32 protein-coding genes and 2 pseudogenes (2 of these 34 running past the window's edge) are annotated in these 57,671 nt (G+C 68.3%); 17 read left to right on the top strand and 17 right to left on the bottom strand.

Features of this window, described 5'->3' with window-relative positions:
- On the top strand, positions 1-62 hold the end of the coding sequence (locus ACFYZL_RS25800; protein ID WP_388682113.1) for a glycosyltransferase family 2 protein. Its footprint begins 823 nt before the window's first position; the window shows 62 of its 885 coding nt (coding positions 824-885); its start codon lies beyond the left edge, outside the window; it ends in the stop codon at positions 60-62.
- Here ACFYZL_RS25800 and ACFYZL_RS25795 read toward each other — a convergent pair.
- From ACFYZL_RS25795 to ACFYZL_RS25785, 3 genes are all read right to left on the bottom strand, one after another.
- Complete coding sequence (locus tag ACFYZL_RS25795) at positions 55-1,164, bottom strand: NAD-dependent epimerase/dehydratase family protein (protein ID WP_388682111.1); 1,110 nt, start codon at positions 1,162-1,164, stop codon at positions 55-57. The genes ACFYZL_RS25800 and ACFYZL_RS25795 overlap by 8 nt on opposite strands.
- 111 nt (positions 1,165-1,275) lie before the next feature.
- A complete protein-coding gene (locus ACFYZL_RS25790; RefSeq protein ID WP_388682108.1) occupies positions 1,276-1,506 on the bottom strand; it encodes a hypothetical protein in 231 nt (76 codons plus the stop codon).
- Positions 1,503-1,748, bottom strand: coding sequence for a hypothetical protein (locus tag ACFYZL_RS25785; protein WP_388682105.1), 246 nt, complete (start codon positions 1,746-1,748; stop codon positions 1,503-1,505). The genes ACFYZL_RS25790 and ACFYZL_RS25785 overlap by 4 nt, the downstream gene beginning before the upstream one ends.
- A gap of 169 nt (positions 1,749-1,917) precedes the next feature.
- Here ACFYZL_RS25785 and ACFYZL_RS25780 point away from each other — a divergent pair, with 169 nt between their 5' ends.
- From ACFYZL_RS25780 to ACFYZL_RS25765, 4 genes are all read left to right on the top strand, one after another.
- Positions 1,918-3,285 carry a tetratricopeptide repeat protein gene (locus ACFYZL_RS25780; protein ID WP_388682102.1) on the top strand — a complete coding sequence of 456 codons (1,368 nt, stop codon included), beginning with the start codon at positions 1,918-1,920 and terminating at the stop codon, positions 3,283-3,285.
- A 32-nt stretch (positions 3,286-3,317) separates the two neighbouring features.
- Positions 3,318-4,160 carry a glycosyltransferase family 2 protein gene (locus ACFYZL_RS25775; protein WP_388682194.1) on the top strand — a complete coding sequence of 281 codons (843 nt, stop codon included), beginning with the start codon at positions 3,318-3,320 and terminating at the stop codon, positions 4,158-4,160.
- A gap of 513 nt (positions 4,161-4,673) precedes the next feature.
- Entirely contained in the window at positions 4,674-5,243 is a 570-nt protein-coding gene (locus tag ACFYZL_RS25770; protein WP_388682099.1) for a hypothetical protein, read from the top strand.
- A gap of 304 nt (positions 5,244-5,547) precedes the next feature.
- A complete protein-coding gene (locus ACFYZL_RS25765) occupies positions 5,548-6,003 on the top strand; it encodes a recombinase family protein (protein WP_388682096.1) in 456 nt (151 codons plus the stop codon).
- A 184-nt stretch (positions 6,004-6,187) separates the two neighbouring features.
- Here ACFYZL_RS25765 and ACFYZL_RS25760 read toward each other — a convergent pair whose 3' ends face one another.
- From ACFYZL_RS25760 to ACFYZL_RS25750, 3 genes are all read right to left on the bottom strand, one after another.
- Positions 6,188-6,601 (bottom strand): hypothetical protein, encoded by a 414-nt coding sequence (locus tag ACFYZL_RS25760; protein WP_388682093.1) that lies wholly within the window; start codon positions 6,599-6,601, stop codon positions 6,188-6,190.
- Positions 6,602-8,851: 2,250 nt separating this feature from the next.
- The gene (locus ACFYZL_RS25755) at positions 8,852-10,384 is read right to left on the bottom strand and encodes a hypothetical protein (protein WP_388682091.1); all 1,533 of its coding nucleotides are present in this window, start codon (positions 10,382-10,384) and stop codon (positions 8,852-8,854) included.
- A gap of 28 nt (positions 10,385-10,412) precedes the next feature.
- Positions 10,413-11,294, bottom strand: coding sequence for a hypothetical protein (locus tag ACFYZL_RS25750; RefSeq protein ID WP_388682088.1), 882 nt, complete (start codon positions 11,292-11,294; stop codon positions 10,413-10,415).
- A 1,397-nt stretch (positions 11,295-12,691) separates the two neighbouring features.
- On the opposite strand from ACFYZL_RS25750, the gene ACFYZL_RS25745 reads away from it, so the two are divergent.
- The 3 genes from ACFYZL_RS25745 (at position 12,692) to ACFYZL_RS25735 (ending at position 16,720) form a co-directional block, all read left to right on the top strand.
- On the top strand, positions 12,692-14,908 hold the full coding sequence (locus ACFYZL_RS25745; protein WP_388682085.1) for a RiPP maturation radical SAM C-methyltransferase: 2,217 nt from the start codon (positions 12,692-12,694) through the stop codon (positions 14,906-14,908).
- A 93-nt stretch (positions 14,909-15,001) separates the two neighbouring features.
- Positions 15,002-15,283: a hypothetical protein gene (locus ACFYZL_RS25740; protein ID WP_388682082.1), complete on the top strand. Its 282-nt coding sequence runs from the start codon at positions 15,002-15,004 to the stop codon at positions 15,281-15,283.
- 141 nt (positions 15,284-15,424) lie between these two features.
- Positions 15,425-16,720: a hypothetical protein gene (locus ACFYZL_RS25735; RefSeq protein WP_388682079.1), complete on the top strand. Its 1,296-nt coding sequence runs from the start codon at positions 15,425-15,427 to the stop codon at positions 16,718-16,720.
- A gap of 77 nt (positions 16,721-16,797) precedes the next feature.
- On the opposite strand, the gene ACFYZL_RS25730 is transcribed toward ACFYZL_RS25735, so the two are convergent.
- The 3 genes from ACFYZL_RS25730 to ACFYZL_RS25720 all read right to left on the bottom strand — a co-directional run bounded on the left by ACFYZL_RS25730 (position 16,798) and on the right by ACFYZL_RS25720 (position 19,527).
- Complete coding sequence (locus ACFYZL_RS25730) at positions 16,798-17,628, bottom strand: BTAD domain-containing putative transcriptional regulator (protein ID WP_388682076.1); 831 nt, start codon at positions 17,626-17,628, stop codon at positions 16,798-16,800.
- Between the two features lie 29 nt (positions 17,629-17,657).
- Positions 17,658-18,722 carry a ferritin-like protein gene (locus ACFYZL_RS25725; protein ID WP_388682073.1) on the bottom strand — a complete coding sequence of 355 codons (1,065 nt, stop codon included), beginning with the start codon at positions 18,720-18,722 and terminating at the stop codon, positions 17,658-17,660.
- Between the two features lie 67 nt (positions 18,723-18,789).
- Entirely contained in the window at positions 18,790-19,527 is a 738-nt protein-coding gene (locus ACFYZL_RS25720; RefSeq protein ID WP_388682070.1) for a BTAD domain-containing putative transcriptional regulator, read from the bottom strand.
- Between the two features lie 522 nt (positions 19,528-20,049).
- On the opposite strand from ACFYZL_RS25720, the gene ACFYZL_RS25715 reads away from it, so the two are divergent.
- Positions 20,050-20,928 (top strand): hypothetical protein, encoded by an 879-nt coding sequence (locus tag ACFYZL_RS25715; RefSeq protein ID WP_388682067.1) that lies wholly within the window; start codon positions 20,050-20,052, stop codon positions 20,926-20,928.
- An 801-nt stretch (positions 20,929-21,729) separates the two neighbouring features.
- On the opposite strand, the gene ACFYZL_RS25710 is transcribed toward ACFYZL_RS25715, so the two are convergent.
- Positions 21,730-25,695 (bottom strand): hypothetical protein, encoded by a 3,966-nt coding sequence (locus ACFYZL_RS25710; RefSeq protein ID WP_388682064.1) that lies wholly within the window; start codon positions 25,693-25,695, stop codon positions 21,730-21,732.
- Between the two features lie 2 nt (positions 25,696-25,697).
- Positions 25,698-28,646, bottom strand: coding sequence for a hypothetical protein (locus tag ACFYZL_RS25705; RefSeq protein WP_388682061.1), 2,949 nt, complete (start codon positions 28,644-28,646; stop codon positions 25,698-25,700).
- 519 nt (positions 28,647-29,165) lie between these two features.
- Here ACFYZL_RS25705 and ACFYZL_RS25700 point away from each other — a divergent pair.
- The 3 genes and pseudogenes from ACFYZL_RS25700 to ACFYZL_RS25690 form a co-directional block, all read left to right on the top strand.
- Positions 29,166-29,669 carry a papain-like cysteine protease family protein gene (locus ACFYZL_RS25700; RefSeq protein ID WP_388682058.1) on the top strand — a complete coding sequence of 168 codons (504 nt, stop codon included), beginning with the start codon at positions 29,166-29,168 and terminating at the stop codon, positions 29,667-29,669.
- A 249-nt stretch (positions 29,670-29,918) separates the two neighbouring features.
- The gene (locus tag ACFYZL_RS25695; RefSeq protein WP_388682055.1) at positions 29,919-30,527 is read left to right on the top strand and encodes a hypothetical protein; all 609 of its coding nucleotides are present in this window, start codon (positions 29,919-29,921) and stop codon (positions 30,525-30,527) included.
- Positions 30,528-31,097: 570 nt separating this feature from the next.
- Positions 31,098-31,193, top strand: a pseudogene (locus ACFYZL_RS25690) (matrixin family metalloprotease); the annotation flags it as partial.
- Between the two features lie 79 nt (positions 31,194-31,272).
- Here ACFYZL_RS25690 and ACFYZL_RS25685 read toward each other — a convergent pair.
- Both ACFYZL_RS25685 and ACFYZL_RS25680 read right to left on the bottom strand, forming a co-directional pair.
- Positions 31,273-35,922 carry a hypothetical protein gene (locus ACFYZL_RS25685; RefSeq protein ID WP_388682052.1) on the bottom strand — a complete coding sequence of 1,550 codons (4,650 nt, stop codon included), beginning with the start codon at positions 35,920-35,922 and terminating at the stop codon, positions 31,273-31,275.
- A gap of 3 nt (positions 35,923-35,925) precedes the next feature.
- Positions 35,926-39,867 carry a hypothetical protein gene (locus ACFYZL_RS25680; protein WP_388682048.1) on the bottom strand — a complete coding sequence of 1,314 codons (3,942 nt, stop codon included), beginning with the start codon at positions 39,865-39,867 and terminating at the stop codon, positions 35,926-35,928.
- Positions 39,868-40,310: 443 nt separating this feature from the next.
- On the opposite strand from ACFYZL_RS25680, the gene ACFYZL_RS25675 reads away from it, so the two are divergent.
- On the top strand, positions 40,311-41,030 hold the full coding sequence (locus ACFYZL_RS25675) for a hypothetical protein (protein WP_388682045.1): 720 nt from the start codon (positions 40,311-40,313) through the stop codon (positions 41,028-41,030).
- 13 nt (positions 41,031-41,043) lie between these two features.
- Positions 41,044-41,742: a hypothetical protein gene (locus ACFYZL_RS25670; RefSeq protein WP_388682042.1), complete on the top strand. Its 699-nt coding sequence runs from the start codon at positions 41,044-41,046 to the stop codon at positions 41,740-41,742.
- Between the two features lie 81 nt (positions 41,743-41,823).
- Here ACFYZL_RS25670 and ACFYZL_RS25665 read toward each other — a convergent pair whose 3' ends face one another.
- Positions 41,824-43,029 (bottom strand): hypothetical protein, encoded by a 1,206-nt coding sequence (locus tag ACFYZL_RS25665; RefSeq protein WP_388682039.1) that lies wholly within the window; start codon positions 43,027-43,029, stop codon positions 41,824-41,826.
- A 368-nt stretch (positions 43,030-43,397) separates the two neighbouring features.
- Positions 43,398-46,595, bottom strand: coding sequence for a DNRLRE domain-containing protein (locus tag ACFYZL_RS25660; RefSeq protein WP_388682036.1), 3,198 nt, complete (start codon positions 46,593-46,595; stop codon positions 43,398-43,400).
- Between the two features lie 481 nt (positions 46,596-47,076).
- On the opposite strand from ACFYZL_RS25660, the gene ACFYZL_RS25655 reads away from it, so the two are divergent.
- The 3 genes and pseudogenes from ACFYZL_RS25655 to ACFYZL_RS25645 all read left to right on the top strand — a co-directional run.
- The gene (locus tag ACFYZL_RS25655; RefSeq protein ID WP_388682032.1) at positions 47,077-54,408 is read left to right on the top strand and encodes a polymorphic toxin-type HINT domain-containing protein; all 7,332 of its coding nucleotides are present in this window, start codon (positions 47,077-47,079) and stop codon (positions 54,406-54,408) included.
- Positions 54,408-54,869 carry an Imm26 family immunity protein gene (locus ACFYZL_RS25650; protein ID WP_388682028.1) on the top strand — a complete coding sequence of 154 codons (462 nt, stop codon included), beginning with the start codon at positions 54,408-54,410 and terminating at the stop codon, positions 54,867-54,869. Before ACFYZL_RS25655 ends, ACFYZL_RS25650 begins: the two co-directional genes overlap by 1 nt.
- 276 nt (positions 54,870-55,145) lie before the next feature.
- Positions 55,146-55,517 (top strand): annotated as a pseudogene (locus tag ACFYZL_RS25645) (transposase family protein); the annotation flags it as partial.
- Positions 55,518-55,851: 334 nt separating this feature from the next.
- On the opposite strand, the gene ACFYZL_RS25640 reads toward ACFYZL_RS25645, so the two are convergent.
- The gene (locus ACFYZL_RS25640; protein ID WP_388682025.1) at positions 55,852-57,174 is read right to left on the bottom strand and encodes a UDP-glucose dehydrogenase family protein; all 1,323 of its coding nucleotides are present in this window, start codon (positions 57,172-57,174) and stop codon (positions 55,852-55,854) included.
- A 140-nt stretch (positions 57,175-57,314) separates the two neighbouring features.
- Positions 57,315-57,671, bottom strand: partial view of an NAD(P)H-dependent glycerol-3-phosphate dehydrogenase gene (locus tag ACFYZL_RS25635; RefSeq protein WP_388682022.1) — the 3' end only. The gene runs 651 nt beyond the window's last position; 357 of the gene's 1,008 nt are visible here — the last part of the coding sequence; its start codon lies off the right edge, out of view; the stop codon is at positions 57,315-57,317.

The following is a 57,671-nucleotide window of genomic DNA, read 5'->3' as shown; positions in this document are numbered from 1 at the left end:
GGCCGATGCGGTGGCGGACCGTCGTTCGGATGGCCGCGCTGGGCAGGCCGCCCGTCATTTAGGACTGCGGGGCGCGGGCTGCGCCGCCCCGGCCAGCCAGGCCGGTGCGGCGTGCGGGGTGTTCCGGAGCCACTCCACGTAGCGGGCCACGCCGTCGGCGACGGCCACCCGCGGCTTCCAGCCCAGTACGTTCTCCATCCGGCGCGTCGAGGCGTACCCGCCGAGCGGGTCCCCGGCCGGCAGCGGCGTATCCAGCAGCGGCGTGCCCGGGTAGTGGGCGCGGACCAGCTCGGCGACGTCGCGGATGCTGGTGCCCACCCCGGTACCGATGTTGAGGGTCTCGGTGTGCGCCCGGGGGCTGGTCAGGGCGCGCAGTGTGCCCTCCGCGATGTCGTCGACGTGCGTGAGGTCGCGGACCTGGCGGCCGCCCCCGTTCAGGTGCAGCGGCAGCCCGAGGGCGGCGCGGGCGGCGAACCAGGCCACCACCCAGGAGTGGCTGTTCGGTTTGACGGTCTGCGGCTCCCCGTAGACGGAGAAGTACCGGACGATGCCGTACGAGACGCCCGCCCGGCCCAGGACGAGCGCGGTCTGCTCCTCGCCCCAGGCCTTGGAGTTCCCGTACACCGACACCGGCCGCATCCGGTCGTCCTCGCGGAACTGGGGCGGGATCCGTCCGTGGACGGCCTCCAGCAGCTGGCGCATGGTCAGCAGCTCCTGGCTGTGGGCCTCCTCGGGGCTGCCGTCGCCGTAGACGCTCGCCGATGACACGAACACCAGGCGGCGGATCCGGGTACTGGCGGCGACGGCGTCCAGGACCGCCTGCGTGCCGGCGATGTTGGTGTCGATGGCGGCGAGCGGCTCGCGGGTACAGGCCGCGACGTCTGCGAGCGCGGCCGCGTGGACGACGTAGTCGCACTCCGCGACGAGCTTGCGGACGAGCGGGGCGTCGCGGATGTCGCCGGTGACCACGTCGGGGTCGGTGGGGTCGACGCCGAAGAAGTCGGCGTACACGTGCGCGGGGTACGCGTCCATGCTGCACAGCGAGATGGGACGGGCGCCGAGCGCGCGCAGCCGGGCGGTGATGCGGGAGCCGATGAGCCCCGCGCCGCCGGTGACCAGGACGGTGGAGCCGGTCAGGGCGGCGAGGGGGGAACGGTCGTACACGATGCCTCCGTGTGGGGTGGGGTGGGTGGGTGGGTGGGGTGAGTCGGGACGGCTGGGGCCCGGGCCATTTGAGGTGGTGGTCGCGCTACCCGGCGGCGGTGGCGGGCAGGCTCAGGCAGCCGCGACGGGCTGGACGTTGGCCACGGCGGTCGCGAGCTCGATGCCGCCGGCCTCGGGGCGGATGTAGGCGCGGCGGGTCCACCGCGGGCCGGTGTGGGTGGCGACTTCCTCCAGGACGACGGCCATCAGCAACCCCTCGGTGCCGGAGGCGACGTCGCGGACCAGGTGGCCCAGCAGTGGATGCGCTTCGTGGCCGAAGCCGATGTCTGGGGATGTGTTCATGGCCGGTGGTCCCCGGCGCCTGTGCCGGTGCGTGCTCGGGTCCCGTTCCCGTCTGGGGGCTGCTGGGCGGTGGGGGTGGGGCGGAAGTCGTGCAGGAAGCGGGCGAGGCCGCGATCGGCGCGGGCCAGGAGCCGGGGCGAGGGCGACCCGTACGGCACACGGACGAGACCATCGGGGCCGGTTGCCGTCTCCCTCTCCGTCGTGACGTCGGTGTCGTCCTGCGCCGGTCCGTTCACTGCCATGGCTGTCCTCCTCCTCGCATCGGGTGACGGTCGGCCGACACGGCCTCGTCCCGGCCCATGGACTGCGGCGGGTGCTCGCATTCAGTGAACAAGCGGTCACGCAGTGCCGGTACGGTGGAGGACCCGGGAACCCGTTCAATCCGTTCAAGATCGCTCCAGGGGGCCGAAGATGACGGAGAGCCGGACACCGAACGACGAGCTGGCGGCCGTCATCGCCGAGGCCGGAATCACGTACTACGCGCTCGCGCGGGAGATCCGGGCGGTCGCGGCCGAAGCGGGGGAGCGGCTGGGCACCGCGCCGTCGGCCATCGCGTACTGGGTCGCCGGCGGGACACCGAGCGGCCGGACCCGTGCGTACGTCGCCGAAGCGCTGTCAAGAAGGCTCAAGCGGAAGGTGACCGTCACCGAAGTCGGTCTAGGCTGCGCAGGCATCGGGGAGGCCCTGAGCGCCGATCCGCTGGCCACTGCCGCCGACCTCGGGAGATCAGCGATGCTCCGCCGCAGGGAATTCCTCAACGCCGCCTTCGCCACGGCCGCCGTCGGCCTGCCCCTCACCTACGACCACGAGGCCGTGGCCGCCGTACTGAAGGCCGCCGGAAGGGGCGCGAGCCCCGTCGTCGGCACGGAGGAGGTCGGCGTCGTCCGCCGGATGACCGAGATGTTCCGGAGTGCGGACGAGAAGCTCGGCGGCGGCCACGGCCTGACCACGGTCACCGCGTACCTCACCGACACCGTCACCCCCATGCTGCGCGCCCGCTTCCCCTCGGACGCGGTACGGAACGACGCGTTCGGGGCGGCCGCGCAGCTGGCCTGCCTCGTCGGCTGGAAGCACCACGACCTGGGCCGCGACGGCGCGGCCCAGCAGTACTACCTGCTCGGGTACCAACTGGCCTGCGAGAGCGACCCGGCCGGCCATGCGGCGTGGCTCATGCGCGCGATGACGCACCAGGCCCTCGACCTCGGTCACTCCGGCTCCTGCGCGGAGCTCGCGCAGGAGGCGCTTCGCCGGGCCGCGGGCAAGGTCGACCGGCAGACCGAGGCGCTGCTGCTGGTCACCTGCGCGAGGGCGTACGGAACCGCCGGCGAGCACGCGAAGGCGGCGGGGGCGCTGCTCGCCGCCGAGGACGCGCTGTCGGACACGGGGGACCTGGTGCCGTCGTACGCCGCCGCGTCCGGGCCGGTCGCCGCCACGGTCGCCTCGCACACGGGCCGGACGCTGACCGCGATGAAGGACTACTCCGCGGCCGAACGGCACTACCGCGCGGCGATGGTGGCCCGTACGCCGGGCACGTACCAGCGCGGACACGCCCTGACCATGGTCAACCTGGGGAAGTCGGTCGCCGCGCAGCGCCGCCACGAGGAGGCCGTCGGGCTGTGGAGCCGCTCGCTCGACTTCATGGACGGCGTGGCATCGGACCGCAGCCGCAAGGAGGTCAGGTCCATCCGTACGGTGGCGGCCGGCTACCGAGTGCGGGGCGTACCCGGAGCGGCGGCCCTGGAACAGCGCGCCACCGAGCTCCTGCGGGACGCCGCGTGACGGCCGCCAGGGTGGGGGTGGTGGTCCTGACCATGGGGGACCGGGATCCGGAACTGCACGCCCTCCTCGACTCGGTGGCGACGCAGGAGGGCGGTGCGCCGGCGAAGGTGGTGGTGCTGGGCCAAGGCGTACGACCGGGCCCGCTCCCCGCCCGGATGGCGGCCGTCGAACTGCCGGAGAACCTGGGCATCCCGGGCGGCCGGAACGCCGGTGTGCGGTGGCTGCGCGAGCACGGCGGCGCGGACATCGTGCTGGTCCTGGACGACGACGGGCTGCTGCCGCGGACCGACTCGCTGCGGCTGGTACGGGAGGCCTTCGACGCGAACCCCCGGCTCGGGATCGTGAGCTTCCGGATCGTCGACGAGGAGGGCCACACCCAGCGCCGCCACGTACCCCGCCTCGGCGGCGCCGACCCCACCGTCTCCGGACCGGTCACGACGTTCCTCGGGGGCGCGCACGCCATCCGGATGAGCGTGATCGACGAGGTCGGGGAGTTCCCGGCGGAGTTCTTCTACGCGCACGAGGAGACGGACTTCGCGTGGCGGGCGCTGGACGCGGGGTGGGAGATCGACTACCGCGCGGACCTGGTGCTGCGCCACCCACGCACCGAGGCGTCCCGGCATGCCGTCTACTACCGCAACACCGGCCGCAACCGGGTTTGGCTGGCCAAGCGCCACTTGCCGGCCGTGCTCGTACCGATCTACCTCGCCACGTGGGCGGCGTACACCCTGACGCAACGACCCCCGCTGCACGGGCTCAAGGCGTGGTGGGCGGGCTTCTTCGAGGGCCTCCGCGTCCCGTGCCCGCCGAGGCGGCCGATGCGGTGGCGGACGGTGTGGCGGATGACGCGGTTGGGGAGGCCGCCGGTGATCTGAGGCGGGGGTGGTGTGGTGGGTGTGCCGGCTGCGAGCTGCGGGCTTGGCACGCGTCCCGTCATTCGTCGGCTGCGGTCAGCTGTGGGATAGGGGGCAGGCCCTATCTTGACCAGCCAAGGCTCTTGCTAAGAATGCCGGGGTCAATGAAAGTGCTCGAAATCAGCCTGCTGCCTCGATGGAGTCCCAGGTCACTGAGCCCGCTCCCCGCGCACCCGGGGATGACCCCCAGAGCGGGACTGCGGCCAGCTGGCCGACGATCTGCTCCCCGCGCGCGGGGGATGAACCAGCGCCCGACGTCGATGTGGCCAACGTCAAGCTTTGCTCCGGCAGATCCGGCAATCGCGGTGGGTCCGGCCTTGTTGAGGAGACCGGGTCGGATGTGCCGAAGGTTTTACCGAGGTACGGGGCGGGAAGGGCCGCGAGAGGAATCGGGGGTGGGCCGTGCGTGTCAAGGTGGACTGCGACGACGTCGCCGAAGCGGAGTCGCTGACCGCGGATCTCGGCGATTGACTGGTGCAGGACCGGGGCGTGGGGATGCGCCTGACCGTGCGGCGGGTGCGTCCCGCACCTGTCCCCGGCTCCATGTCAGGAGAACTGGTCGACTGGCTGACCCTGGGCGTCTCCTCCGGCTTCTCGATCGCCGCGCTGGTCCAGAGCTACCGCTACTTCCGGGCGTCGTTGCCGCCGCGATTGCGAGCCGGAACGCGGTTGGTGGTCGAGCACGGCGGGGTACGTCTGGTCATCGAGGAAGGGACCGCGGAGGACGCCGCGCGCATCGCGCAGGCTCTCGCCGCGTTGGATGGCGCACAGCCTCCGGATGCGACACGGATCGCCGAACGATTGCGAGCCGCCCGCCCGGTGCTCGTGGACCTCACAGGAGACTTCACGGCGGCTGAGGCTGCCAACGGCTGGACGGACCGGGTGGACATCATCACTGCCCGCTCCGCCGACCGATCCCTCTCGGCCTCTGCCCTTCTCATCCGGCCCGATGGATACCTGGCGTGGGCCACGGACGACACGCCGGACTCGGCACGCCGCCACCTGCACCAGGCACTGACCACCTGGTTCGGCACGGCGAACTGAACCGGATCAACCAGGAGCAGCCGACCTTGGCGGTCAACGCCTGCTGTTGCGATAGGCCGATGGTTGGTGTCGAGAAACGAACGTCTGCCGACACTTGGCCGGCTGGTCATGAACCCGCAGGTGGCCAGTGTCGGCAATTCGCGCCGGAAATCAATGTCGGCAAACAGTGCGTCAGGTGGATTCCGAGACATACTCATCGGCTACGCCCGGGTCTCGACTTCCGACCAGAGTCCCGATCATCAGATCGACGCCCTGCTGCGGGCCGGCGAGCGGCGCGAAGGCGTCCCGGCCGAAGCTCGACCTCGTGTTCCAGTTGCTGCGCGAAGGCGACACGTTGAAGGTCACCCGGCTTGACCGGCTCTCCCGCTCGGTGCTGCACCTGGTGACCCTCGGCGCCGAGCTGCGTGAGCGCGGGATCGGCCTGCACGTGATCGAGCAGGGCATCGACACCGCCACCATGGAGGGTCGGGCGATGTTCGGGATGCTGTCGGTACTTGCCGAGCTCCAACGCGAGCTGATCGTGGCAAACATGATGGACGGCCTGGCCTCGGCCCGCGCCAGGGGCCGGGTCGGCGGACGCCGGCCGAAGCTCACTGCGGACCAGGCCGCGCTCGCCCAGCAGCTCTACGACGCACGCGAGAAGACTGTCCAGCAGATCGCCGACCTGTTCGGCGTGCCCCGCTCGACGGTGTACGGGCACCTGGACCGCGAGAAGACTGTGCCCCGCCAACCCAAGAAGACCGCGGCCACGAAGCACTGACCGCTAGTTTGCGGCTGGGGTCAAAGATAGGAGTCCGGGGCCCAGTAAATGCGTACACCTCGCCCCGGCGGCCAGAACGCCTCGCCGCAGGTCGCGAAGATCACCGTAGAGGCTCCGCCGCAGTAAATCCGGTATGCACTGCGGCAGCAAAAACGGACTGCCGTGTTTGCCTCTTCGGCAGCGGTCAGTTGTCCTTCCAGTGGTTGTAAGCCAAGGCGAGCGTGCTAGCGCCTTGCACCCCACTCCAGGTCACCTGTTGCCGCCCACCATGGACCTTCAAGAGGATCTCTCGGGCTTCCGTGGCCAGGTCTGTCGCGGTCACCATCGGGTAGGGGCATGAGGCGACTCCGCCGCGAAGCAGTTGAGCAAGGACTGAAGTGAGGGATGGCTTGTCGAACGCCATGCCCCGAGCATCTGACGCCGCGAGCACGAACCAGCGTTCCAGCTTCTGAGGAACTTGCGGAATGGCAGATCCCGCGAAGGCGGTGTCCACGATGAGGATCACCGTTCTGCTAGCGGACGCCTGGGCTGCCTGTGACAGGAGTTCCCCAACATCGAGCAAGCTTGTCGGGTCTTCATTGGTGTCGGCTAGCGGCACGAGCAGAGATCCTGTGTTCTGGGCTACGCCCCCATGCCCCGTGACATGCACTACGAGTAGTTCTGACTCGCTTGCGAACGCTTGGGCTAGAGCTTCCCGAGCCATCTCAAGTGTCGGGTTCAACAATCTGGTCAAGGACATCCATGGGGCCGCCACTGCCAAGGCCTCAGTCATTTCGGCGAAGTCTGAATCGACGCCCAGGAGAGGCGGGATGAGGTCGGGTCGACTGCCGCCTCCGCTACTTGCCAGGAGGAGGTAGGCACACTCTCGCCGCCTTGGCATTCGTAACCGATGAGGTGCTGCTGAGGAGGCAACACTTCGTGGCGCCGGTAACTCGCCTCCGCCATGTTGGGTGGGCGGAGCAGACATCTCACCGCCTCTGCGTACCGCAGCAGAGAGCTCAGATTCGACGGTGGCCCAAGCCCGCTGCCACATGAGCGAGTACTCTCTGCGGGCTTTGTCGGGTACCGGGATTCTGGTTTCCTCGGCATAGCACCGGCAAGCCTCGACGAACGCGATGACTACCTCCAGCCGAGGAAGCCGTCGGCCCCGTACTGCGTCTGATGCAGTAGATCGAGGCAAGTGCACCCCGGCCTTTCGCGCGTAGGTCTCCAGGGCTTTGAACGAGGGCTGCCCAACGTCGCGCTGGAGCTGACGAAGGTCGGACACGAAGGTTTCAACCGGATCCCCACCTGGCCCCACGAACTGCTCCCTTCCCTCTGTCCTTCAACGACGCCGACTAGCCGAAACCGTCCGAGCGTGGCCGACGGTAACCGCGAACGGCCGAGCCTGTCCGAGACTACAGACACGCTGACCTGGGCTGTTGTCGAATCCGAGTATCGGAGTCCTCAACGAGGGGAGAAGCCCAATGGGGCGGGAAAAGGGCCAGAGCAGCACCGTTCGGCGGCTTGGCCGTGCCGCAATGTTCAGCGCAGTACGAGGACTGGCGTCGGCGGCCGGAGCTGCGGTTCTGGGTTGGGTCACCTGGTGGATCCAGATCCGCTGAAACGGGTGGCGCGGGGTGATCATGGTGGCGAGTGTCGGCAGATGATGTCGTCTGCCGACACTCGCGCGCGGACGCCCACCTGCTCGGACCTGATCAGGCGGCCCTGCCAAGGCTGGCCGCAGTCAAATCCTGGTCGCAGAGCGGTGAAGTCGACGTCGAGCTTCGGTTCGGATGCCTCGGGTTCGATGCCAAGCTCGTGGGTGGAGTACTCGCCGAACCGCTTGATGTGCTCGGTCAGGTACGGCGAAATGTGAGCCAGGTCCTCGGGTCGATCTCCCAGCCCTCCTCCAGCAGCTGGCGGACGATCTCGGCGATGTACGGACGGGCCTGGAGCTCATGCCCCCGTTGTTCAGCCCTTTGGGGAGGAACGGTCCGGGTTTTGGCGGTAGACAGGTGACCGCGGTACCGGTTCGGTGGCTCGCGCTGTTTGGCTTGTTCAGCAGCCCTACGTTCCGACTCATGCCACTTGATGTCCTGCCCGATGGCCAGGTCTCCCGTTCGGCTGGTTCGCTGCCGGGCCCACCCCGGGCGAGCACTCATCCGTGCAGTAGCCGGCGACGGGGTAGGTGTTGCGGGCCAGCCGCTTGGAAGGGCAGCCGGACAGAGATCGTGCCGTCTGGGGCTTTGGGTGGAATGCCGGATTCTGTGAAAGTGGTCGAGAGGAGCCTGCAGCCCGGCTAGAGTCCCAGGTCACAAAGCCTGCTCCCCGCGCACGGGGGGATGACCCCGCGGACAGCGAGAAGATGACCGCCCCAGGCGCCTGCTCCCCGCGCACGCGGGGATGGTCCCGATGCTCTCGACATCCTCGCGGAGTTCCTGTCCTGCTACCTGTACGCAGGGATGACCCCGTCGCCGCAATCCGGCGTCGCGGCGCGCAGCGTGATTACGACGGCCCCTGCGGGTTCGCACACAGCTACCACGAAGGTCTCCTGTACCCCGGCGTCTGTACCGCCGCGAGTAACCGCCCGAGGCACACCCGTGGGTTTTCGACTTCCTCGCCGGCGAGCGCCGTGAAGAGCCTGACATCCCGTGGTCTCGGTCTGACAGCTGGCCCGTCATCGATCGCCCGGCGACGAACAGGATGAGGGCAACCCTGGCCTGGCACGCCGGCCCGGGCCGGCCCACCGGCCCCGCCCCCTGGGCCGGCCCAGCCGGCGGCGGACTCCGTCGGGGCCCTCTCACAGGAGCTCACGGCTGTTCCCATAAGCGGGTTCGCCGGTATCGGGCGCACCGACTGGCCCCGGTCAGGGGCGGCCGATCGTCGAGAGGACCGGGTCCGTCGGTTCCACCGCCATGTACGTCTCGGCCGTGGCGGCCTCGAGGAGGCCGGACTCGCGGGGGTCGGCCAGTGCCACCGGCAGCGGCTCGCCCGTGAGGCGGCCGGCCCCGGGAGACTCGTCGGCTTCCCGGAAGCCCCGGATCACCTGCTCGCGTACGAAGGCCCGGTGCTCGTCCTCCCGCTCGTAGTAGTTCTGGCGGGTGCGTCGCGCGTACTGCTCGCGTGCCTCGTCCTGGTCCGGCGGCCAGGGCCCGCGCGCGGCGTCGACGGCGTCGGGGGCATCGGGAATGTCGGACTGCGCGCGGTGCAGGGCCGCACAGGCGGAGAACACGCGGCGGGACAGGCCGAGGTGGATGCCGGTACCCGGTATGCGGCCCGCGACGAAGGCGGCGGCGTCCGCGCGCGGCGCCAGTCCCTCCTCGGTGCTCACGCCCTCCGCCCGCAGCCGGCGGCGCAGCTCGACACTGGGCTCGTCGCGTTCCAGGAGCGTCAGGGAGCCGTTGCCGTGGCGCGCCCTGCCTCCCCGGTCGCGGCTCATCGGGACGAGGCGCAGGTTCTCCACGGCGCCGAAGGCGAGGGCCTGGTACGTCATCAGCTGCTGCCGGGTGACGGCCATCAGCGCGTCGAGGTCGTCCGCGACGTACTCCTCGGCGTCTCCCTCCGGACCGTCGGCGGGGGCGGGCGCATCAGTCTCACCATCGTCGGGATCCGGGAACCGGGCGGTGTGCACGGCCAGGAAGAGGTGTTCCTCCTCCCACTTGTCGTCCTTGCGCCCGGGGAGCGACGTACCGCACAGGACCTGCCGGTGCCGCATGCCGGACATGAGCGCGCTGCCGCCGTCCAGCTGTACCTTGCCGTTCTTCAGTGCGTCGGCGCCGAGGGTGCGGGCCGCCTTGGCCTCGATGAGCCAGGGCATTCCCGAAGTGCGGTGGTTGCCCCACAGGTCGGGCAGTTTGGAGTTCGGGTCGGTGAAGCCGGGTAGCCCGCCCGGACCCTGGGCCTCGATGTGCCAGGTCCTGCCCAGGCCGGCCATTCCGGCGCACAGCCAGTGGGCCATGGTCATGCCCAGGTGGTAGCCGAAGGCGGAGTGGGCGCTGCGTTCGCTGCCGTACTCGTAGAGGGCGTTGACGAACAGCCTGCGTCCCGCGGCGTGCCCGGGCGCGGTGACGTCCTTGAGCCGCAGGTAGGCCTGGAGCGGTGCGACGCGTGAGACGAGTTCGTTCACGGCCAGCCAGGGGGTCCTGCGCAGCCACGGGGTCAGGTCGCGCCCCACGCCCTTGGCCGCGAGCAGGATCTGCCGCCAGGTCGTGGTCGCCAGGTAGTTCCCGTACGGCGGTACGTCGGTCACCCCCGGCCACGGCGCGGTGGCGTCCTGCCAGAGCGTGGCGGCGGGTCGCCGCAGCGGGGGTGCGAAGTCGCGGACCACGACGGGTATGTCGAGGGCGTCGGCGGGCCGGAACGCGAAGTCCGCGGCGCTCTTCGGGGGCTGCATGATCACGCCGACAGCGTGCCACGCCGCGTGCCCTTCAGGCGTCGGCGGGGTCGTCGGTCTCGGTGGTCTCGGTGGGTTCTGCGGGGCAGAACTGTTCGAGGAGCAGGGGTGTGCCGAGGGCGAGGGTGACCAGGCGGCGGTGGGCGGCTTCGAGGGTGCGGCGGGCGGCGGGGAGGCCGGCGGGGGGTGCGGGGCGGCCCGCGCGGGGGCGGCCGGGGGCGGTGGTGACCCAGAGCTGGTGGACGTCGCCGCCTTGAAGGGCTTTGCGGTGGCCGGCGGTGAGGGTGTGGTGGGTGCCGTGCCAGCGGGCGAGGGCGTGGCGGCTGACGGTGTCGAGGGGGTACCAGGCTCCGGCGACGCGGGTGTGGGGGAGGGGGTGGTCGAGCTGGAGGTCGTCGAGGGTCATGGGGTGGAGGCGGGCGAGGCCGTGGCCGGTGGTGACGGCGAGGGCGATGAGGGCGGTGGTGCGTTCCCAGGTGGCGGCGAGGATGCCGTCGGGCTGGTGGGCGGTGAGGAGTTTGAGGGTGCGGTGGGCTTCGGTGGGGGACAGGCGCGGGGCGAACTCGGGTTTGGGGACGGTGAGGGCGAGGGGGTGGCCTGCGTGGGCGGAGAAGGTGTTGAGGGTGCTGGTGCGGGCGGCCATGGAGTTGGCGGAGGCGGGGGCGGCCGGTCCGCGCAGGCTGTTGCGCCGGCGGGTCTCGCCGCGGGCGGCGGCCAGGAGCCAGGCTTCGGCGTGGGCGGGGTCGAGGAGGTCGGCGAGGGTGAGGTCGGCCGCGGGGCGGTCTCGGGCGGTGGCGAGGTGGGCGGCGTACTCCTGGAGGTAGGTGCCGCGCAGGCGGCGCGTGGCCTCGCCGGGGAGGCCGTCGAGGAAAGCGGCGATGGCCGCGAGGGCGGAGCGGCCGGGTGTGCGGCTCATCGGGAACCTCCCAGGTTCGAAACCGTCCGGTCAGAATAAGAGCAAGAAGCGCACACGGCCCACCCTCCCCGTCACAGCTGGCCTATCGTTTCGGTTCGTGTCGAGCCGACTCGGAACGTGCAGAATCAAAACGTACTGTGCGGACCCCTGGCTCCGGGAGACGCGCTCGGCCTCAGCCAGCCCATGAGAACAGGGTTTAGCTGTTTGCTCTTATTTCATTAGACTGCCTAGCCGCCCGCGACCTGCTTCCCCAACCCCGAGAACTCGATCACCTCGATCGCCCAGCTCCTCGGCGCCAGCCCGGGCGCCCTCTACAACCACATCCCCGACCTCCAGGAGCTCCGCACCTCGGGCCGCGTTCCGACGCTCACCGGCGGCTGACCGCTCCCGCTACTGGCCGTTCCGATCCTCCCCGGAGGCCTGGCAGTGTGGGGAGTTGCAGGGCGCGGTGGGCTCGAGCGGGTCCCTTTCGGTGCCTGTCGGGTGCCTGTCGTGGAGGTTCGTGCCGCCGGCTTGGCCGGTGGGAGATCAGCGAGGGGCGGGGTGGCAGCTGGAGCCGAGCGTGATGCTCCTCCGAGCCGGCGGGTGCGGTCTTCGTCCCTGGCTTGCTCCCGTTGGCGTTCGGCGTCCGTGCGGCAGACGAGGGAACAGTAGATTTGACGGACTGTTCTGAGCGAATCGAAGGTGCCGTCGCAGGCGGGGCAGATGCGTGTCTCACGGGCTTCCTGGCTGGTGGAAGAGGTGATGCGGCACACCTCCGAGCAGTAGATCCGTCGGAGGGCGGCGCTCGTGCCCACCTGCAAGGAGAGCAACCGACAGCGCGGGCCCGTCCGGCAGGTCTGCTCCTCCTGCCACTGAGTTCGTGACCTGGCGCCTGGTGGGTGACGACGGTGAAGACCGATTCGCAGACGGGGCACCGGCGGGCCATCTCGGATTCGACGCCCGTGACGCGAGGGTGGTCAGGAGCACGGTGGGTACGCAGCCCCAGCCTTGCACTGGGCTGCATGGTGACCCCCAGAGCCACGACAGTAGGAGCCGCCGCACGTCACACCGCGTCAGGCCTGCTGGGTTTACCCCTGGTTCGGCGGGACGCAGCCGCCACGTGCCGCCGTCTGTACACGGGTTGGGCCGTCCCGCAGCATCGAACGAGCGAAGGCTTTGGAGGCACGGCGAGCCCGGCATAGACAGTGACTCGCCTCGGACTGGGGCGAGACATATGGATGCATGTAGCTACCAGATATCCTGAGAAAACAGCGATCGTACATAATTGCACATTTGTCGAGTTGCCCGGCACCCCGCCCGGGGCTAGCGTATTGAAAGACCCCCACTATAGAGCTGCGGCGCGGCATGCCAGCCGACGCCGGAAGATGCTGCGAGCTTGAATCGTGGTGAATCGAATGGATGCCCAAGGCGACCCGTTGGCTTTGCAGTACAGTCTCTTTTCCATTGCGAGCGGAGTGGCTCGCGAACGGAAATTCGACATGCTCACGCAACCGATGGACCTGAATTTCGCCGAAGAAGGACTCAGCGCCAAAATTCGGTCCTACGCCCTTGCCATGCCGCAGAAGGACCTGGCCGAGCTCCAGGTCAAACTTGCGGCTGCCTATCTGATGGAACTCGATCGCCGGCTCAATGCGGAGGTCGGCCGCGCCGCACCAGGCGGGGACGCCGGAATCATCCGCGCTCATCTACACGACGTGAACGGCAAGGGCCCCGGCAGCGCGGATCCGCCGCCGCGAGTGGCGTTGGTGAGCATGCCGTGGATGGCACCGGCCATGCCGTCCATCCAGCTGGCGACCCTCGATGCCGCACTGAGACAGAACGGTATCGCCTGTGACCGGCACGAGCTCTTTCTCGACTACGCGGCGAGCATCGGGATCGAACTCTACAAGATAATCGGAAACACGCTGCCCTTCATTGCCGAATGGATATTCTCCCGTCAGTACTTCGGCCCGGAAATGGGCGACTACCTGCACGGGTTCAGAGCCGCGCACCCGAATAGCGGAATGCTCTCCGACGGCGTCGAGCAGGAAGTCCTGGATGTGCTGGGGCCAGTAACCGAGCGATTTCTGCACAACTGCTTGGAGAGCATTGACTGGAGCCAGTACAGAGTGATCGGTTTCTCACTCACGATCTCCCAAGTGGCGTCCTCGCTGGCACTGGCGCGCCTCATCAAACAGCGCCACCCCTCCGTGCAAATAGTCTTCGGAGGCGCCTGCTGCGCAGGAGTCATGGGAGAGGCGATTCTGAAGATCTCGCCCTACGTGGATGCCGTGGTCCACATTGAGGGTGAAGCCATCTTCCCCGAAATCGTCAGAAGAGTCGAATCTGGAAAGAGCCTGGAAGGCCTCGACGGAGTGAGCCGCCGGGAGGGCGCCGAAGTGGTGGCGAACTCCGGCTCCACCACGCACCTGTACCGAGGTCGGCACGAGCGACCCTATCTGAACTACGACCCCTACTTTTCCCGCCTTGCTCGTCTTGGCCTGACCGACCGTATTCAAGTTTGGATCCCCTTCGAAGGAAGCCGCGGCTGCTGGTGGGGCGAGAAAGTGCAATGCGCGTTCTGCGGTCTGCACGAGATCATGAAATTCCGCAGTTGGGGCCCTGACGATGTCCTGGAGGAGCTTGACCATCTGTATGACCGCCATGGCATCTCCAGATTCTTCGCCGTCGATCTGATTCTTCCCAAGGAGTTCTACAGTACGCTGCTTCGCAGTCTGGCAGACCGTGGACGGGACTGGATGATCTTTTACGAGGTCAAGGCAGACATGTCCCGCGACGAGGCAGAGATGTTGGCAGCCTCCGGAATTCGATGGATCCAGCCGGGAATTGAAAGCCTTGACCACGACCTGCTACGGCTCATCAGAAAGGGAACCTGGCCGACCCACAATATTCAGCTCCTCCGATGGTGCGAGGAACTGGGTATCAAGGCAAGCTGGAACCTGCTGACCGGAATACCTGGATCCACGCTTCCCATGTACGAGCGCATGGTGAGCCGTATGCCACTGTTCTTCCATCTCATGGCGCCCCGAGGGTGCGGGGAGGTCCAACTTCATCGGTTCAGCCCGTACTTCGACGATCCAGAATCCTACGGTATCCGGAACTGCGGACCGCACCCCCTGTACCGGTCCGTTTTCCCTATCGCCGAACGCGACCTAGCCGACCTGGTGTACCTGCACGAATTCGAGCCACTGACCGCCGGCCCGCCATCCGAGGCGCAGGACGCCGTTCAGGCCACCGTCGACGCATGGCTGACAGCCAACGATCGACGCGCTGCCCTCGATTTCTTTCCCAATGATGACGGGTCGGCAGTCATCAGCGACACCCGATTGTCCGCCGAACCGACCCATTACACACTCACCGACAGCGAAGCAGCCCTCTACCTTTATCTCGACACCGCACGCGTTCAACGGAATCTTGCGGAGGAATTCTCCCGGTTTGACGAGGCATGCTTCAGGCGCATCGGCGGCGTTGAAGAAATTCAAAAACTGCTGCACCGCTGGATCGAAAATGGTTTGGTCTACGTGGACCGGGGTCGCGTGCTGGCACTTGCCGTGGACGGAAAGCGAAGAGCTAAGCACGAGAGTGTCGCAGCCGAAATCCCTTATCTCTAGCCATCTGAACTGTTGGCCAAGGTCGGTCAAGCTTGCAGCCGAATCGGCCACACAAGCGATGGGAACACTCACGCAATACAAGGAGACGGAGACATGAACCAACCGCTGGATAAGGACCTGGCAGAGCGCCAGAAGCTGGCCGCACGCGAAATCGAGAGTGTCGTCAACAGCTTCCGCGACAACCCCGATGTGTGGCGGGAAATCCGGGAGCAGGTGGTCAACGCGAAGGACGATGAAGAGAGAGTGAAACTCCTCGTCGACTTCGCGACCTCGGAGGGGGCACTGTCTCGGCTTGCCCCAAAGACGGACGTCGGCCCTGTGGCAGCAACACCAACGGTCACGACGGTCACCGTCACCACGGTGACAACCGTGTAGCAATCGCCGCAGCTCTCCCATTTTCTGTGGCGCCGGATCGGTGCCCCACGCCCTCACCTGCCGGTGAACGACTGGGGCACCATTCGGTGCACTGAAGGGGCGGCTGATACTGGACAGCGATGTGGAACGGGAAGGTCAGTGATGAAAGATCATGTAACTTCGCCTGTCGACAGTGATCTGCTGCCCAGTCCCTCCGACTACTCCCCCGGGCTCAGATGCGTTACCGATGAAGGCCTCTGGTATTACGCCGATTGTGGACCGGTCGAACGGCAGGGCTGGAAGTTGTATGTCTCCTTCACGCCGTTCAACGCTCGAATCGTACTCGGCAGGATCATTCCCGTTTTGGTACGGTACGGAATTCCGTTCAAGTATCTCAGGCGGTTGAACGACGTCAACAGGTTGAACTCGGGAATTTTGGGATACTCGCAGATCGGAAAGTGTTTGGTGTGCTATGTGGCCGAGGCCAATCACGCACTGATCCGGGATCTCTTCGCTGCCTGTTCCAGCCTGGGCGATGCCGCGCCGGCAGTCCCCTTTGCTCGGAAGATCCGAGACGGCATCCCGATGTACTACCGGTACGGAGCGTATCGAGGATCGAAACTCCTCATCGGCGGATCCATGCGCGCGGACGAGCGCGGGAACTATCGACAGGCCGTGCCGGAAGGCATTCACGATTGGCTCCAGGATTACGCCCACCCGGCACCTGAAGACGCCGGATTTAGATCGTTCCTGCTCAACTATCCGGCGTTCTGCGCGCTCCACCAACAGGGAAAGTCCGGAATATTTCGCGCTTTGAATATCAGGAGCGAGTCCTATGCCGAGGTGATATTGAAGATCGGATATCGGAACGGTGCACTACAGCGGGACGGCGCCGACGGCCGCACGTTCCTCCGCAACGAGATCCGCGTGTACACAGCGCTCAGAGCGAATAACCTCGACGAGGTTGCGCCGGCCGTGGTCGACTTCTTCGACGACGGCGAGCGGGTCGCCTTGGTGTTGGAGCGAATTTATGGAGAAGACCTGCTCAGCCTCAGATTGGCCGGAAGTCTCACACCAGCAGATGTCCGGCAGGCGTGGGACATATTGGACCGCCTCCACCAGGCTGGATTCGTGGTAGGGGATGCCAAAATTGGAAATTTCCTGCGCGATCGGGCCGGTCAGGTCTTTATCTTGGATTTTGAGAGCGGCGCAACCCCTCTGCAGGACCCGGCAGACCAGCACAAACTCCAGACCTTCCGCGTGTCGACCCCTGAGAAATGCAACGATCAAGTTTACGACAAGCTGCATTTCCTGACTTCGGTCATGTTCGACTATCGGCAAGACGGTGTATCCGTCAATGAGGCCCGGCCGGTCGACCTGCGCAGCTACCTCTGTGATCAACCGCGGGACGAGATCGAGCGCTGGGCCGGCGCGCGTATCTCCGAACTCCTGCAGTGAGATGTGTCGTTGCTACTGACTCAACTCTTCCCCACCCCCGGGAGCGAGTCAGGGCATCGGTGCGACCGCAATCCCCTTTACTGGGGCGCAGGTTCGTCCGCTCCTACGGGCGATCGAGGCGCGGCCGTCCGGAAAGGTACGGCCGCACTCGTCACCACGGGGCACCGTGTGTGCCGGCCCGCGGCGCCCGACTGGAGCTGGCGAGCGAACAGGGCCGAGGGCGGTACCCCGAGCTCGTCGTCCAGCATGCGCCAGAAGGCCACGTAGTGCCGTACCGCCTCCTGCATGTTGCCCTCCGCCAGGTGCGCGGCAACGACCGCGCGGTGCGCGCTCTCCCGCAGGGGTTCCGTTCGTACGCTCGTCAGGGCCGCCTCCAGCGCCAGCGCGTGTTGTCCCTCCCGGGCCAGGCCGTGAGCCAGCGCATCGAGGGCGTGTAGACGCAACTGCCGCAGCCGTTCACGTTCCAGGAGCACCCAGTCGTCGTCCCAGCCGGGCAGCAGCTCCCCGTCGCCGAACAGGACCGCCGGCACCGGTTCGGAGCCCCCTGCCCCCGGGTCCTGCACCACGCGCAGCGCCGTATCGGCGAGCACACGGGCGTCCACGGTCACGGAATCCGTGATCGCGACCGTGTTCCTGGAGCAGGTGACCGGCGCCCGTTCGCCCCGGGGCAGCTTGCACAGGGCGCTGCGCAGGCTGCCCCGGGCATGCGCCTCGGTTGCGTTCGGCCACAGCGTTCCCGCGAGGACCGTCCGGCTGACGCACGAACGCAATCCGACGAGGGCCAGCAGACGTTGCGCGTTCGGACACAGGTCCACGGCGTCGGCGCCGTACGCGAGCCGGAACTGGCCCAGCAGCCGCAGGTGGGGGAAAGCAGAGGGGGGTGATTCCGCGCGGTGCGTGCGATCCATGGTCCCTCTCAGAACTTGATGGGGGCGCTTCATGAAGCCGTGTAGCGGAACTCCGGTCCGTAGTTTTTGCCACTGCCGTCGGGCAGGGCGAGCTTCATCAGCTTCTGGGCGGGGGAGCGAAGCTTGCGCATCTCGCTGATCGCGTCGTCGAGGCGGTCAGCGGCCACGTCCGGATGGTCCGGGTCTGCCGGCTGCCAGCTCTGCTCGAGGAGTCGCAGCATCTCGCTGTAGGCGCGGTTGACCTTGTCCAGGAGTGTGATCACCTCGGGCGCCGGCGCGGTGGGTCCCGTCCGCGGCCAGCCTCCTTCCGGCACGACCCCCATCGGGAAGGTGGGGAAGTCCCACTTGTCCGGAGGCAGGGGTGGGTTGATCAGCCCGTGCGCACGGAGGACCTTCCGGAACGCGTAGTGGTGGGCGAGCTCGCCCGACCCCGTCTCGTTCGGGAACGGATTCTCGGGTGACGCGGATGTTCCCTCACCCTGCTCCTTGATGACCGTGATGGCCGACTTGACGTCGTCGAGCGTCTCGAGTTTCACGAGGCTGTTGCCCGAGCCGTGGAACTCCATGTCCCGGATCACCTGCCGGTGTCCGGTGATCAGCTCCGGTTGAGCGCACAGGGCGTTCAGGATCGCGGTGTAGAAGGCGCCGATGGACGTGAAGGAGGCCGGAACCGCCAGGGGGAGCGGATGATCGGGCTGCTCTATGCTCGCGTACATCTCGACCGCGTACGTGGTCAGCCCGCTCAGGAAGACCGTCAGTTCGGGCCGTACGCCACCGGGCAATGGGCCGGGGTACTTCGGCACCAGCGTCTCGTCGGCGAGGCGGGGGCTGCCTCCGACTGTGGTGAGCAGGTTGCAGGCGATCCCGAGGTGCGACATCTCGTCGAACACGATCGTACGCAGGGTACGCAGGACCGGATTCTGGCTCGTGTCGTTGATCGACCACATGCCGCACAGGTATGGCGGGAGGGTCGCGAGTTCCAACAGGACCGCCTGCTGAAGTGCGTCCCTCACCCACTCGGCGTCATGCTCCTCCGCCGGCCGTTGCATCAACTCGACGATTCGGTTGCTCTGGGCATACTGAACGACGTTCACGGCCATGCTCCTCCGGACGGCACGAGTCCCCTACCATCGATGCTGGGGCCTTGCCGTCACCGCACCGTCATCGCGACCGCGCCACGCACCGCCGTTCGAGTGGGATCATCTGCCTGAACTGGGCGGATGGCTCAGCCCCGAGCTCCGTGCGCAGCAGGTGACGGAAGGCCTCGTAGTGGCGAAGGGCTTCGACCAGATTGCCCTCGGCGAGATGCGTCGCGACGACCGACCGGTGCGGCCTTTCGCGGAGCGGGTCGATGCGGATGCTCGCCAGCGCAGCCTCCAAGGCGAGGGCAGGCAGACACTGCCGGGTTAGTCTGTCCGACAGGGTGTCGAGCGCGTGCAGGCGCAGCCGGCGCAGCCATTCCCGTTCGAGGAGGACCCAGTCCTCGTCCCAGTCGGGCAGCAGATCGCCCTTTCCCAGAAGGCTCATCAGGACGGGGTCGACGTGCGGCGGCCCGCAGCCCCGGACCACGTCGAGCGAGGTCCGGGCGAGAATGCGGGCGTCCACGACGACGTCGTCGACGAGAGCGAGTGACTCCTGGGTACAGCGCAGGAGCTTCTGGGCCCCGCACGGCAGCTTCCACAAAGTGGTCCGCAGGCTTCCGCGGGCGTGTGCCTCGGTGGCATCGGGCCACAGAGTCCGGGCGACGAGGCAGCGTTGGGCCCGCCGCCGGAGCCCTATGAAGGCCAGGAGCCGCTGGGCATTGCCGCAGACCGGCACGGGTTCCCCCTGGCACTCCAGGCGGAACCGGTCGAGCAGCAGCAAGGTGGAGTGCCGTTGGGGTGAGGGGGAGAGATTCATCTGCCGTCCCTGCACGCAGTTCGCGAGACATTCGTCCCGCTTTCCACCGCCACATCATAGGGCGGGGGCCTGCGTTGGGCCCGTCGTCGCGGCGGCGTTCGCCCGTCTGTGAACCCGAAGCGCCGACGTGCGGGCGATTGCGGAGGAGAGCACGATGGTCAGAGGGGAGCACACGGGTGTGCGGGGAGGGAAAGCCGCCTCGGAGCGCTCCTCCTGACGCCCGGAAGGAATGGTCGGCCGTGACAAGAGAGCCGCGACACCAGACCCCGCGGGACGAAGTCCGCAGGCCCGCCCACCGGATGAGGCTTCCCGGTTTCATCGAGAACGAGATCGGCCTCGGCGACGTGGTGAAGTACGCGACCCGGACGGTGGGCATCAGACCGTGCGGCGAATGTGAGGAACGGGCCCGGAGGCTGAACCACTGGATGACATTCACTGGTCGGCGGGACGGCAGCACAGGCTGAGCCGACCGGGCGCGTGCGCGCCCCGGCCGCGGCCTCCCGCCGCAGTTCAGGAGCTGCTATGGATGCCGAAGACGTCAAGGACACCGCCAAGGGCCCGGTGAACAAAGAAGGGTGCGGTTGCGGGGCCGGGCGCGACGAGCCGTCCGCACGGACCGCACCGGCACCCCCCTCCTTCGTCTACGCGATCGGCCGGGTCTCCTTTTATTTCCCCGACGTCGGCGTGGAGAAGGAACTGGCGCAGAGCATGAGGCGTACCGACACGGCGTGGATGACGGACCGTGAGGCGCTCTGCGAGGTGCTCACCCAGCCGGGGAACCGCTATCTGGCCCGGCAGCTGTGCTACGTGCTCTCGATACAGGGCGTGGACACCTACGTCCTGGTTCCGCGGGATCCGGACGACTTCGCCCTGCTGGCCGAAGCCGTCCGGCCCTCGCACCAAGGGGACGCCATCGACGTGGTCATCGGGGTACGGGGCGGGCTCGCGCACCCGGGCCACTGCGGTGGGCTGCAGCTGCCGGTGGTCACCATCGACCAGCTGTACTCCGCCAGCGTCTCCCACCTCGTACAGGCCATCGAGAGACCCGAGTCCATGGATGCGGAGCAGTTCGACAAGGCGGCGGGGGACCTGCTGAACACCGTCCTGAACGTGTCGGGAAACGTGGGCGCCTCGGACGAGCATCGCGCGCTCACCTATTTGATGGTCCGCTACCCCGTTATCTACCGGAAGACGTTCGCGCAGTCCATGGACGGCTTCTCCCTCACGTCGATCGATGTGAGGCGGTCCAACCTGAGCGGTGCCCGCCAGATCATGGACGTCGTCTTCACCTACTCCAGCCGCAAGACGGACGAGGTGGAGAAGTACTCCGTGCCGGTTGACGTAACCAATGAGTTCCCGTTCCCGACCGGTCCGCTGGGCACCTTCTACGACCACGGATGAGGAGGCTCACGGTGACACGGACAAACCCGAACATCCCAGGATTCCACGACGACCTGCCCGACTGCAGGGAAGCATGGCCGAACGGCATGCAGATCACGTACTGCCCGAAGGAATGCGGGGCCGAGTGCCGGATCCACTGCGAGGACGCCCGGAATCAAGGGGAATGCAGGAGGAAGTGCGAGAAGGACTGCATGAACGACTGCCTCTTCGTACCGTGCTGCACCAGGCAGACGACATGCGACAACGGTGTGCGGCGCGTGCGCGAGTCCTGCCGGCTCAGCTACTGGGAAGGCACCCGCACCTCGGACTGGAAGACCACAGGGTGGTGCTGATGCACACGTCGGCACCGGCCTGAGCGGTGCCCGCCAAGGCACGGGCGTCGTCCCGCTCCTGCGACCACGACTGAGGCGACTCACGGTGACACCTATAAATCCGCCCATCGAAGGGTTCCACTACGACCTGCCCGACTGCAGCGAAGCCTGGCCGACCGGCATGCAGACGAGCTGGTGCCCGACGGAATGCGACGTCTACTGCGGCAGGGATTGCGAGGGAGCCTGGAACCCGAGGCAATGCCGGACGAAGTGCGAGAAGGACTGCATGAACAACTGCCTCTTCGTACCCTGCTGCACCAGAGAACAAAAATGCGACTACGGTGTGCAGCGCGTGCGGGAGTCCTGCCGGTTCAACTACTGGGAAGGCACCCACACCTCGGACTGGAAAGCCACAAAGTGGTGCTGATTCACACGGTCCACATGTCGACGCCGGGTGGCGCATGTCCACCCGGCGCCGACATGTGACTGGTCACAGGGTGAATGTATCCAGATAGGAAACCCGCTGGATCAGCCCTCGCGCACCGCTGCGGACCTCTTCGACTTCCTGAACCAGCAGACGCTGCGGACGCCCCTCCGACGGTGCGCCCAGCAGTGTCAGCGTGCCCTCCCAGCGGCCGATCGGACCCGTCACCGACTTGAGCGGCAGCGGCACCGTCGCCTCTGAGGTGTCGAGGCTGATCCATTGCGCGGGGTCGTCGATCGAACCGGTTTGCCGGATCTGGAGCCTGACGGTCATCCGCGTGGCCAGACCACCCGCGCCCGGCGGCGGCAGCGGGCCGGTGACCACCACGGTCGCGTCCCTGCCGACCACGGACACCGACGCCTGCCTGCGGGCCGGGAGCTGGACGAATCCCGCGTCGACCCCGGGCGAGAGCCTCAGGTCCTGCGGTGAGAGCAGCGCGTTGTGCTGGAGGCGTGCCACCCGCAGCCGTACGAAGGGCTGGTAAACGTTCTGCGCCTGGAAGCGGACGTCCGCGTACCAGAGCCGGCGCTTCTCGTCGTACTTCACGGGGTAGCCCATGGCATGGCCCTGGGGCACCGTCTCGTCGACGGCGCCGAGCAGGTCGACCGGCCGCGGGTAGGCGATCACCGGGGCGGAGCCCGGCTGGCGGATGGGGTCGCGGCCCCACATCGTGGCCCACTTCGCGGACGCCGCATCGGGCTGATCGCTCGGCCCGAGGACGCGAACGGCCAGCATCTCTCCCTCGCCCGAGGCGTACCAGGGCCGTTGCAGGTAGACCCGGACCACGCCGTCGAGCCGCGTGCTGGTCAGGGCCGTACCGGCCGTCCCGCGCTCCCACTGGAAGGCGGGGACCGCCGAGTGCACCACGGGCGCCGGCGGCCGCGCGGTCGCCGGGACGTGGCGGGTGACGGTTGTACCGGCCCGCGTCACCGGGGGAGTGGTGAAGGAGACCAGGACCTCGGTGCCGTCCGGTATGGCACTGGCGTCCAGGCGCGCGACCGTGCCGTGCTCGTCGTCCACGACGAAGTCGCGGCCGAAGGTGTACGTCACCCCGGGGTCGGCGGGAGTACCGGCGGCCGTGACCGCGGCGGCGGGTGCCGCTCGTACGACGACGGTTCCGGGGACGAACGCGGAGGCCACCGACACCGCGTTCCTGCCGATGAGCCGTACCTTGCGCGACTGGGTGAAGTACGAGACGAATCTCGACACGCCCACGGGGGTGAACCGGATCGCGCGGTGGCGGGTGTCGCCCACCTCGTGGCGTGCTTCGAAGGGCACGGTCACGGTGCCCGCGCGGACGGCCGGGTCGTCCTCGTCGCCGGGCGCCGGGCGGTGGGCGCGGTCGGCGCGTACGGCCTCGTCTCCCTGGCGCAGGACCGCCCGGGCGGAGGGCTCGGTCGGTTTGTCCTGAGTCGGGTCGTCGACGTACTCGGTCCACGCGGCCTCCGTGTGCACGGACAGGGTCGAGGCCTCGTGAACGCTCATCGCCGGGGCCTTGAGGACGTAGGCGGTCTCGCCGGGGCCGCGCTCGATGCTCATCTGCCCGAACTCGGGACCGACGACGGGGCAGCGGACCGCGTGGATCAGACGCAGCTCCGTCGTGGGGGTGAGCTGGGCGAGCAGCCCGGCGGCGACCCGGGCCCGCAGTTCGTCGAGTTCTTCGTCCGGGCGGCCGTCGGATTCGGTGAACCACCGCCACAGCGCCATCAGGTCCTCGTCGCCCCGGTTCAGCATGCTGCTCAGCAGCACGGTGTGGGTGGCGGCGGGGGGCACCGTCACGCGGATCACCCGTCCGGCGGAGTCGAAGACGGGGACCTGCGTGGCGCCTCCGATGGAGCCGGGCGCCACGACGAGCCGCAGCGGGAAGCGTTCGTGCCATCCGCTGCCCTGCGGCCAGGAGGCGAGGAGCTCCGGCATCCCGGGCAGTCCGTGCAGCGCCACTCCGCTCGACATGGGGTCGGGTGGCCACGTCGGCTGCATGGTGTCGGTGTCCTTGTACGGGGTTCCCCCGGCACCGGGGTCGGAAGTGCCCTCGACCTTCCCCTCGTCGAGGCGGGCGAGCAGTGCGTACACGGCCGGGTCGAGCCGGTGTTCGCGGGCCACGTCGAGAACTCCGTGGCGTTCCAGCAACTGCACGCTGGCCTTGGGAGCCAGCAGGTGCCGCTCACAGGTGGGGCCGGCCACGGGGGTGGCGGCGTTCGAGTTGTCCGTACGGACCACGAGCACCGTCAGGGACTCCCCGGGGGTCACCGGCCGGCGGGGTACGAGCACGGGTGCGGGCACGGGTTCGTAGCGCGAGTAGCGCAGCGGGGGGCTGGCCGGCTCGCCGGCCGTCGGCTGGGCCTTGAAGGGCACGCTGCGGCCCGCGAGGTCGACCAGGCGGGCACGGAAGCGGTAGGTGCGGCCATAGCGCAGGGACGGCAGCGTCCCGGGCGCGGCCTGCACGGTCGTGGAGAAGGGCAGGGTGGAATCAGGTGCGGGGCCCGGTTCCTTGAGCTGTTCCGAGGGGTCGATCATCTTGCCGTGGAGGGCGGCCACCATGCTCCAGCCACCCCAGCGGAACAAGGACTGGTGCAGCTTGGACACGGGGTTCCCGGCGGCGTCGCTGCCCCGGACCAGGCCGTCGCTGACGGTGCCCTCGTCGTCGATGGGCAGCGCTCCGGCGTGGCCCTGCACGTTGTAGCGGCCGGTGCGGCGGCACAGGGGGTACCAGCGCCCGGAGCCCTGGTCGAAGACGTCCACCCGGTAGCCCTGGAGCACGTTGTCGGCGTGGAGGATGATCGCTTCGCCGGGCTTGTCGGCCTGCTCCAGGTCCTTGTCCATGTCGAGGGCCTTGCGCAGCTGTTCGCGGAAGGCGATCTGGCGGTCGCTCTCGACCACGGAGATCCCGTCGGAGCGGAGGGCGGGCGCGAGCAGGCGCGGGGCCTCGCGGTTCCGCGGCAGGCCGGCCAGCATGGCGGCGTACGACTGGAGGCCGAGCGCCGCCGCGTCGACGTCGACGTCGACCACCTCGTACTTGCCGGTGTCGTCGAGCGGCAGGTACAGCGCGGCCTCGGTTCCGTTCTTCCGCGCCAGCAGGAGCCGGCCCTGCCGCAGCACGCAGCGCGTGAAGGGCTGGTCCACCCTGACGGGCGGATGCTCCTGCGGCACGGCCTGGATCTCGGCCGGCTTTCCTTCCGCCAGGGCCGACGGAAGGGGCACCGTCACGCGCCGCACGAGCCCGAGCTGTTCCATCAGTCCGGGGTGGTCGGCCAGGGCAGCCAGGATGCCGTGGAAGTCGCGCTCGGGCGTCTTGAGTTCCGCGGCCTCCTCGTCCCCCGCCTCGCCCGGCGGAAGGGTGAACGGTTCGTGGAAACCGGCGAGGCGCATCCAGCCGTACGGGTCCTCCTGGAAGTCGTCGGGCAGTACGCCCTCCCGGATCAACGACGCGTGGGCGTCGGCCACGCGCGCGGGATCGTCCGCGCCGACAAGGCGGACGAGACGGTCGACGGAGCTCCATCCGTCGGCGCCGCCCGAAAGCTCCCCTCCGAGGGTCGCGACGGGCAGAACCTCGGGGTACGGGCTGTCCGAGAGGGCGAAGAGGCGGCCGTACTCCGCGCGCAGGGACTCCAGCACGAGGTGGGCGGGGTAGGACTCCAGCGGGTGTGCCGCCACGGTGCGGTCGAAGACGAAGGGCTTGACCTGGGAAGCGGTGAAGACCTTTCCCCATAGCGAAGGCTGGGCGACCGGCTCGACCGTCGCCGGCGTGGTCGTCGATGCCCCGCTCTCGAACCGGAACCTGACATTCAGCTTGAAGGGGAAGCCCGACCAGGCCTTGGCGTTGGAAAAGCCCGTCAGGGGAACGAGACTGCCGGCCGAGGCCTGATCATCGGTGAGCCGAAGTCCGAACACGAGGGAAAGGTGGGCCAGCCCGTCGCCGGCGGCTGCCGTGGGGTCCGGCAGCAGGGTCCACACCACGGTCTCCAGTTTCATGGCTACTCCATCGGCGCGAATGCGGCGCAGCGGTCCCGCCAGGGCTGAGCGGAGGGGAACGCCAGGGCGAAGGACGGATCGTTGCCACCGGAGAAGGAGCGTTCGAGTTTCATCGTCACCGACTCCGAGAAGAAGGCCACGCGTACCCGGACGGTCACGAAGGCGTAGCCGTACAGGGTCTTGGGCGGCTGGAACTCCAGACCGAGGTAGAACTCGACCGAGATGTTGACGATGCCGAGGACGTCGAGCTCGCCGTAGGCCCGCAGGAAGCCCTTGATGGACGATGCCTTCTTGTCCAACCGGACGTACACGCCGGCGGTCACGCTGACGGAGCCGCTGGCGACCCCGAGGTTCAGCGCGACGGCGGCACCGAACTCCACCTGTCCCTCCAGCCTGACGACCTCGCCGGTGTTGACGGTCAGGGCCAGGAAGCCGCCGCCGCCGAACAGGGAGACCGTGGCCAGGAAGGGGTGCTCGCGCGAGGACACCGCGAAGGTCGCCTCGACGGGGTCGCCGTTGAAGGGCAGTCGCACCGAGGCAGACAGGGCCAGGTTCTGGAGCAGGAGCACACCCATCCCCACGCTGGGCACGGCGAGGGTGTAGCCGACGTCGATCCCGTCGGTGTCGACGTTGATCCGCGGGCCGTTCGCGATCGACGGCAGGTACTGGCGCAGCTCGTCGAGGAACTTCAGCTGGCCGGAGAACCCCACCTTGCCGACCTTCACGTCCAGCGAGGTCGTGGTGCCGGACTTGCTGGTGAACGCGATGCGCTGGAAGTCCACGTCGAGCACGTCCGCGAACGACAGCGTGAACCGGCTCAGCTCTCCGCGCACCTCCGTGACCGGTGGACCGCTCCCGTCGAGGTTCATCAGCGTGACGCAGCGCAGGTCCAGCGCCGTGTCGGCGGTCGTCTTGAGCGGGCCCGCCCGGGTGGGCGTCAGCTTGGGGTGCCAGGTGAGCGTGGTCTCCACCGCGTGCGGTGGCTTGTCCTGCCGCCGCAGCACCTTGGTGGCCATGCGGGGGACGTCGGTGCCGTCGCCCGCGCCGGCCGGTGGCACGGATACCGGGGGCACCAGCTTCGTCAGGTCGACGAAGCCCAGGAGCCTCGTCGGGAACGGCGGCGGCGGCCCGGATGCGGGCGGATCCGGGGGCGGCGTGAAGAAGCTGACCGGGTCGAACGTGCCGCTCTTTAGCCTCGCCAGGTCGCCGCCGATCAGACCGGTGGCGCTCGACAGTCCTGTCACCGGCAGGTCCAGCTTGGCGATCCCGCCGGACGCGGTGACGGGTGGCGCGACGGGGACGCTCGTCTTCAGCTGTGCGTAGACCTGCCGGCTGGCCGCCAGACCGTCCTTCACGTACGTCTTGTCGAGCAGCAGGGTATGGACGGCCGCCCTGGCCGCGTCATCCTCCTGTCCCGCATCGTGCTTCCTTGCCGCGCTGTCGTCTCCCGTCGCGCCGCGCTCGGCGACGGCGTCCAGGGCGGGGATCCGCGCGTCCACCGAGAGCAGCTCGGGGAGCGCCGCGAGACGCCCGGCCTTCTCCAGATCCGCCTGAGAGACGCTCGACCGCACCGCTCCGATGCGCAGGACCGCGACGTCCAGCGTGGTCGATTCAGGATCCGCTCCGGTCGCGGGCGCCAGTTCCAGGCGGCCGGCGGCGGGCAGGTCGGTCTTCTCCGCCTGAGTGTTGAACGCGGTCAGGGCCGCGGACAGGTCGCCGTGGGCCCTGTCCCCGTTCACGAACACCAGCGGCGCCGTAAAGGCGACGGGGTGCCCCCGCCGGTCTTCGGCCGTCAGGCTGAACCGCAGCCGCCCGTCCGGCATCCCGGGGCCCCGTACCCAGAACCCGACGTCCGTCAGGGGATCGGTGGCGTCGATGACGTCGGCGCTCAGCGGCCCGTTGAGCCGTACCCGCGTGAACGGGAAGCCGCGCCCCCCATTGGGGAGAGCGGCGACGTCCTGGTACGTGACGTCGGGTTGCAGCACGGTCAGGACACTGGTGCGGACGAGACCGTGATCGAGGCGCCGCTCGGTCTGCGTGGTGATCAGCGCGGGGAAGCCGAAGGGCAGCAGGTAGCCGCGCTTGAGCACGTCCACCGTGCTGTCCCGGCCGCCGACGGACTCGTGGCGGTACATGATCACGGTGGTGCTCGCCAGACCCAGCCAGTTGCCCGTCAGGTCGACGTTCGCACCGAGCGGGCTGAACGTCAGGTCCTGGGCCAGCGCGGGCCGTCGTGCCATCGACGCTCCGATGGCACGACGGTCGCCCGCGGAGAGGGAGCTCATGAAGCCCTCGGTGTCGTTGACGACCTCGGCCGGCTTGACCGGCACCGGCAGCCGGGACGGAGTCCCGGGAGGGCCGGACGCGGCGGGCGGGAGGGCGAGGCGCGTGTGCCAGATCCCGACCGCGCCGGTCGGGCCGACGACCGGCTCCGCGGCGTGCAGCCAGGTCACCTGGTCGGGGCTCTGCGGAGTGAGCCCGAGGCCCCATACGCATTCCAGCCGCGCCGAGTCCGTCGCCAGTCCCGCCCAGTTCAGCAGCCCTGATGCGGTGAGCGGGATCGACGTACCGGGCGGCACCCTGAGCGAGAGGCTGCTCAGGTCGGCGAACCACGCCTGCTTGACCGCTGTCGACGGACTCCCCAGCGGGGTGGCCTCCTCCAGGGTCGCCTGTGGCGGCATCCGGACGAGCAGGAATCCCGGCTGGTCGGCGGCCTTGGTCACCAGGCGCTGCTGCGCTCCCAAACCGGTGCGCTGCAGGCCCCGGAAGCGAAACTCGAGGATGAGCATGTCCTCGCGGCGCTGCAGCGTGACGACGATGCCGGTCATGTCCATGTCTCTGGTCAGGCCGGCGGCATCCAGCTCCTCGGCCGTCCGGAACCCGGACGGGCCGAGGCCCACACCCGGTCCCGACTCGGGCGGCGGTTGATCGGGGTCTTCATACGGGTTCATGTCCGTTCCCCTCGGAAGAGCGCGGGGCACGGCGCGGCGGACGCGCACCGCACGCCACGGATGCGTCGCACGTTAGGCGGGGGCCGTCATCCCACCGTCAACGTCGGGTGGGTACCGGCGGCACGGTCGTCTCCGGTGAGACGCGCCCGAGTACCGATGGCCGCCACTGTCCCGTCGAGCAATGCCACGGAGCGGACCCGACCCCCGGGAACGACGGTTACGGAGATCGGAGTTGCGGGCCCAAACGGCAGAACCAAGACTGATGGTGTGGACACTGAACACGGTCCGCAGGTGTGTCCCTTCCGGTGACCTCCGTCCGGCCCCGGAGACAACCCGATCCATCGCGCCGACGGCGCGCTCGTGACCGCGTTCCTCCTCACCCGTGCCCCTCCCACTGGAGTTGGTGACGGTGAATCAGTACACAGACCTGCCCTCCGATGTCGGACGGGTAGGCAGCCGGGGCCGGTGCAGGCTTTGTGTGAAAATGTTTGAATAATCCATCGAAGGCGGGTGGAAATTATGGCAGGGGATAGCTTTCCATTCTTCATGTATCGACAAGAGCAAACCAAGTGGTGCTGGGCCGCGACGGCAGTGAGCGTGTCGCACTACTATGACATAGCAAGCCCGTGGATCCAGTGCATTCTGGTGGACGACGAATTCGGGTCGACAAACTGCTGCGAGGACGGCTCCACTTCTGCCTGCAACAGGCCCTGGTATTTGCTTTCAGCCCTGAAACGGGTTGGACATGAGGGACCACTTGATGACGTACCTCCATCCGCCCTGGTATCGGAAATCGCCGCCAGGCGGCCAGTGGCAACAAGGATCGACTGGACCGGCGGAGGATCCCATTTCCCGTTGATAAACGGATGGGCCGATATCGTCGTCAGCTTGAATCCATACACCCTGGAAAGGTACCTCTACATCCAGGATCCATGGTACGGCCCGTCCTTCACTTCCTTCAACAATTTCCGTATGAACTATCAAGGTCAAGGAAGATGGAAGGTCACGTTCTATACCACGTGACGAAGCCGGCGCACAGATGGCGTTGCCGACTTGCTCACGAAGCCTCAACTGCCGCGCAGGGAATTATCGGGTCTCGCTGCCGACACCTTCGGCGCCCGTTGCGGTACTCGGCGTGAACGAGGACGGAGAGCGGCTTCATCCGGCCCGCACCAGGTCGGCCGGCTGCAGCCGGCACCTTGCATTGCGCGCGGCCCCCTCTCCACACTGAGTATCGGGAACGTCCTACATCCCTTTAGAAAAGGTGGGGTAATGGCTATTCACTACGCGTCGCCGCCGGACAATTCACGGCAAATCGCACTGACAGGCCTCGAACACTTGGCAGAGTTCGCCCAGGATGCGCGAGCCGTGGACCTGATGGGGTTGCAGGCGGATAATCTGGAACTTTCAGTGCCACATGCGATGCACGTTGCCCGGCTCGATGAACTCGCTGCGCGCCGTCCGCTCGGCGAATCCGCTATCACCGGATGGCGATACCTGGCAAGCAGGGGTTCGCGCGTGCTGGCCAGCACTGAACTCTCTGTCGACACCGATGGGCGGCCGACCGGGCTGGAGCAGGTCAACATGGGCCCATACGTCGAGTCCACGGCACAGGCACTTGCGGATCTCTCCGAGAATGACGAGATCCGGGCCGGTAATTATGAACTCCGCATTCTGAAGATCCCGGGGCTTTGCGCGGTCGTCTTGTGGCTGTCCCCGACCGACTCCGAAAGGAACCTCTTCGTCCCGCTGGCACCGGCGCCCGACTATCTGGAAGCCGGCCGCATCTATCGTGAGGACGAGATGCTGGCCGCACTTGAGGGACCGGCGCGACTTCGCCTTGAGTTCGACGATTCGCGAGACGAGCCATATGGCGAATAGTGACCGGCACCGCGCCCCATGGAGCCCTCGCCCACTCGGGCGGGGGCTCTGCATCGCCCCCGGCCCTCAGCCGGCCGTGCCGAACACGTGCGGCGGTTGACCGGAGTCGTACAGGTTCATGTCGGCCCCCTGGGCGGACCGTGAGGGCAACGCCCAGCCGACGCACACTGCACGCCACGGAAGCCTCGCGCGTCAGGCAGTGACCGTCACTCCGGCGTCATCGCGGCGTCACCGCGCCCGCGATCGCCGACGGACAGTCGGTAGGGTGGAACGGCGATACCGCAGATCGGAGTTGTGGGCTCAACGGCGGAACCAAAACTGATGGTGCAGGCGCCGGACACGGTCCGCAGGTGTGTCCCATCCCTGAGACCCCCCGGGCCCCCTCTCTCGACGTGCCCCAGTCCGTCACGTCGTACGACGTGCTCCGGAACGAGCCCCTCCCCACCCGTCCACATCCCTTCACAGGAGTTGGTGACGGACACCGAGGTGTATCCGTACCTGCTCCAGTCCCACGACTCGGTCAGGATCAGGTAGGCGCGCGCCGGGGGCGCGCGGCCGTCACCCGCTGCAATCTGGGCCATCGGGGCGGAGCCCGGTGCCCACGACGTGGAGTCGGTGGCCCTTCACGAGATCGGACACCTCATCGGACTGGAACACTCCACCGATCCCAACGATCTGACCGGCGCTCTGGACCTGTACCCGCCGTCATGGCCTCGTCAGCTGGGCCCGTGGTGGCAGGCGAGGGTCAGAGCGCGACCTCGTCCGCGTAGACCAGGCGTTCCTCCCAGACCGGACGGCTCAAAGAGGCAGGGAGTGACGTGTCGGTGGGGGCGGGAGGGTCTCCGGGGAGGTGTTCCCATTCCTCCACGACCACGCGCCAGTCCGAGGGTTCCTCCGGGCGTCGCAGGGGGAGCGCAGTGCCGGGGTCGAGTTCGGCGAGCCAGGCGTAGTCGAACGGGTCGGTGCCGAAGCCCTGGCCGGCCAGTCTCTTCGTGGTCACCGTGGCCCATCCGAGGTCGGAGTCGATCCCCGCCACCCTGCGCTGGAGCCGGGCGATCAGAATACGGTTCTTACCGATGGCCTCGGCCAGGGCCTCCGGGGTCGCCTCACCGTCGAGGGGTTCCCGGGTGCCCACCGCGCCGCTGACCACGACCCGGACGTGCCGGTCGTCCGTCCGCCCGACCCTGAGAGTACGCTCGGGAGGCAGCTGGACGAAGTCGCAGAGCACCGGCGGCGACAGGTGGCAGCCGGTGACGCTGTCCGGCTGGTACCGGGCCACGGCCAGCCGTACGAACGCCCAGGAGACGGAGCCGGGGTCGAGGGCCACGTCGACGTACCAGAGCTGCCGCTCCGCGTTGTACTGCGGCTGGTAGCCCACGACGACCACGGACTGCGGGCGGGAAGTGTCCGGGAGTGGAAGCAGTTTCGGGGCGGTGACGGGGCGGCCGGGCCGGCCCTGGTCGTCGACGCCGGAATATCGCGCGAAGCTGTCGAGCCGCAGCGGTTCGAGGGCCCGGCGGGGGATCGTGCCGCCTGTCCAGGCAGGGTCCGCGCCCCAGCGCGAGACGAAGGGGAACTCGTCCTCCGGACTCGCGCCGGAAAGCAGCACTCCCAGCAGCTCTCCTTCACCACTGCTCCACCAGGGACGCTCCAGATAGACGCGTACCCCGGCCCGGCGTCCGCGGCGCCGGGCCATGGGCTGCTCGGTGTCGGTCCCGTCCGACCAGCGGAACAGTGGGATGACCGAGTGCACGATCGGGGCCGCGGGCGGCGCGCTGGAGGGTACGGACACCGTGACCGGCGGGCCGACGACACTGCGCCCGTCATCGTGGGCACGGGCGCCATCGAGCGGCGGGAGCTCGGGGTCCGCGGCGAGAAGCTCTTGGTGGAAGTACTCACGGAACCGGGTCGTGGCACGGAACCGGTAGGTGACCTCGCGGTGGCGGGTGTCGCCGAACTCGTGAACGGCCCGGTGGGAACGAAGCCCAGCCGGGGAAGAGGCCGGGGCGGATCCGTCGAGGGCGGCCAGCACGGCGAGGTCCTCGTCGGGGGCTACGTGAGTCGTGAACGCCACCGCGGTGGCCTGCCGTTCTTCGTACCGCGGCATCGACAGGTCGTCCGTCCAGTCGGTCCAGCGTGCCTCCGCGGTCAGGCTGTCGGTGCTCGGCCCGTGGACGTCCACGCCCCCCAAGAGAGTGACCGAGGTGTCTGCCACGCGGCGCGAGGTCAGCACCACGGTGGGCCGGGGCACCTCGAGGGGCCGCGGTACGGCATGGACGAGGAGGACGTCCTCGTACGGGGTCAGGGCCCAAAGGCGTCCGTCCGCCGCCGCCTCGGCGACGGACGGATCGCGGCGGACGCCCTCCGGCAGGCCGCGCCAGGGACCCAGCAGCTCCAGCCCGTTCGCCGCCACCGAACTGGACAGCCGGAAACGCTGTACGTCCCCGGCGGGCAGCCGGAAGTCCAGCACCCTGCCGGTGACCGAGGCGGAGAGTTCGGCTCCGCCGCCGAGGACCAGCCGGAAGGGCTGGAGGGAGGGCCACGTACCGCCGTACGCGGCGGTGAATCCCTCGCTCCGGTGCGGGAATCCGATCCCCGTGTCTCCGCCCGCGTCCGGGAAGACGACCGCGATGCCGTCGGCCAGCGCATCGGGCAGGTACGGCAGAACCAGGTCGTCGACGTCGTGGACCACGTAATGCCCGGACGGCAGCGGGTCGCCGGGGCTTGCCAGCGGCAGCGTGACGTGCCCGTCGGGTGTGCCGGGCTGGTGCTCCAGCCGGACGGCGGGCTGCGGCAGGCGCTGCGAGGGGTGGTCGAGGTCGGCCACGTCGAGGTCGAGGAAGGAGCCGTTCTCCCGAAGAGCCCAGCCCAGCATCGCGCGATGGTCGGCGGGGTCGGTGGATCCGATCGCCCTGTCGAACATCCCGTGCAGCTCGGCCTGGATCTGGCTGGTCTTCGGCGGGGCGAGGTGCCGCTCGGAGGTGGCGTGGTAGCGCAGGTCCAGCGCGGGGTGGGTGTCGTGCACGGACGAGGCGTACGCGGCGGGGCCGGTGACCGTGATGGCCAGGGTGTCGGGGTCCTGGCTCACGCCGGAGCGTACGACGAGAACGCGCAGTGATTCGCCCTCGGTGTAGCGGTCGCGCGGGACGGGAGCGGGCGGGGTCACGGGGTCCCACCGCAGGAACGGGTAGTGGGCGGTGATGGTCTCGTAGGCGGTCGCTGCCGCCGCCTCGACGGTGAGGGCCCCGCCCTCGCCGGCCTGCGGGGTGAGCTCGGCGGCCATCATGTCGGCGAGTTGCGCGGCGGTGCGGGAGCCGGTGCCGGTCATGAAGGGCCGGCTGCGGTCCCGTAGCGCCACGGCGATCGCTTCCTCGATCGCGGAGCGGCGTACGGGACGGGTGACGTGGGCGGGCGTGTCGTCGAGGAGCTGGCGTTCTCGGAGCCGGGCGAGGACCGCTTCGGTGAGCTCCGGGTCGGCCAGTCCCGCTTCCGCCAGGACCGCCAGGGCTGCTTCGGCCGGTCCCGGCGCGAAGGGCCCCGGCGCCCCGGCCTCCCGTCCGTCCAGTACCCGCAGCGTCGCCTCCCGGAGGATTCTGTCCACGCCCTCGTCCTGCGCCTCCGCATCGCCGGAGTCGGCGAGTAGCTGCTCGAGAGCGTGCTCCAGCTCCTTCCGGAAGGGCCCAGGGCTTTCCCCACCGGCGAGCGCCGCAGGTGGCCGGGGAGGCCGGGAGTTCCCGGCGAGGTCTACGGCCCAGGCGCGGAACGCATAGCTCCGGCCGTAGCGCAGCCGGGGCAGCGTGCCCGGCGCGACCCTGGTGGTGATGAGCAGCGGGTGGGTGAGGTCTCCGGCCGGGGGCTGGGGGACCGGGTCGCGGACCACCTCCTGGCCGTTCTCCCGGACCAGGAGCCGTCCGGGTCGCGGGGCGGACAGGCTCCACCCCTCCCAGCCGAACACTGCCTCGTGTACGTGGATCGGCGAACCGCTCACGCCCGGGGTCTCATCGGCGGCGGTCCCCTGGATGAACCCGGTCTCCTCCCAGGCGGTGAGGAGGGGGCCGTGTCCCGGCACCTGCGCGTCGACGACCCTGCGGTGCAGCGAGGTCCACTGACGGGTTGTGTCGTCCCACACCTCGACCCGCATGCCCCGCACCACGTCCTCGGTGGACAGCCTGGAGGAGACCGTGGTGTTCAGCTGTAGTTCGAGGATTCGCTGGCGCTTCAGCCGGTCCTGCGTGTTCCGGGCCCGCCCGGTCCGTACGAGCGTGAAGCCGCCCGCCCTGAGCGCGGGCGGCGCCGCGTTCACCGCGTCCGCCTCGCCCTCGATCCGCCGGAGCCGGGGCAGCGTCCACAGGAAGCGGTCCGTCTTGAGGGCACTACCGTCGGCATCGACGTCCAGTACGGAGAACAGGTCCGGGTTCCCCACCCGCAGACCGCCGGCGAGCCAGTCGGACGGGCCGTCCTGGGGGACGGTGAGCAGGGCGTCGTGATCGCCGAGGGCGCACTTCACGGAGGTCTGACGGCAGTGGCTGCTGTCCCCTGGGGTTTCGGCCAGAGCCTTCAGGTACGTCGCCCGGCGGAGCCGGGGCAGCTCGGCGTCGGCCACCTTCAGGTCGATGACGAGGCCGAGCGTGCGCAGCAGGGCGGGGTGGTCGCCGACCATGGCGCAGCGTTCGTGGAACTCCGGTCGAGGTGTGCCGATCTCCGGGGCAGGGGTATGCGGGTCCGGTCGGGGTTGGTAGGGGTACTGGCCTTCCGGACGCTCGTAGTAGCGGCGGCAGCGGTGGAATTCGGCCGCGAGACGGTGCCATGCATCCAGCCTCGCGACATGCTCTTCGAGCTCCCTCAGGTCCCGTTGGCGCTCGGTGTCCTCGTCGAGCGCGGCGGTCACGGGCCGTTCGTCATAGCTCCTGCGGGCGTCGCCGTCTCCCGTACCGAGCGCCTCGAACTGCCTGGCCAGGCCCATGACCTCCGCTGTTGCCGGGTTTTCGGCAGGGGACGGCGGATCGGTGGGGGAGGCGAGCACGGCGGCCAGGTGGAGGGACTTGGCGGTGTCGTGGACATACCGAGCGTCGAAGGTACGCCACCGCCGCCCGGTCCAGTCGGGCTGTACGGGTCGGCGTACGGGGGTGGTGGGCGGGAAGAGGGCACGCCAGGCCGCCGGATCGACGGGGCCTCGGAGCGGGGTGCAGGCGAGGGGGCCGGTCTGGTCCTCGAGCCGGATGTTCAGGGTGCTTTTGATCATCTGTGCCCAGTCGAGGAAGACCGCGAACTCGGACAGGACCGCGTCCTCGTGACCGGGATCGAGCAACGGGGTGACGTAGAGCGATACGTGGAACGGGCTGGAGGCGGCAGCTGAGTACGGCAGGGCGACGGCTATCCAGCGCTCGGAGATCATCGCTCATTCCTTCCGGTAGGCGCCGCAGTACTCGGCCCACGCGGGCGAGGCCCCGCCGGTGACGGCCATCATGTCCGCGAACGAGGGGTCCCCCCGGTGGCCGGAGAACTCGCGACGGGCCCTGATCCGGACCCGGCCGGTGTAGAGGGCGACGTCCACCTCGACCGTGACCATGGCCTCGCCGGTCATCTTGCCGGTGCTGAAGTTGTAGGTGAGTGCCATGTACAGCTCGACCGACGCCGAGATGAGTCCGAGCACGTCGAGTTCGCCGCGCATCCGGAAGTAGCCGGTCAGGGAACCGGTGTCGCCTTCGAGGCGGAGGTAGATGCCGAGCATGGCCGATACCGACCCGGAGGCCACGCCGAGGTCGACCGCGAGGACCGCGCCGGCCTCCAAACCGAGTTCGAGGACGTCCAGGCCTTCCGGGGACAGGCGCAGCCCCAGCCAGCCGCCACCGCCGATGAAGGCAACGGCGAGGGTGAACGGGCGCTCCCGGGTGCAGAAGTTGAACCCGTAACTGACACTCTTGCCGAAGAACGGGACCTGGAGGTCGGCGCCCAGGGACAGGTTGCTGAGGGTGAAGACGCCGAGCGCGATGTTCGGCAGGGCGAGGGTGTATCCGGCGGACAGCCCTTCGGCCGTCACGTCCAGGGTCGGCGGGTCGGCGAAGCCGTCCAGGGGGATCAGGCTCTTGACGTCCTCGATGAAGGACAGGGCCCCGAGGAACTCGACCTTGCCGAAGACGACGTCGATGTCCGCCTTGCCGCCGCTTCCGGCGGCGAAGCAGGCGTGGTCGAACCCGGCCCGGACCAGAGGCCCGCCGGGGGGCAGTTCAAGGCTGAAGTCGCGGAACTCGGCCAGCGCGCGGATCCCCATGCGGCCCTTGCCGCCGGCCCGGCCCTCGACCGCGAACTGAAGGCTGTCCGATGCGAGCCGTAGCACGGGGTCCGTGGCAGGCCACTGCGTGTTCAGCACCGGGGTCCACGAGTAGCGGAACCGCACCTCCGCGCTGTTCTGCGCGAGCCCCTTGGCGAACCGTCCGATGTCCTCGGCGAGGTCCTTGAAATCGCCCAGGTCCGCGAGCAGGTCGGCGAGGGCCTCGAGGATCTTACGGATGAATGGCGGCAGCTTGGCGGCGAGGGTGCGGAGTTCCTCGCTCTCCCTCTTGAAGCCCAGGGCGACCATTTCACCGGCGATCTCGTCGGGCTTCTTGTTCTTGAAGGATGCGAAGCGCACCGCCACTTCCTTCAGCTTCGAGTCGGTGGTCTGCTGTGCCTTCTCGGCCTCCCGCAGGGTCTTCCGAGCCTCCAGCAGTACCTCGGGGCTTCCCCCCGCCGCCCGGTCGACAAGCTTGTGCGCCTCGGCCACGGCCTGGTCGACGGCCTCCCTCAGCTGGTCCAGGTCGGCGAGGAACGCCTCGACCCGGTCCATGGTGCGAGAGACGAGGGCGGGAGCCCCGGCCGCGCCCGGGGCCAGGGCCTTGACCAGGTCCGACAGCTTGACCAGGCCGAAGAGCGTGGGGTCCGCGCCGCTCAGGAAGTCCTTGGGCGGTGCGCCGGCCGCGGTCAGGGTGTGTGTCTCGCCCACCACTCCGGTGTGGCGTGAGATCCCGCGGATGGGGAGCTCCGGATTGACGATGCCGCCGGCTCGCCCCGTTCCGGGCGGCCGTCCGGGACCGGGGCCCGGTGGTGCGGATGCGTCGGGAAGGAAGCGCAGCACGGGAACGGCCGGAGCCACCGGGTCGGTGGCGTGCTCGCCGGGTGCCTCGCCCTGGATCAGGACCTTTGCCCACAGTTCGGCCGTGTCGGCCGCGGTGAACCCGACGGCCCGGTACCGGTCGTGATACGCGATGGGCACCGGCCCGCTCAGCGGTGACAGATGGGTGACGGCGGGCAGGGACACTTCGGCCGCACTCATGTGCGGGGTCGAGTCGCACAGCGCTGCCCTGCCGCGCAGCCACACCGCCGCGGTCGGCAGGGCCGTGTCACCGCCGGCGCGTACGGGGCCGTAGGCGATCTGCTGCCCGAGCGCCTCGGCCCGGCGCCCGCCGAGGGGGTCGTTGTCGTACGCGTCGTCGATGTCCCGGTAGCGCTGGTAGTGTCCCGCCACCCACATCAGCGGCATGTGCAGCCGGACCGGCCGACCGTCCCGATCCAGCGCGTCGATGACGAACCGGAAGCGGGCACCGTCGGCGGAAGGCCAGAAGAGGGTGTCCTGGGAATCTCGGGCTGAACCGCTGGGCTCGTCCAGGGGCGGCGTGACCGAAGGACGGATCTCCACCCGCCGGAAGGGGAAGTCGTGCGTGTCGGTATACGTGCGGACGCGCTCACCGAGCACCAGGAACTTGCGCTGGTAGAGCCCCGCGACGGAGTCCGGGCCGGACTTCATGCGCCGTTCCGTCACTTTGACCAGCGCCGCCTGGTGGCCGAACGGGTACAGATAGCCCGGGTAGACCACGCGTACGTACTGGTCACGGCCCAGCGGGGCTTCGTGGTCCCAGGCCAGGATCGCTTCCACTCCGGCCGCGCTGTACGGACGGACGTCCCACTCGCCGTGCAGGTCGAGCCACGCTCCGAGCCCCGACAGCCACAGGGTGTCGGCGGCGACCGGCTGCGGACCGACCACCGCCGACGCCCCGGTGGCCGCGTTCCTGAGCAGCCAGGTCTCGGCGCTCTGGCGAACGATCATGTGGCGGTCCGCACGGTCGAGTGACATGCGGAACGGATCGTTCGTGGGGTGGCCCGGCAGATACGACTGCTGCTTCCAGTTCTGCGCCATCCAGTCCCGGTCCCGTGCCCACACGGCACGCACGATCCGGCGTCGGCGGTCGTGCTCGTCGGGTACGTGGGTTCCGTCGGGCAGCGGCGCGCCGACGGCCAGTCTGCTGTGCCAGAGCTCGATGTGGCCGGGCGCGTCGAGGGCTGCGACGGGCTCGAGGGCGTGAGCCCATGACGCCTCGTCGCTGGGGGAGAGGACGAGCCGGAACGGGGCCTCGATGGCCGTTTCGTCGGCTTCGGGCCGGCAGCTGAGCTCGGTCAGCGAGACCAGGATGCCCCCGATCTCCTGGCGGACGACGGGCGGGATCTCCTGGCTCACGCCGTCGATGGTCACGGACGCGGGCCGGGTCACCGCTTCGGGAAGCGGCAGGTCATCGGGGTTGTACGGGGTGCGCAGCGTGAACTCGGACCGGGCGGCGCGCATTTCCCGGGCCCGCGCCACGACGTCGGCGAGGCTCCCGGCCTCCGGTGCCTGAGTGGGCGGGTCTCCCGAGGCTTCACGTACCACGGCGCCCAGCGGGGTGAGGTCGGCGACGACTCCGTCGTGTAGGAAGAGCACGGGGCTGGTGGGCGGCTCGGGCTCCCGGGGCCGGATACCGTCACCTGCCCGGGCATCTCCGGGGCGGGCGAGGGGCGGGACGCGCATCCGCAGCCGACTCATCGCCGCCAGGATGCCCGCGCTGGAGAACTCGATCGAGTCACCCTGCGGAATGTCGAACACGAGCCGGCTGGCACGCGCGGGGAACACCGCGACCGGCGGGGTGACGCGCGCCTGGGGGCCCTCGCCCGGTCCCGCGGGGGGTGCGACGGTGGGCTGTCCGGCCGGTCCGGGCACGTACAGGGGTGGGGCGGTGGGCGTACTGCGGCCTTCGTAGACGGCCTGCTCCCCGAGGTGCTGGAAGGGGAAACGGACGACGAGTCTGGCCTGTTGGCCGGGGAGCGGTTCCAGCCTCGGCTGGCCGCCCGCACCCCCGGTCACCAAGCGGCATCCCGCCGCGAAAACCGACAGGGCGACCAGGTCGCCGGGCCGCACCAGGTCCACGTGGACGCCCGGTCCGGTGCCAGGCACGCCGGGCCGGCCCTGAAGGGTGTGCAGTCCGTTGAGGAACGCGAGCGGATCGCCCGGGAAGGTTACGCTCTGCGGTTCCGGAGTGCTTTCGGCCGTCATGATGCCCTCGGAGGTGCCTGAGGTGCGGTTGTCTGAGATGTCTGCCTGAGGCGGCGGAACGTCGGTCACGCCCCCCCCGACCGGCCACCCGAGGTCGCTTCTTCTCATGCTGGCACCAGCTCCTGCCGGGCGCCTCCCGGTGCCGAGACTCCGCGTACGCGCCTCCAACTACGCTGACAGGAAAGGCGTCGAGCCGCCGAGGCGGGCACAGCACAGGCCGCATCCAGCAGCAAGATCGAGTCGCCGGTGCGTTTCTTCCCGCGCACACTGGAGCTGAAGCCATCCCACCTGCTCGTGTCGTGACCATGCCGACCCAGGTGCTGGAGGGAGAGACCACATTCCCGACCTGCCGAGCCCTCGGCGTGCCCGCGAACCCGTACTCCGTGCACGCGCCCCCGGTTGAGGAGTCGGATTCGAAGCGGGAGGCGAAAGGAAGCATGGAGATGAAGGAGCAACGTCCGGGTCCGGGCTCGGATCCGTGGGCCTTCCTCGGGGATTTCAGCGAGCTGGCCCCGGCGTTCACTGCCGCGACCCAGGCCATGAGCGGCGTCGGGGAACACGCCGAGGCGCGGTACCAGGCAGCGCTCGGCGAGTTGAGGGCGAAGCCGCAGGGCGACCTCGTCGCCCTGGTGCGGCGCGGGTGGGACTCCTTGCCACGGGCGGCGTACATCGAGCGGTGGGGGCTCGTGCAGCTGCTCACCGACCTGCGCCTGTCCTCGGCGTCCGAACTCCTCGGGGACATGGTGGCGCCCCCGATCCCCCACGAGCGCGGCCACGGCCAGGAGCACGGGCACGAGCACGAGCACGACCACCGCTTCCCTCCGGCCGTACGTGAGGTGATCCTCCGTACGACGGCCGTCGAAGGCCTCGTCCGGCTGGCCGGGGAAGGGGACGGCAGGGCGGTCGAACTGCTGGCACAGCACGTGAACCACGACGAGCGTGCCGTGCGTGTCGCCTGCATCATCGCGCTGAGGGAGCTCGGCGACCAGGCCGGTGTCGACGTGACCGGGCTGGTCGCCGAGCCGGACCGCGAGGTGCTCGGCTTCCAGGTCACGGATCTGGAGGACGTCCGGCGGATCGACCGCGTCGACCACGTCCTGCACCCGGGGAACGCGGAGGGCTCCCAGCCCGAACCGCAGTCACCCCCGCCCTACGGAAGGTGAAGGAGGATCGGCCATGCCCGCCCCCTGCAACGCGACGGTGCCGGACAAGTACCTCTCCGGGGACCTCGGATACGGGCTGCTGTGGATCGGCCAGCCGGCGATATCCGACTACTTCTGGCTCACCTACGGCTTCAAGACCAACAAGAGCTACTGGTCCAGCGGCTTCGGGTACGAGGCGGTGACCGACACCGACCTGCCGCTCGCCCGGACGTACAACGCTCTCGCCCTGCTCGGCTATTCGGCCGTGAACTGGGCGGCGGACGACTACGGCCAGCCCATCTTGAACTGGGCGCGCCGGTACGTCCGGGAGAACGTCTCGGACCTGCGCTCCCTCTGCGGCACGGGCACGCTCTACGCGAAGTCGTTCTACGGCGCATTGGGCGTGGGAGCCCACCTCGACCTGTACCGGCCCATGTGGTACGAGCAGCAGGTCCCCACGCGTGCCTCGACGTTCGTCCACGAGGCCCGCCACCTGGGCGGATCCCGACACAACGCCGTCTTCCCGGCCGGTTCGGCCTTCGGCGCCGGCTTGAGCGGCGCGGATTCGAACTGGGAGTACAACGGCGCCTGGCGGTACGAAGCCGCCTACCTCTGGGACTACTACCTCAACGCGGTCGGGACCACCTCGGCGATGCGCCAGCTCGCCCGGCAGTGGGGCAACGTGATGCTCGCGGGCGCCTTCGCCACTGCCCCGCCCTACGTAATCGTCTGAACGGGGCGCCGCCGACATCCACCGCCATGGTCACACCATGAAGCCGGCAAGGCGCTGTCATGCTCCTCGGTGCCGACCTTCTCACCGCCCGCCGGCGGGTACGCCCGGCAACGGGCGCACCGGCACCTTGGCGAGGGGATCGCTCGCGGCCAGGCCGTGCGGGCGGTCGTACACGGTGTCGGCGGTGTGCGAGCCGGGTGCCCAGCGGCCGACCCGATTGCGTTCGGCGAGCGGGACCCCGGCCGCGGCCATGTCGGTGTTGGCCCCGGCGCGGAGACTGTGCGCGGTCACCTTCCGGTCGTCGATGTACGGGAGGCCGGCCTTCCCGGCGAGGTGCTGGATGCGTTCGTTGAGCGAGCCCGGACGCATCCGGTTGCCGCGCTTGCGGCCTTCCGGGTAGGTGCGCGGATTCCCGCCGGCGGTGAGCGAGCGGAAGACGGGCTGGTCGGGCCCGCCGACTCCGAGTTCCTCCAGCACCGCGAGCCAGGCCCGGGCCCGGTCGACGAGCCGGAGGTCGGGACGGTCCTCGATGAACCGCGAGGACCCCTTGCCCTGCTGGTCGGTCTTGGAGGAGGCCGTGCCGACGTGGATCCCGGAGGGGTGGATCCGAAGCCGCCGCACGAGCAGGTCGGCGAGCTCCATCTCGCGGTGGAGGTTGGCGTAGCCGAGCGCGACGAGGAAGGCGTCGCGCTTGCCGATGTTCGTGCTCTCGTCGCAGGCGGCTATGAGAGCCAGGCTGTACTCGATGGTGAGCGCGGCCGACCGCTCGACCTCGCCGCCGGCCTCGGCCCACGCCTTGCGCCACGTACGGAGCTTGCCCTTGACTCGGGTGGTGTCGGGGCGCAGGTCCACCGGCTGCCAGGACGAGATGCGGGACATGTAGGCCTTGACGGTGTCCGGCTTGAACTCGCCTTCCTTGCCCCGCCGGATGAGGTGCAGCCCGTACGCGGTGTACGTCGCGGTGGTGCAGGGACGGGCCAGCCGCGGCGGCTCCTGCGCGGCGCACCACGCCTGGAAGGCGCGCACGGTGGAGTCGCGATTGACACGGGTGTTCTCGGCCAGGTCCTCCGCGCCGAGCTCTTCGGCGTCCTCGGCGGTGACGTAGAAGTCGGCCGTCGTCCACGCGGGCCGCTCGTCGCTGCGGGGCGGCAGCCGGCCGGGGGCGAGCACGGTGTGCTGGGTGACCATGTACGGCGCCGGCTCCCTGGCGCCGTACTCGACGAGCTCGGCGTCGAACACCGGCGCCTCCTCCTCGGTGAGGGCGCCGCCGGAGGGTCGTTCGGTCATTTGTGCGACACATCCTCAGGTTGCTGGCGCCCGAGCCGAGTTACCGGTTATTCCAAGCAGAATAACCGGTAACTAGTCAGTTTCACATGGCGCCGAACCATGCAGGCAGCAGCGAAGAGGGGCGGATACCTCAGGTGCCTCACTGACGGCCTCTCAGGCCGCCAGGCATCCCACCACACCGACAGCTTCGCGTTCGGCGATCAGGAGGCCCTTCCTGTGGGTCGATTTTCACGCGCCCTGCCCGAAAATCGAATCGGACGTACCGGCGGGCCACGTCTGGTGTCGATGCTCGACGGGGACGGGGTGCGGGCCGGTAATACGACGGCAGGGCCGACCCGGCGGATGCGGGTCGGCCCTGTGTGTGTCAGCTATCCGATGGTGAGGTAGGTGTTCCAGGGATCGTCTTCCGCACCGCTCGCCCAGCTGAGGGCTGTGGTCTGTCCCTTGAACAGCCATTGCATGCCGGCGGCGTCCACGGCCCAGATGTCGGGGATGCCGTCGCCGGTGGCGTCACGGGTGCCCAGGACCTTGGGGTAGGCGGCGCGTCCCCAGCCGGAGGCGGCATAGGCAACGTCCCCGCCGTTGGAGGCGGCGGACGTGGCGAGGGAGTCGAGGTCGACTCCGCCGTTGGCGCCGGGCTTGCCCTTGCGCAGGACGAGCTTGCCGTTGCCGTCGTTACGGAAGAGCAGGTCGGGGACGTTGTCTCCGGAGATGTCGCGGACGCCGATGAGGTCGCGCGGGTTCCAGCCGGTGCCGCCGACTTGGCGGACGGAGGTGAAGCTGGCTCCGGTGTAGCCGGTGAACGCCCAGAAGGTGTCATTGCCGTCGACGAGGGCGAACATGTCGGGCAGCCCGTCACCCGTGACGTCTTCGGTGACAACGATCTGGCTCAGGCGCGCCGGGTCGGGAGCCCCCGCCGGCAGGAGTATCTCCATACGGCGGCTGACGTCGACCTGGCCGGTACCCAGGCCCGGGTAGACGTACAGCTTGCCGTCCGGCATGCGGGCGATGACGTCGGTGAGGCCGTCGCCGGGGAACCAGTCGGTGGAGTGACCGATGAGTGCTGGCTTACCAGTTGCCGGATCCTTCCAGTAGCCGGGGGCGACGGGCTTACCGTTCTCGAGTGCGCCGGGTATCCAGGCGTCCGTGTCGCCGATGTTGTCGCCCGCGTAGGAGCGCAGGTTGCCGTCCTTGTCGACAGCGAAGATGTCGGCGAAGCCGTCACCGGTGACGTCGCCCGGCTTGTCCAGGCCAGCCCTGGGGCGGACGTAGAACTCGTAGGTCTTCTGCGGCGAGATGTTGCCGGACTTGCTGATGGTCCGGACATAGAGGACGTTGGGGCCGGCGGTGTCGACCTGGAGCTTGATCGTGGCCAGGTCACCCGTGGTGGGCAGGGCCTTCTGGTCCCACAGCGGCCGGTTCAGGCTCCACTGGTACTCGCGGATGTCCTCGGCCTTGAAACCGGGGCTACTGAACTCGAAGACCTGGTCGGGGGTGCTGGCGGGATTCACACTCCAGTCGGCGGAATCGGGGCCCGGCGGCGGGAAGTGCGGGGAACTGATGGAGGGACTGGGCGGGGCTGTGTGGTCGACGGTGAAGGTGCACCAGCCGCCGCCTCCGGAGTCGAGGGGACCGCTGCCCGGAGACCAAAGATTGTCTTTGTCGATCGTGCGTGACAGCCAGTAGTATTTCTGGCCCGAATCGAACTTGTCGGAGGGAACGTCCACATTGATGACGCCGTCGCTGTTGACGCCCTTCCATTCGTTCCAGACCGGTGCGCCGCTGGTGGCGTTCCATACCTCGACCTGCGCCCTGTCCAGGTTTGCGTCGCGGTCCACGCCCCTGACCTGGAAGGTCACATTCGTCTTGCCAATGCTGGTGCCCGCGCCGCTGGTCAGGCAGGGGCCGCCAGGGAACGTCTGCATGTTGGCCGCGACGGGGACGTCGGGCGGATTGTGGTAGGTGATGTCGATGTACGGGGCGGTCTCGCCGTTGGCGAGGAGTTTCTTCCAGTAGTACGAGTCCGACTCGTTCGGCGCAGCGAAGCCCAGGGAGAGGGCACCCCAGCGGTTGTTCGCGGCTTCGGCGACGATCCCCTTGATGTCGGTGGCGATCCAGGCGTCCGGACAGGAACTGTTGTAACCGTATCCGGCGTAGTCACTGGCGACCTTCCGGTTCCAGTAGCCCGCCGTGTTGTTCCAGGTACTTGACGAGGTGATGTAAGGCGTCGAGTAGATGTCCATCTGCTTCGTGGTGCAGGACCACGAGTAGGTCTGCAACGCCCGGACGACGGCCGTATCGATGTTGGCACCGTGGAGTTCACTGCCGAAATCGAAGTTGAAGATGGAACGAGAGGTACCACCGGAAGTGGACTCGTACCCTACACGGGCCTCGTTCGTGCCGCTCGCATTATAGTTCTGTCCGTTGTAAAAGCTGGAATTTCCCTCAGTCTTGTAGAGCAACGTCCAAGAGTTTTTGTGGCCCTTGAAGGAGGGGTCGATGAACACCGGATACACAGTCTCCGCGGCGTTGAGCCAGGGACCGTCCGGCGTGAGAAACAGCGTGTTCTCGGCCAGTGCGGCCTTGGCCACCTTCATCCGGGCGCCCTCGGCACCCGCCAGTCCGGCCAGCCCCAGTGTCGGATGCTGCCGCGCAGCCTCGCCCGGCTTCCACGCCGGCTCGTTGTCGGTGGTGGCGACCTTGCCGCTGGAATCCCACATCAGAGGTGACGCCGAGCCGATTACCTCCTCGCCTGCCGCGTCACGCGCACTGACCACACCCGACTCGGCATCAAGCTGAAAGGCCAGGTCCGTTGCAGCCAGGCGGTACTTCAGCTCTCCGAGCAGGGGATCGGCCGCGGCCTGCTTGTCCTTCACGACCAGCAGATGGGAGTAGCCACCGTCCTGAGCCGTCATCACCAGGTCGATGCCGGGGCGGACGTTCTCATACAGGGCACGCGGCCCGTCGATGACCGGTTCGGGCAGAGCCCCCGGCCAGCTGACGACCATCTCGTGGCCATCGGTGTTCAGCCGGACCAACTCGGTCCACACCTCACCAGGCGTGTCCTGCTTCAACGCCACCCGGGTGACGGAGCGCGAGGAACGCTCCTCACCGCCGCCGGCCTGCGGCTTCGTCCCGGCGCTGAAAACGACACGGCCGTTGACCGCCTTCGCCGCGTATCCGCCCTCCACCCGATGAAGGCCGGTGTCGATCGGCTTCCACTGCCCGTCGACCTTTGCGCGGAAGGCGCTGGTGAAGACCTGTTTGCGGTACGTTCCGTCAGGCCGGGCCCACGTCGTCGTGTTGGCACTGCGCGCTGCGGTGACCTCGACCTCCTTGCCGGTTTTCTCGGCGAGACGCCGTGCCTCCGGCTCGGCGACGGGCGCATCCGCACCTTGCCGGGTGTGCGGCTTCCCGTTCCCGGCTACATGCACGCCCAGGGGTACCGCTACCGCGACCGCCAGGAGTACGGCGATACCCCCCAGTGTCTTGCGGCGCTTGAACCAACGGGTTTCCGGAGCCGCAACTTCCCCTTCTGGAACCACTGCTGGAGGACTGTCGTCCACGGATTCTCTGACAGACACGGCTGTACTTCTCCCCCCTCGGGCGCATGCATTCGCCGCCCTTGGTGCTCACATCAACTCTGGCCTCTGGCCTGAAAATCGCGAAAGGCTCGCTCCCCGCTCGCCTTTCGCCCACAGGGCACGCGAGCCGAGCATGAACCATCCGGCCGACATCTTCACCCCCGGAACCGCCAACGGGAGCCACCCTTTGGGGTCGATTTGCACCGATTACCCCAAGGTATACGGGTGGTAAAGTGATTAAGCCCACACTGGATATCGGAACCATAGGTTTTCCGAGCTTTTGGCCGCACAATCAGCTGGCTATTTGTCAGTTTCCTGCCGGCCGTGCGCCCTCGGCCGCGGCGGCAGAGCGTGGGGGGTCCACATGCCGCCGTTCACGGCGCAATTCCGCCTGCCCGGAAACAGAAGGTCGCGCGCGAAACGCGCGCGCCTCGCCGGGCGCACCGGCATCACGTTGTCAGTGATGCTGGTCGCATCTCTCCTTCCCGTCCAGGCTTGGGCGGCGCCACCGGGCGACCGCAGTGGTGTTCAGCTGCCAGGCCTGCAGCCTGACATCAAGGCCAAGCTGGACAAGGTCGAAGCCGCGAAGCTGAACGGCTGGGCCGGCGCCGCGGCCCAGCCCCCTCCGGGGTACGAGCCGTCGAAGGTGACACCACCAGCCGGTGGAGCCGCGAGCGTCGCGCTGGCCCCGGCCACCGGAGACCAACTGGTTCAGGCAGGCGCCCTTCCCGTGAGCATCGGCAAGGCCTCCCCGACCGAGGCCAATCCGACGCCACCAGCCCCATCCGGTACCTGGTCGGTGGCCGTCGAGAGCCGCACCGCGACCGAGGCCTCCAACATCGACGGCGCCCTCATCAAGGTCACCCCGCCCGCCGAGGGCTCCACTCCGGTCGACGTCCAACTGGACTACAAGCAGTTCAAGGACCTGTACGGCACCGAGTGGTCGACGCGCCTACAGCTGAAGATGGTTCCGGAGTGCTTTCTGAGCACTCCGAACCTCCCCGAATGCTCCGTCTCCAAGGACGTCCCGAGCACCAACGACCCGTCCACGGGCACGGTCCGCGCGACCGTCGACCCGAACACGGCACCCGGCCAGGGCATGCGCACCATGGCGGTGGGCGGGGGTGGCCCGATGGTGCTGGCCGCGTCCGACGCCGGCTCGGGTGCAGGTGGTACGTACAAGGCCACTTCACTCTCCCCCTCCGGTTCCTGGAGCGCGGGTGGCAGTGGCGGCGGGTTCTCCTGGAGCTACCCGGTGGTCGTTCCGGCGCCCCCCGCCGGGCCGTCGCCGAAGATCTCGTTCTCGTACTCCTCGCAGGCGGTGGACGGCAAGACGTCCGTGTCCAACGGGCAGGCATCGTGGATTGGTGACGGCTGGGGATACGAGCCGGGCTTCATCGAGCGCCGCTACCGTTCGTGCTCGGACGACCTCAAGGCCGTCCCCAGCAAGCCGAACAACGACAACGCGACGGACAAGAAGAAGAGCGACCTGTGCTGGGCGGGCGACAACGTGGTGATGTCGCTCGACGGCTCGACCACCGAGCTCGTCCACGACGCCACGACGGGCAATTGGGTCCCCGCCTCCGACGATGGTTCCAAGGTTGAGCGCCTGACGGACGCCAATGTCACCAATGGCGCGCAAGGCGGCGAGTACTGGGTCGTCACCACGCGCGAGGGCACCCGCTACTTCTTCGGTCGCCACGATGTCGACGGCGCCGGTACCCGTGCGGTGACCGACTCGGTCTTCACCGTTCCGGTCTTCGGCAACCACCCTGGCGAGCCCTGCTATCAGGCGTCCTTCGCAGCTTCTTCCTGCAACCAGGGCTGGCGCTGGAACCTCGACTACGTCGAGGACATCCACGGCAACGCGATGATCATCGACTGGAAGAAGGAGACCAACCGGTACGCCAAGAACGCCAAGTTCAAGGAGGCGGTCGACTACGTCCGGTCCGGCTACCCGACCCAGATCACCTACGGTCTGCGCAGCGACAACCTGTCCGGCCCGCCCACCGGCAAGGTCGAGTTCAAGGTGGAGCAGCGGTGCATCGAGGAAGGCGGAGTCAAATGTGGCGACGCCCAGTTCGAATCCAAGAACTACGGTGACAAGCAGGCCTGGTGGGACACCCCCTCGACGCTCCACTGCAAAGCGGGCACTGACTGCTACGTCTCGTCGCCCACCTTCTGGAGCCGTCTGCGGCTGACCGCCGTCACTACGTTCGGTCAGCGCACCCCGGGGGCAACCTCACTCTCGCTCGTGGACCGCTGGAATCTGACCCAGTCGTTCCCCAAGCAGCGCACCGACACCCATCCGCCGCTGTGGCTGCAGTCGATCACCCGCACCGGGTACGGCACGGACAAGAACGAGGCCGGCGAGCAGATCGCGATCACGCTGCCCCCCGTTTCGTTCCTGCCCAACGTGGTGGACATGCCCAACCGGGTGGCGAAGAGCGCCACCGACGCGACCCCCGACTTCGACCGCCTCCGTGTGGAGACGATCCGCAGCGAGACCGGCGGCGAGACGTACGTCGACTACTCCGACCCGTGCACCGTGGGCGGCACCCAGCCGAAGCCGGAAGAAAACACGACCAGGTGCTTCCCGGTTCACTGGTCCCCGGACCCTGAGCTGGAGAAGCCGCCGCTCGAGTGGTTCAACAAGTACGTCGTCGACAAGGTCGTGGAGAAGGACCGCGTTGCGCGCCAGCCCGACGTCACCACGTCCTACACCTACGAGGGTGACGCCGCCTGGGCCAAGGACAGCGACGAGTTCTCCAAGCCCGAGCTGCGGACGTACAGCCAGTGGCGCGGCTACGCCACCGTCGTCGTGAAGAAGGGCGTCACCGCCAACGCGGGCAAGGCCGACGCCACCGAGCAGTCCCAGACCCGCACCCGCTACTTCCGGGGCATGTCCGGCGACGCTGGGCGGGCCAAGATCACGGTGAAGGACAGCGACAACGAGGAGATCGGCGAAGACCTGCCCCAGTACCAGGGGCGTGCGGCCGAGACCATCACTTACACCAAGGCCGACGGAAGTGTCGACTCCCGAACGGTGGCCTGGCCCTGGAAGCAGGACAAGGCGACCGCTTCGCGTCCCAGGGCTGACAACACCCCCCTGGAGGCATTCCGGTCAGGCGTATCGCGTACTGACACGACCCAGACGATCAGCGGTGGTAACCACCGGACCATCCGCACCCGCAACACCTACGACGACACCTACGGACTCCTCGTCAAGGCCCAGAGCCAGGCCATCAGCCCGGACGGCACCGGTGGCTGGAAGACGACGGACCAGACCTGCACCGAGACGAGCTACGTCCACAACTCTGCCAAGAACCTCATCGGCCTGCCGCAACGCACGCGGACCACTGCGGGCGACTGCACCCAGACCGCTACCGGCCAGGTCCTGACCGACGTACGTACCTCTTTCGACGCCCCGAACGCCTTCGGCGCAACGCCGGTCAAGGGGCTCCAAGCCCAGACGGACACGCTGGACGCCGCGGGCACCGGCTGGATCACCCAGACGCGCACCGAGTACGACGCTCTCGGCCGTCCCACCAAGAGCTACGACGCCGCCGGAACCGCCACGGCAACCAGCTACAGCCCCGCGACCGGTGCCATCTTCTCCACCACGGTCACCAACGCTCTCGGCCACGCCGTAACGGCCAAGATGGACCCGGGCCGCGGCAGCGTCCTGGAAACCGTGGACGCCAACAGCCGCAAAACGAGCACGGCCTACGACGCCCTCGGGCGGACCACCGGTGTCTGGACGGCCTCGCGCAAGCAGGGCACCGACAAAGCCGCCTACACCTTCGGCTACCAGATCTCGGAGCACGAACCCCCGGCCGTCACCAGCGGCACTCTGCAGGACGACGGCACCTACACCCAGGCCGTGACCATCTACGACGGCCTGCTGCGCCCGCGCCAGAGCCAGGCCGACTCCCCGGGGGGTGGCCGCCTGATCACCGACACCCTCTACAGCGCGAGCGGCGCCGCCCGCCAGACCAACAACGCGTACCACGCCGAAGGCGCACCGGATAAGAAGATCTTCGTCCCGGAGACCGATTTCCAGGTCCCCAACTCGACCAAGACGGCTTACGACGGCCTCGGCCGGGCCGTCCGCTCGACCACTCTGTTCGCGGACGTCCCGCAGTACTCGTCCATCGTGCAGTACAAGGGTGACTACACCCTCGCCCGTTCGGCCATGTCCGCCGACGGCACGACCCCCCTCAAGGGCAGCCGTGCCTCCAAGACCTGGACCGATCCGCTGGGCCGGACCTCGGTGATCGAACACGCCACGGCCACGGATCTCACCACGTGGACGAAGACCTCCTACGTCTACAACGTCCAGAACAAGCTGGCGTCGGTCACCGACGCTGCCGGCAACAAGTGGTCCTACGAGTACGACGCCCGTGGCCGCCAGACGGCCTCGCAGGACCCGGACACGGGGCGCGCGGAGGCCGGATTCAACAACCTCGACCAGCAGATCTCGTCGAAGGACTCCAGCGGCCGCACCCAGTACACGACCTACGACGTACTGGGCCGCAAGACGGAGCTGCGCGACAACGCCGCCAACGGTCCTCTGGTCGCCTCGTGGGAGTTCGACTCCCTGCCCGGTGCCAAGGGGATCGCCGTATCCTCCACCCGCTACGAGGGCGGAGCGGCCTACAAGAGCGAGGTGACCGGATACGACTCCGAGTACCGGCCGACCGGATCGAAGATCACGATCCCGGATGTGCCTGGCACCAAGGGCCTTGCCGGCACCTACGCCTACAGCACCACCTACACCCCGACGGGCAAGGTCCAGTCGACCACCCTGCCCGCGACCCCCGGCGGCCTGGCCGCCGAGAAACTGATCACCCGCTACGACGCCGACGGCATGCCCAAGACCATGTCCGGCCTCGCCTGGTACACCGCTGACATCCAGTACGGCCCGTACGGCGAGGTCCTGCGGACCGCTTCGGGCAACGCCCCCAACCGGCTGTGGACCACCAACCTGTACAACCCGAACACCGGGCAGCTCACCCACCAGATCAGCGACCGCGAAACCGCCCCCAACCGCATCAGCGACGTCTCCTACGCCTACGACCCCGCAGGCAACATCACCTCCATCACCGACACCCAGCCCGGCGGCCGTGAGGACCGCCAGTGCTTCGCGTACGACCCGATGGGCCAACTGACCAAGGCATGGACCGGCAAGACCGCGGCCTGCACCGGACCCAGCCTGAGCGACGTCACACCCGGCCCGGACGGCGACGGCTTCTGGCAGGAATACCAGTTCGACGCCATCGGCAACCGCACCAAGCTCATCGACCGCGACCTGACCAACGGCGCGCTGGACGACGAGACGACCTACACCTACGGCGTCACCGTCGCCGGAAACGGCACTCAGCCGCCCGTCACCACCCAGCCCCACGCGCTGGCGAAGACCGAGAAGACCACCCGCAAACCGGGCTCCACGGTCACCTCGATCTCCAACTACGCCTACGATGCCTCCGGCAACACCACCAGTCGGCGCATCGACGGCGACACCCAGACGCTGAACTGGGACCGCCGCAACAAGCTCACCTCCGCGTCCAGCCCTGGCATAGGCGCCGTGTCCGTCCTCGGCCTGTCGGGCAAGTGCATGGACGTCGACCAGGGCTCCAACGCGGACGGCACCGCCATCCAGCTGTTCCCCTGCCATGAGGGGCGCAGCCAGCAGTGGCGTCTGACCGGTGACACCGTCCGAGCGATGGACAAGTGCCTCACCGCCCAGAACGGCAAGGCCGTCCTGGCCGCCTGCAACGCCGGCCCCGAGCAGAAGTTCGTCTACCGCAACGCCGACAAGACCCTCTACAACGCAGCCGCCAACGGCTGCGTGGACGTCCCGAACGGCAACGCAGCGGACGGCACCGACCTCCTCATCTACACCTGCAACAACGGCACGAACCAGCAGTGGAGCTTCGACAACACCACCACCTACATCTACGACGCCGCCGGCAACCGCCTCATTGAGGAGAACGGCAGCAGCCGCACTCTCTACCTGGGTGACGCCGAGGTAACCGTCAACAAGGCCGGCCAGGCCCTCGACGCCGTCCGCTACTACGCCGGCCCCGGCTGCACCACGGTGCGCCGCACGAACGGCAAGTCCGGCAACCACCAGCTCAGCGTTCAACTCACCGACCACCACGGCACCGCCACCACCACCGTCGACCTCGCGGCCGGCCAGAACATCAGCCGCCGCAAAACCGACCCCTACGGCAACCCCCGAGGCGCCCAGCCCAGCTCCTGGCCCGGCAACCGCAGCTTCCTCGGCACGGGCATCGACGACACCAACACCGGCCTGACCCACATCGGGGCCCGCGAGTACGAACCCACGACCGGCCGCTTCATCTCCGTCGACCCCATCATCGACATCACCAACCCGCTGCAGATGAACGGCTACACCTACTCCAACGCCAACCCGATCGGCGGATCAGACCCGTCCGGCCTCTTCTGCGACGGATGCAGCGTCAACAACCCGGGGAGTGTCTGGAACCCGGAAAAGCGCCACAGCTACTGCGACGGATGCAACGTCAACAACCCGGGCAGTGTCTGGAACCGGGAGCGCGGCGGACCAGCCGGATTTTACGGTGGCGGCAACACTCACGGAAACAGCGGTGGGAAGAAGGGCGCCAGCAGCATCAAACTCTTCTTTGTGGATAGGAATCTACCTACCCAGGAAGAACTCCACGCCCGGAACTCCAGCTACTACTCCGAAGACCGGAGCTACGAGGACAATCTCCACCTATGGGCCTACAACCTATGCTCCAGCTCCCGCGACGGCAATGAGAAGTTCTGCGACGCAGCCGCCCAGACCGGCTTGTCCAGCGCAGGCCCCGCGGACTGGATGGGATTCCTCGGCATTCGTGACATCTACGAATGCACCACAAGCGGATCAAATTGCAACCAGGCATTCAATGACGTGGTGCTCACCATCCTCACCGCAGGAGTGGGACTCGCAGCCAAGGAAGGCTTTCAGGGGGCTAAAGCAGCAGGGAAGAACGAGGGAGCGTTCTCTGTAACCTGCAGCACCCTCAACAGCTTCACCGCCGGAACCCTGGTCCTGATGGCGGACGGCACCTACAAGAAAATCGAGGAGATACGGGTAGGCGACAGCGTGCTCGCCACCGACCCAGAGACCGGAGAAACCTCGCCGAAGACCGTTACCGCGGAAATCTTTACAGAGGACGATAAAGAATTCGTTGACCTGACCATCTCCACCGAGGACGGCGACCGTATCCTCACGACCACGGACCATCACCCGTTCTGGTCCGACTCCACGGCCACCTGGACCGACGCCGGCGACCTGACGCCGGGAAGCACCCTTCGTACCACCGACGGGCACATCGCCCAACTGACAAGTTCGCTCCTGTACACCGCCAAGCAGGCGACCTACAACCTCACGGTGGCCGACCTCCACACGTACTATGTGCTGGCGGGGGGTACCCCGGTTCTTGTACACAATACGACTCCCCCCACCCCTGGGGGTGTCGTATACCTGCGAACCGATTTGATTACCGGGGAGGAATATGTCGGTCAGGCAAAGAGTTGGGATCGGTTCTTGAAGCGTCAACGAGAGCACGCGAGGGACTATCCCAATAAATCATTCACCTTTGAGGTGCTCGGCAGGGCAAACCCGGGGCAAGACCTTGACGTCCTTGAAGAAAGTTGGATGCGCGCTGGCGGCGGGAAGAAGACGGTACCCGGAAGCGTCTTGGAGAACACTCGAGTGCAGATGAACGACGGCCGCTATAAAGCTGCCGGAGGGACCGTATGCTAGTGAAATACCGAAATGGCGATGTGGTTTCCATCCCGGTGACCGACGAGAAGATTTGTTTTGCCCAGGTCGTCGAGAAGCTCCGCGGAAATGTCCTGCTGGCAGTGTTTTCCGAACTCCTGAACGTTGACGACTCTCGTGACGTCGAGTCACTCGAGCTCGACGAGCCGATCTTCCTGCTCGAGACTATGGATCTTCGAATCACGGACGGCATCTGGCCGATCACAGGAAATCGGGAGGTGCCCAAGGGAATCAAAGCCCCTGAATATAAGGTCTGGGTCGATCCGCCTGGAGGATATCGAATTCAAGACATTCACGGAAACTTGGGAGCCGAAATTTCTCCGGAACGGGCGGGCGGGATGAAGCTCCATAAATCCTTCTCTCCTGCCGTTGTCGAGGCGGCTATCCGTGGATTTCATGGGCTCGGTCCATGGCGCCCGGCTTTTGATGAACTGGCATTCTAGTCCGTCAGTCGAAGCTTTTGGCGGCTAACGCTGTGTAAACGCGCCGTTTTGAGCCCTGTCACACACCTTGCGGCAGGGCTACAGCGGTTATTTGACTGAGTTGACGCAGAGTCAGAGATTCCAATCCGTGCGCCCCTACCAGAGTCATTGAGCTCTTTCAGACTGACCACTGATCGAGTGACCCAGGCCGAGTCAGGATGAGGACCGCAACGCACAGGGCTCCCGCGCCGTTGAGGGAGGTGTTCGAAGTCTCAACCCATCGGCACCGGAGCCAAGTTGGTTCCCCATCCTGCCGCACTCGACCTGCCTCATGCTCTGGTCGAGTGGGTATCCATGCTCATCGTCACCCGCGAGGGTGACCGCCGCTGCAAGCTGCCGCCCCATCAGCATGCCCTCGTGGGCCTGGCCTACCTCCGCCGGCACGACACGCTCGCGCAGATCGCCGCCGGCTCCGGCATATCCGTCGGCACCGCCCACGCCTACGTCACGGCCGTCGCCCAGCACCTGCCCGGCCGGGCACCCGGCCTCCTGCGGGTCCTGGATGAGGCGGATCTGGACTATGTCCTGCTCGACGGGACGCTCGCCGAGTGCGACCGGGTCCGCGACAGCCGGGCCGACTTCTCCCAGAAGCACCGCCGTCACGGAGTGGCGCTGGCCGCTTCGGCGTACCGCTCTACGCCACGGGCTGGCAGATGGCGGCGGCCGCGCCGTGGGTCGTCCGGCGGGCCACGGCCGGGCTGGTGACCAACTCAGTCGACCACCGGCCCCCGAACCTGGACCAGGAGCAGCGCTTCTACCCCGTCCACCCCCGCCAGGTAGAGGCGTTGGCCCACGCCTACTCGGCCGTGATGGGCGCGGAACAGAAGGGCGCGGGTGCCTTGCTGGCCGCTGCCCAAGGGTCGTCGCCGTTCATGGGTATGCCCCCACGATTCCGAGGGGTGCGCCGATGGGTCGTCGGGCTCCGGCGCGCGGGGGAGCGGTGCTACTTCCCGGGGCGGCCGAGCTGGTGGACTGTCCAGCCCGCCGCGCGCCAGGGCTCCGGGGCGAGGGTGGTGCGGCAGTCGACGAGCAGCGGTGTGGCGGGGCGGTGAGCCAGGGCCTGGGGGTCGGCCTGCCGGTACTCGGGCCATTCCGTGGCCAGGACGATGAGGTCGGCGCCGTCGAGGGAGGCGGGCAGGTCGTCGGTGTAGTCGAACTCCGGGTTGCGGACCGTGGCCGTGGCCACGGCCTGCGGGTCGTGGACGGTGACGGTGGCGCCGGCCTGCTGGAGGGCCTGTGCGAGGGCCAGGGCCGGGGATTCGCGGACGTCGTTCGTACCCGGCTTGAACGCGGCGCCCCAGACCGTGACCCGGGCGCCCTTGAGGGGGCGCCCGCCCAGGGCGCGGGTGACGAGGTCCATGGCCACGCCGGTGCGGTTCTCGTTGATCTGCTCCGCGGCCCGCAGGAGGTCGGCGGCCCGGCCCGCGCCCAGCTGCGCCGCGCTCGCGGTGAAGGCGCGTACGTCCTTGGGGAGGCAGCCGCCGCCGTAGCCGATGCCGGGGCGCATGCCGCCGCTGCCGATGCGGGGGTCGATGCCGAGGATGTCGACGATCTGGGAGATGTCGGCGTCGGCGGCCTCGCACATGTCGGCGACGGCGTTGATGTAGCTGATCTTCAGGCCGAGGAAGGTGTTCGCGGCGCCCTTGGCGAGTTCGGCGGTCTGCGGGTCCGTGACGAAGAGCGGGACACCGGCGTCCAGGATGGGGGCGTAGACGGCGCGGATCGCCTTCTCCGCCCCGGTGGTGGTGAGGCCCGCGATCAGGCGGTCCGAGCGGAGGGTGTCCTCCACGGCGTGGCCCTCGCGGAGGAACTCCGGGTTCCATACGACGTCCACGCGCTCGGCGGCCGGGGCAAGGCGCTGGGCGAGGGCGGTGACCTGCCGGGTCGTGCCGACGGTGACGGTGCTCTTCCCGACGATGGTGCACGGCCGGTCGAGGTGCGGCGCGAGCCAGCGGATGGCGCCGTAGACCTGTGCGGTGTCGTAGGAGCGGCCGTCGGCGTCGATGGGGGTGCCGACACCGATGAAGTGCAGGTCCGCGAAGTCGGCGGCCTCGCGAATCTCGGTGGTGAAGCGGAGGCGGCCGCTCATGGTGTGACGGACGAGCAGTTCGGGGAGGCCGGCCTCGTAGATCGGGCATTCGCCGGCATTGAGCCGGTCGACCTTGGCCTGGTCGACGTCCACACCGATGACTTCGTGGCCGATTTCGGCCATGGCCGCCGCGTGCGGGATGCCGAGGTGGCCGCAGCCGATGACTGAGATGCGCATTCCTTTACTCTCCTGTGGGAGGGGCCCGCTGGTGGGGCCGGGAACAAGCCTCAGAGGCTAGCGCCGTTCCCCGGCCTTACAGTTCAGGCTCCTGCTGCGCCAAGCTGCAGGCAACGGAGTTGCCAGGCGAGATCGCTCGGTCAGGCGGTGTACCGCTCGGCTCTGGGCACCCGCTCCATGAGTTGGGCCGCGGCCTGGAGGGTGGTGATACGGCCGTGTAGGACGCTGACGACTACCTCGGTGATGGGCATCTCGACCCCGTGCCTGCGGGCGAGTTGGAGCACTGATTCGGCGGACTTGACGCCTTCGGCGGTCTGGCTGGTGGCGGCGGTGGCCTGGGCGAGGGTGAGGCCGCGGCCGAGGTGTTCGCCGAAGGTGCGGTTGCGGGAAAGGGGGGAGGCGCAGGTGGCCATGAGGTCGCCGACTCCTGCGAGGCCGGAGAAGGTGAGGGGGTCCGCGCCGAGGGCGAGGCCGAGCCGGGCGGTTTCGGCGAGGCC

Source organism: Streptomyces sp. NPDC001717 (genome assembly GCF_042892775.1).
Lineage (GTDB): Bacteria > Actinomycetota > Actinomycetes > Streptomycetales > Streptomycetaceae > Streptomyces.
This window is presented reverse-complemented; position numbering and strand designations above follow the sequence as displayed.

What these genes read in the sequence shown, in the direction of transcription:
- ACFYZL_RS25790 (WP_388682108.1), bottom strand. Translation starts at nt 1,506, where the DNA reads ATGAACACATCCCCAGACATCGGCTTCGGCCACGAAGCGCATCCACTG.
- ACFYZL_RS25785 (WP_388682105.1), bottom strand. Translation starts at nt 1,748, where the DNA reads ATGGCAGTGAACGGACCGGCGCAGGACGACACCGACGTCACGACGGAG.
- ACFYZL_RS25780 (WP_388682102.1), top strand. Translation starts at nt 1,918, where the DNA reads ATGACGGAGAGCCGGACACCGAACGACGAGCTGGCGGCCGTCATCGCC.
- ACFYZL_RS25775 (WP_388682194.1), top strand. Translation starts at nt 3,318, where the DNA reads ATGGGGGACCGGGATCCGGAACTGCACGCCCTCCTCGACTCGGTGGCG.
- ACFYZL_RS25750 (WP_388682088.1), bottom strand. Translation starts at nt 11,294, where the DNA reads ATGAGCCGCACACCCGGCCGCTCCGCCCTCGCGGCCATCGCCGCTTTC.
- ACFYZL_RS25745 (WP_388682085.1), top strand. Translation starts at nt 12,692, where the DNA reads ATGGATGCCCAAGGCGACCCGTTGGCTTTGCAGTACAGTCTCTTTTCC.
- ACFYZL_RS25740 (WP_388682082.1), top strand. Translation starts at nt 15,002, where the DNA reads ATGAACCAACCGCTGGATAAGGACCTGGCAGAGCGCCAGAAGCTGGCC.
- ACFYZL_RS25735 (WP_388682079.1), top strand. Translation starts at nt 15,425, where the DNA reads ATGAAAGATCATGTAACTTCGCCTGTCGACAGTGATCTGCTGCCCAGT.
- ACFYZL_RS25730 (WP_388682076.1), bottom strand. Translation starts at nt 17,628, where the DNA reads ATGGATCGCACGCACCGCGCGGAATCACCCCCCTCTGCTTTCCCCCAC.
- ACFYZL_RS25720 (WP_388682070.1), bottom strand. Translation starts at nt 19,527, where the DNA reads ATGAATCTCTCCCCCTCACCCCAACGGCACTCCACCTTGCTGCTGCTC.
- ACFYZL_RS25715 (WP_388682067.1), top strand. Translation starts at nt 20,050, where the DNA reads ATGGATGCCGAAGACGTCAAGGACACCGCCAAGGGCCCGGTGAACAAA.
- ACFYZL_RS25710 (WP_388682064.1), bottom strand. Translation starts at nt 25,695, where the DNA reads ATGAAACTGGAGACCGTGGTGTGGACCCTGCTGCCGGACCCCACGGCA.
- ACFYZL_RS25705 (WP_388682061.1), bottom strand. Translation starts at nt 28,646, where the DNA reads ATGAACCCGTATGAAGACCCCGATCAACCGCCGCCCGAGTCGGGACCG.
- ACFYZL_RS25700 (WP_388682058.1), top strand. Translation starts at nt 29,166, where the DNA reads ATGGCAGGGGATAGCTTTCCATTCTTCATGTATCGACAAGAGCAAACC.
- ACFYZL_RS25695 (WP_388682055.1), top strand. Translation starts at nt 29,919, where the DNA reads ATGGCTATTCACTACGCGTCGCCGCCGGACAATTCACGGCAAATCGCA.
- ACFYZL_RS25685 (WP_388682052.1), bottom strand. Translation starts at nt 35,922, where the DNA reads ATGATCTCCGAGCGCTGGATAGCCGTCGCCCTGCCGTACTCAGCTGCC.
- ACFYZL_RS25680 (WP_388682048.1), bottom strand. Translation starts at nt 39,867, where the DNA reads ATGACGGCCGAAAGCACTCCGGAACCGCAGAGCGTAACCTTCCCGGGC.
- ACFYZL_RS25675 (WP_388682045.1), top strand. Translation starts at nt 40,311, where the DNA reads ATGAAGGAGCAACGTCCGGGTCCGGGCTCGGATCCGTGGGCCTTCCTC.
- ACFYZL_RS25670 (WP_388682042.1), top strand. Translation starts at nt 41,044, where the DNA reads ATGCCCGCCCCCTGCAACGCGACGGTGCCGGACAAGTACCTCTCCGGG.
- ACFYZL_RS25665 (WP_388682039.1), bottom strand. Translation starts at nt 43,029, where the DNA reads ATGACCGAACGACCCTCCGGCGGCGCCCTCACCGAGGAGGAGGCGCCG.
- ACFYZL_RS25655 (WP_388682032.1), top strand. Translation starts at nt 47,077, where the DNA reads ATGCTGGTCGCATCTCTCCTTCCCGTCCAGGCTTGGGCGGCGCCACCG.
- ACFYZL_RS25640 (WP_388682025.1), bottom strand. Translation starts at nt 57,174, where the DNA reads ATGCGCATCTCAGTCATCGGCTGCGGCCACCTCGGCATCCCGCACGCG.